Origin of the sequence: Acinetobacter sp. Q186-3, assembly GCF_013420655.1 — a bacterium.
Lineage (GTDB): Bacteria > Pseudomonadota > Gammaproteobacteria > Pseudomonadales > Moraxellaceae > Acinetobacter > Acinetobacter indicus.
Window position 1 is genome coordinate 1 of the sequence record NZ_VOXS01000015.1, and the last position, 56073, is coordinate 56073.

The 56073-nt window shown below is 48.5% G+C and carries 58 protein-coding genes (1 of these 58 only partly in view); 22 read left to right on the forward strand and 36 right to left on the reverse strand.

All coding sequences use genetic code 11. The features are described from left to right. The first annotated feature begins 364 nt into the window (after positions 1-364). Both FTT64_RS11450 and FTT64_RS11455 read left to right on the forward strand, forming a co-directional pair. Positions 365-1714: an aromatic acid/H+ symport family MFS transporter gene (locus tag FTT64_RS11450; protein ID WP_016658670.1), complete on the forward strand. Its 1350-nt coding sequence runs from the start codon at positions 365-367 to the stop codon at positions 1712-1714. A gap of 369 nt (positions 1715-2083) precedes the next feature. Then, complete coding sequence (locus FTT64_RS11455) at positions 2084-3250, forward strand: PQQ-dependent sugar dehydrogenase (RefSeq protein WP_180182402.1); 1167 nt, start codon at positions 2084-2086, stop codon at positions 3248-3250. A gap of 503 nt (positions 3251-3753) precedes the next feature. Here the strand turns inward: FTT64_RS11455 and FTT64_RS11460 are convergent. The 5 genes from FTT64_RS11460 to ribF form a co-directional block, all read right to left on the reverse strand. Continuing rightward, positions 3754-4296, reverse strand: a complete 543-nt coding sequence (locus FTT64_RS11460; protein ID WP_005181039.1) for an NADPH-dependent FMN reductase — start codon at positions 4294-4296, stop codon at positions 3754-3756. A gap of 138 nt (positions 4297-4434) precedes the next feature. Continuing rightward, complete coding sequence (locus FTT64_RS11465; RefSeq protein ID WP_005181033.1) at positions 4435-4917, reverse strand: peptidylprolyl isomerase; 483 nt, start codon at positions 4915-4917, stop codon at positions 4435-4437. Continuing rightward, on the reverse strand, positions 4910-5449 hold the full coding sequence (lspA, locus tag FTT64_RS11470) for a signal peptidase II (RefSeq protein WP_163140763.1): 540 nt from the start codon (positions 5447-5449) through the stop codon (positions 4910-4912). The genes FTT64_RS11465 and lspA overlap by 8 nt, the downstream gene beginning before the upstream one ends. Continuing rightward, entirely contained in the window at positions 5442-8288 is a 2847-nt protein-coding gene (ileS, locus tag FTT64_RS11475) for an isoleucine--tRNA ligase (RefSeq protein WP_180182403.1), read from the reverse strand. Before ileS ends, lspA begins: the two co-directional genes overlap by 8 nt. A gap of 61 nt (positions 8289-8349) precedes the next feature. After that, positions 8350-9354, reverse strand: a complete 1005-nt coding sequence (gene ribF, locus FTT64_RS11480) for a riboflavin biosynthesis protein RibF (protein WP_016658673.1) — start codon at positions 9352-9354, stop codon at positions 8350-8352. A 298-nt stretch (positions 9355-9652) separates the two neighbouring features. Here ribF and FTT64_RS11485 point away from each other — a divergent pair, with 298 nt between their 5' ends. Continuing rightward, positions 9653-10219 (forward strand): hypothetical protein, encoded by a 567-nt coding sequence (locus FTT64_RS11485; RefSeq protein ID WP_005181021.1) that lies wholly within the window; start codon positions 9653-9655, stop codon positions 10217-10219. 43 nt (positions 10220-10262) lie between these two features. Here FTT64_RS11485 and FTT64_RS11490 read toward each other — a convergent pair whose 3' ends face one another. From FTT64_RS11490 to ubiG, 14 genes are all read right to left on the reverse strand, one after another. After that, complete coding sequence (locus FTT64_RS11490; RefSeq protein ID WP_160240808.1) at positions 10263-10916, reverse strand: TetR family transcriptional regulator C-terminal domain-containing protein; 654 nt, start codon at positions 10914-10916, stop codon at positions 10263-10265. A 504-nt stretch (positions 10917-11420) separates the two neighbouring features. Beyond that, entirely contained in the window at positions 11421-12224 is an 804-nt protein-coding gene (locus FTT64_RS11495) for an ABC transporter ATP-binding protein (protein WP_171431526.1), read from the reverse strand. A gap of 13 nt (positions 12225-12237) precedes the next feature. Next, the gene (ssuC, locus tag FTT64_RS11500) at positions 12238-13053 is read right to left on the reverse strand and encodes an aliphatic sulfonate ABC transporter permease SsuC (protein WP_160240810.1); all 816 of its coding nucleotides are present in this window, start codon (positions 13051-13053) and stop codon (positions 12238-12240) included. After that, positions 13053-14228: an FMNH2-dependent alkanesulfonate monooxygenase gene (ssuD, locus tag FTT64_RS11505; protein ID WP_016658677.1), complete on the reverse strand. Its 1176-nt coding sequence runs from the start codon at positions 14226-14228 to the stop codon at positions 13053-13055. The genes ssuC and ssuD overlap by 1 nt, the downstream gene beginning before the upstream one ends. Positions 14229-14264: 36 nt before the next feature. Beyond that, positions 14265-15260 carry an aliphatic sulfonate ABC transporter substrate-binding protein gene (locus FTT64_RS11510; RefSeq protein WP_160240812.1) on the reverse strand — a complete coding sequence of 332 codons (996 nt, stop codon included), beginning with the start codon at positions 15258-15260 and terminating at the stop codon, positions 14265-14267. A gap of 10 nt (positions 15261-15270) precedes the next feature. After that, complete coding sequence (locus FTT64_RS11515; RefSeq protein ID WP_180182404.1) at positions 15271-16254, reverse strand: sulfonate ABC transporter substrate-binding protein; 984 nt, start codon at positions 16252-16254, stop codon at positions 15271-15273. A gap of 334 nt (positions 16255-16588) precedes the next feature. Next, positions 16589-17944, reverse strand: a complete 1356-nt coding sequence (gene argA / locus FTT64_RS11520; protein WP_180182405.1) for an amino-acid N-acetyltransferase — start codon at positions 17942-17944, stop codon at positions 16589-16591. A 134-nt stretch (positions 17945-18078) separates the two neighbouring features. Continuing rightward, a complete protein-coding gene (locus FTT64_RS11525) occupies positions 18079-18432 on the reverse strand; it encodes an RcnB family protein (RefSeq protein WP_005180985.1) in 354 nt (117 codons plus the stop codon). Between the two features lie 244 nt (positions 18433-18676). Next, a complete protein-coding gene (locus FTT64_RS11530; protein WP_005180983.1) occupies positions 18677-19072 on the reverse strand; it encodes an RcnB family protein in 396 nt (131 codons plus the stop codon). Positions 19073-19301: 229 nt separating this feature from the next. Beyond that, positions 19302-19457, reverse strand: coding sequence for a hypothetical protein (locus FTT64_RS11535; protein WP_005180980.1), 156 nt, complete (start codon positions 19455-19457; stop codon positions 19302-19304). 177 nt (positions 19458-19634) lie between these two features. Continuing rightward, entirely contained in the window at positions 19635-20054 is a 420-nt protein-coding gene (locus FTT64_RS11540; RefSeq protein WP_005180979.1) for a hypothetical protein, read from the reverse strand. 171 nt (positions 20055-20225) lie between these two features. Continuing rightward, positions 20226-20972 carry a YciK family oxidoreductase gene (locus tag FTT64_RS11545; RefSeq protein ID WP_005180975.1) on the reverse strand — a complete coding sequence of 249 codons (747 nt, stop codon included), beginning with the start codon at positions 20970-20972 and terminating at the stop codon, positions 20226-20228. 25 nt (positions 20973-20997) lie between these two features. Beyond that, on the reverse strand, positions 20998-21693 hold the full coding sequence (locus FTT64_RS11550) for an HAD family hydrolase (protein WP_075167943.1): 696 nt from the start codon (positions 21691-21693) through the stop codon (positions 20998-21000). Further along, complete coding sequence (gene ubiG / locus FTT64_RS11555) at positions 21690-22406, reverse strand: bifunctional 2-polyprenyl-6-hydroxyphenol methylase/3-demethylubiquinol 3-O-methyltransferase UbiG (protein WP_180182406.1); 717 nt, start codon at positions 22404-22406, stop codon at positions 21690-21692. Before ubiG ends, FTT64_RS11550 begins: the two co-directional genes overlap by 4 nt. A gap of 181 nt (positions 22407-22587) precedes the next feature. Between ubiG and FTT64_RS11560 the strand changes: the two genes are divergently transcribed. Beyond that, positions 22588-23205: a thiol:disulfide interchange protein DsbA/DsbL gene (locus tag FTT64_RS11560; RefSeq protein ID WP_016658685.1), complete on the forward strand. Its 618-nt coding sequence runs from the start codon at positions 22588-22590 to the stop codon at positions 23203-23205. 30 nt (positions 23206-23235) lie between these two features. Here FTT64_RS11560 and FTT64_RS11565 read toward each other — a convergent pair whose 3' ends face one another. After that, complete coding sequence (locus tag FTT64_RS11565; protein ID WP_005180963.1) at positions 23236-23919, reverse strand: TetR family transcriptional regulator; 684 nt, start codon at positions 23917-23919, stop codon at positions 23236-23238. Between the two features lie 208 nt (positions 23920-24127). On the opposite strand from FTT64_RS11565, the gene rph reads away from it, so the two are divergent. Next, a complete protein-coding gene (rph, locus tag FTT64_RS11570) occupies positions 24128-24844 on the forward strand; it encodes a ribonuclease PH (RefSeq protein ID WP_005180961.1) in 717 nt (238 codons plus the stop codon). A gap of 191 nt (positions 24845-25035) precedes the next feature. Beyond that, positions 25036-25167, forward strand: a complete 132-nt coding sequence (locus tag FTT64_RS14475; protein ID WP_005180959.1) for a hypothetical protein — start codon at positions 25036-25038, stop codon at positions 25165-25167. An 89-nt stretch (positions 25168-25256) separates the two neighbouring features. Here the strand turns inward: FTT64_RS14475 and nadC are convergent, their stop codons facing one another. After that, positions 25257-26102 (reverse strand): carboxylating nicotinate-nucleotide diphosphorylase, encoded by an 846-nt coding sequence (gene nadC / locus FTT64_RS11575; protein ID WP_016658688.1) that lies wholly within the window; start codon positions 26100-26102, stop codon positions 25257-25259. A 165-nt stretch (positions 26103-26267) separates the two neighbouring features. On the opposite strand from nadC, the gene ampD reads away from it, so the two are divergent. Continuing rightward, positions 26268-26882 carry a 1,6-anhydro-N-acetylmuramyl-L-alanine amidase AmpD gene (ampD, locus tag FTT64_RS11580; protein ID WP_016658689.1) on the forward strand — a complete coding sequence of 205 codons (615 nt, stop codon included), beginning with the start codon at positions 26268-26270 and terminating at the stop codon, positions 26880-26882. A 43-nt stretch (positions 26883-26925) separates the two neighbouring features. Then, positions 26926-28467: a murein biosynthesis integral membrane protein MurJ gene (gene murJ / locus FTT64_RS11585; RefSeq protein WP_005180954.1), complete on the forward strand. Its 1542-nt coding sequence runs from the start codon at positions 26926-26928 to the stop codon at positions 28465-28467. A 117-nt stretch (positions 28468-28584) separates the two neighbouring features. Here the strand turns inward: murJ and FTT64_RS11590 are convergent, their stop codons facing one another. The 10 genes from FTT64_RS11590 to FTT64_RS11635 all read right to left on the reverse strand — a co-directional run bounded on the left by FTT64_RS11590 (position 28585) and on the right by FTT64_RS11635 (position 35440). Further along, the gene (locus FTT64_RS11590) at positions 28585-29277 is read right to left on the reverse strand and encodes an FKBP-type peptidyl-prolyl cis-trans isomerase (RefSeq protein WP_104472308.1); all 693 of its coding nucleotides are present in this window, start codon (positions 29275-29277) and stop codon (positions 28585-28587) included. Positions 29278-29323: 46 nt separating this feature from the next. After that, complete coding sequence (locus FTT64_RS11595) at positions 29324-30028, reverse strand: FKBP-type peptidyl-prolyl cis-trans isomerase (RefSeq protein WP_005180950.1); 705 nt, start codon at positions 30026-30028, stop codon at positions 29324-29326. Between the two features lie 236 nt (positions 30029-30264). After that, on the reverse strand, positions 30265-31287 hold the full coding sequence (locus tag FTT64_RS11600; RefSeq protein WP_005180948.1) for an NAD(P)-dependent alcohol dehydrogenase: 1023 nt from the start codon (positions 31285-31287) through the stop codon (positions 30265-30267). Next, the gene (locus FTT64_RS11605; RefSeq protein ID WP_016658692.1) at positions 31284-31871 is read right to left on the reverse strand and encodes a DNA-3-methyladenine glycosylase I; all 588 of its coding nucleotides are present in this window, start codon (positions 31869-31871) and stop codon (positions 31284-31286) included. The genes FTT64_RS11600 and FTT64_RS11605 overlap by 4 nt, the downstream gene beginning before the upstream one ends. A 21-nt stretch (positions 31872-31892) precedes the next feature. After that, a complete protein-coding gene (locus FTT64_RS11610) occupies positions 31893-32138 on the reverse strand; it encodes a hypothetical protein (protein ID WP_005180946.1) in 246 nt (81 codons plus the stop codon). Between the two features lie 19 nt (positions 32139-32157). Beyond that, positions 32158-32697 (reverse strand): M23 family metallopeptidase, encoded by a 540-nt coding sequence (locus FTT64_RS11615; RefSeq protein WP_005180945.1) that lies wholly within the window; start codon positions 32695-32697, stop codon positions 32158-32160. A gap of 57 nt (positions 32698-32754) precedes the next feature. Next, complete coding sequence (mutY, locus tag FTT64_RS11620) at positions 32755-33789, reverse strand: A/G-specific adenine glycosylase (protein ID WP_163140782.1); 1035 nt, start codon at positions 33787-33789, stop codon at positions 32755-32757. Positions 33790-33900: 111 nt separating this feature from the next. Then, positions 33901-34266 (reverse strand): HIT family protein, encoded by a 366-nt coding sequence (locus tag FTT64_RS11625; protein ID WP_005180943.1) that lies wholly within the window; start codon positions 34264-34266, stop codon positions 33901-33903. 60 nt (positions 34267-34326) lie between these two features. Further along, on the reverse strand, positions 34327-35064 hold the full coding sequence (locus tag FTT64_RS11630; RefSeq protein WP_180182407.1) for a dienelactone hydrolase family protein: 738 nt from the start codon (positions 35062-35064) through the stop codon (positions 34327-34329). A 217-nt stretch (positions 35065-35281) separates the two neighbouring features. Then, positions 35282-35440: a DUF1328 domain-containing protein gene (locus FTT64_RS11635; protein ID WP_005006601.1), complete on the reverse strand. Its 159-nt coding sequence runs from the start codon at positions 35438-35440 to the stop codon at positions 35282-35284. Between the two features lie 191 nt (positions 35441-35631). Between FTT64_RS11635 and FTT64_RS11640 the strand changes: the two genes are divergently transcribed. Then, entirely contained in the window at positions 35632-36084 is a 453-nt protein-coding gene (locus FTT64_RS11640; RefSeq protein WP_016658695.1) for a YcgN family cysteine cluster protein, read from the forward strand. A 175-nt stretch (positions 36085-36259) separates the two neighbouring features. After that, the gene (locus FTT64_RS11645; protein ID WP_180182408.1) at positions 36260-37528 is read left to right on the forward strand and encodes a replication-associated recombination protein A; all 1269 of its coding nucleotides are present in this window, start codon (positions 36260-36262) and stop codon (positions 37526-37528) included. 275 nt (positions 37529-37803) lie between these two features. Here FTT64_RS11645 and purC read toward each other — a convergent pair whose 3' ends face one another. The 3 genes from purC to dapA are packed head-to-tail and all read right to left on the reverse strand — an operon-like array spanning position 37804 to position 40075. Next, the gene (gene purC, locus FTT64_RS11650) at positions 37804-38523 is read right to left on the reverse strand and encodes a phosphoribosylaminoimidazolesuccinocarboxamide synthase (RefSeq protein WP_005180935.1); all 720 of its coding nucleotides are present in this window, start codon (positions 38521-38523) and stop codon (positions 37804-37806) included. Positions 38524-38560: 37 nt separating this feature from the next. Beyond that, on the reverse strand, positions 38561-39163 hold the full coding sequence (locus FTT64_RS11655) for a hypothetical protein (protein ID WP_005180933.1): 603 nt from the start codon (positions 39161-39163) through the stop codon (positions 38561-38563). 15 nt (positions 39164-39178) lie between these two features. After that, positions 39179-40075, reverse strand: coding sequence for a 4-hydroxy-tetrahydrodipicolinate synthase (dapA, locus tag FTT64_RS11660; RefSeq protein WP_005180931.1), 897 nt, complete (start codon positions 40073-40075; stop codon positions 39179-39181). Between the two features lie 726 nt (positions 40076-40801). Between dapA and mhpT the strand changes: the two genes are divergently transcribed. The 4 genes from mhpT to ppk1 all read left to right on the forward strand — a co-directional run bounded on the left by mhpT (position 40802) and on the right by ppk1 (position 46082). Then, positions 40802-42010 carry a 3-(3-hydroxy-phenyl)propionate transporter MhpT gene (gene mhpT / locus FTT64_RS11665; RefSeq protein ID WP_005180930.1) on the forward strand — a complete coding sequence of 403 codons (1209 nt, stop codon included), beginning with the start codon at positions 40802-40804 and terminating at the stop codon, positions 42008-42010. A gap of 145 nt (positions 42011-42155) precedes the next feature. Continuing rightward, a complete protein-coding gene (gene pncA, locus FTT64_RS11670) occupies positions 42156-42812 on the forward strand; it encodes a bifunctional nicotinamidase/pyrazinamidase (protein WP_045796561.1) in 657 nt (218 codons plus the stop codon). 37 nt (positions 42813-42849) lie between these two features. After that, a complete protein-coding gene (locus tag FTT64_RS11675; protein WP_104489219.1) occupies positions 42850-43779 on the forward strand; it encodes a bile acid:sodium symporter family protein in 930 nt (309 codons plus the stop codon). Positions 43780-44018: 239 nt separating this feature from the next. Beyond that, entirely contained in the window at positions 44019-46082 is a 2064-nt protein-coding gene (gene ppk1, locus FTT64_RS11680; RefSeq protein WP_075175034.1) for a polyphosphate kinase 1, read from the forward strand. A gap of 63 nt (positions 46083-46145) precedes the next feature. Here ppk1 and FTT64_RS11685 read toward each other — a convergent pair whose 3' ends face one another. After that, positions 46146-47399 carry a hypothetical protein gene (locus FTT64_RS11685; RefSeq protein ID WP_168398334.1) on the reverse strand — a complete coding sequence of 418 codons (1254 nt, stop codon included), beginning with the start codon at positions 47397-47399 and terminating at the stop codon, positions 46146-46148. 77 nt (positions 47400-47476) lie between these two features. Between FTT64_RS11685 and serB the strand changes: the two genes are divergently transcribed. The 3 genes from serB (at position 47477) to FTT64_RS11700 (ending at position 50074) form a co-directional block, all read left to right on the forward strand. Next, entirely contained in the window at positions 47477-48697 is a 1221-nt protein-coding gene (serB, locus tag FTT64_RS11690; protein WP_005180917.1) for a phosphoserine phosphatase SerB, read from the forward strand. A 401-nt stretch (positions 48698-49098) separates the two neighbouring features. Further along, on the forward strand, positions 49099-49434 hold the full coding sequence (aciT, locus tag FTT64_RS11695; protein WP_180182409.1) for a ciprofloxacin tolerance protein AciT: 336 nt from the start codon (positions 49099-49101) through the stop codon (positions 49432-49434). A 154-nt stretch (positions 49435-49588) separates the two neighbouring features. Continuing rightward, complete coding sequence (locus FTT64_RS11700) at positions 49589-50074, forward strand: SCP-2 sterol transfer family protein (protein WP_075175036.1); 486 nt, start codon at positions 49589-49591, stop codon at positions 50072-50074. 70 nt (positions 50075-50144) lie between these two features. Here the strand turns inward: FTT64_RS11700 and dtd are convergent, their stop codons facing one another. Next, complete coding sequence (dtd, locus tag FTT64_RS11705; RefSeq protein WP_180182410.1) at positions 50145-50585, reverse strand: D-aminoacyl-tRNA deacylase; 441 nt, start codon at positions 50583-50585, stop codon at positions 50145-50147. Positions 50586-50807: 222 nt separating this feature from the next. On the opposite strand from dtd, the gene FTT64_RS11710 reads away from it, so the two are divergent. The 5 genes from FTT64_RS11710 to asd all read left to right on the forward strand — a co-directional run. Beyond that, entirely contained in the window at positions 50808-52322 is a 1515-nt protein-coding gene (locus FTT64_RS11710) for a catalase (protein ID WP_005180906.1), read from the forward strand. Between the two features lie 185 nt (positions 52323-52507). Beyond that, positions 52508-53038 carry an ankyrin repeat domain-containing protein gene (locus tag FTT64_RS11715; protein WP_005180904.1) on the forward strand — a complete coding sequence of 177 codons (531 nt, stop codon included), beginning with the start codon at positions 52508-52510 and terminating at the stop codon, positions 53036-53038. 118 nt (positions 53039-53156) lie between these two features. Beyond that, positions 53157-54356, forward strand: coding sequence for a nicotinate phosphoribosyltransferase (gene pncB / locus FTT64_RS11720; RefSeq protein WP_180108498.1), 1200 nt, complete (start codon positions 53157-53159; stop codon positions 54354-54356). Positions 54357-54523: 167 nt separating this feature from the next. Further along, positions 54524-55366 carry a sulfurtransferase gene (locus tag FTT64_RS11725; protein WP_005180899.1) on the forward strand — a complete coding sequence of 281 codons (843 nt, stop codon included), beginning with the start codon at positions 54524-54526 and terminating at the stop codon, positions 55364-55366. Further along, positions 55363-56073: the 5' portion of an archaetidylserine decarboxylase gene (gene asd / locus FTT64_RS11730; protein ID WP_005180897.1), read on the forward strand. Its footprint extends 141 nt past the window's final position; the window shows 711 of its 852 coding nt (coding positions 1-711); it begins with the start codon at positions 55363-55365; its stop codon lies off the right edge, out of view. The genes FTT64_RS11725 and asd overlap by 4 nt, the downstream gene beginning before the upstream one ends.

Below are 56073 nucleotides of genomic sequence, written 5' to 3' on the forward strand. Positions count from 1 at the left end.
CGAACTCAGAAGTGAAACCTCTTAGCGCTGATGGTAGTGTGGGGTTACCCATGTGAGAGTAAGTCATCGCCAGCTCATTAATTCAAAATCCCCCTAGCTTAAATAGCAGGGGGATTTTTTTATGCAGAAAATTTGTGTGCTTAATAAAGCAAAATAAAACTTATGTCTAATGAGAATAATATATAAAACTTTAATTATTAATAGGATTGTAGACTAATGTTCAATTCTTATTTTCTGTAAATTGTGTGAAAGTTGCACCATCTACTCCACTAGCAAAGTGTGGATGAAGAAGGCTCGAAATGAGGGTCTTCATTATGGGTTGCTATGGAAGTTCACTGAAACACAGACTCACAGGAGGTGAGGAATGACACATCAAACTATTAACGTAAATGATGTCATTGATCACGCAAAATTTAAACCATTTCATTTTAATGTAGTGGCATGGTGTCTACTGATCATTTTATTTGATGGTTATGATTTAGCCATTAATGGTGTGGTATTGCCTTTATTAATGGACGAGTGGGGCTTAAGTGCGGTGCAAGCCGGTATGCTGGCCAGTACTGCATTGGCAGGGATGATGTTCGGTGCCATGATTTTCGGCTCGCTGGCCGACAAAATTGGCCGTAAAAAAGTCATCATGATCTGTATTGTGTTATTCAGTGGTCTAACCTTCGCAGGTGGCTTTGCTTCTAATCCGACAGAATTCGGTATTTTGCGCTTCCTGGCCGGTTTAGGGATTGGTGGGGTGATGCCTAACCTGGTGGCTTTAACCTCTGAATACGCGCCAAAGAACATGCGTAGTACGCTGGTGACCACCATGTTTAGTGGTTATGCAGTGGGTGGTGTGATGGCAGCATTATTGGGTGCCTGGTTAACCCCAAGCTTTGGCTGGGAAATCATGTTCTTTATTGCCGGTATTCCACTGTTGCTGTTGCCAATTATCTGGAAATTCCTGCCTGAATCGCTGATGTTTATTGTGAAAGAGAACAAGCAGGAACAGGCGCGTCCAATCATGGCCCGCTTGGCCCCAGAAGTGCAGATCAGCAATGAAACCAAATTTGAACTGCATCAGGTTGATGTGCCGGAAGCAGCCAACGTGGTGAGCCTATTCAAACGTGGCCGTGCGTTAAACACCTTATTGTTCTGGTTAGCGTTCTTTACCTGCTTGCTGACCATGTACGCCTTAAGCAGCTGGTTGCCGAAACTGATGATGGCGGCAGGCTATTCAATGGACAACAGTCTGATGTTCATGATGGTGATGAACGTGGGTGCCGTGGTTGGTATTGTCGGCGGTGGTATTCTGGCTGACCGTTTCCATCTGAAACCGGTACTGATGTTCCTGGGGATTATGGGCGCGATTGTGATGAGTCTGATGGGCTTCCAGTCAAACCAGTTCTTGCTGTACATTCTGGTATTCCTGGCGGGTGCAGCGTCAATCGGTTCACAAATGTTGCTGTATAGTTATGTGGCGCAATACTATCCACTGGCAGTACGTTCAACCGGAATTGGCTGGTCATCTGCAATTGGTCGTATGGGTGCGATTGTTGGACCAATCCTGATTGGTGGCTTACTGGGCATGAACCTGCCAGCACACTTCAACTTTATTGCTGTCGGTTTACCGGTACTGATTACTGCAATTGCTGTAGCGTTAATCATGAGTGAAGATGAAGCAGAACAGATTAAAGCGGGCAAAGCGGCGATTGCCAAAGCCTAATTGGTATTAAACGAAAAAAGCCTCCATAGATTGGGGGCTTTTTTATGGCAGTAAGAAAATAAAAACTGCAGATAAAAAGAAACCCCATCATCCTGACGGGGTTTCTTCGTATTTCGTGCTTTAGGTATAACTCCTGTCGTACCTCACGATCCTGGTGCGCAAACTAATTATTGTTGTTTTCCGTTTGGGAAACGTCCTATTTCCTGATGAATTTAGAATACGAAAATTCTGGGTTTGCTCCTAGCCTCAATTGTCTTCATTCGGTGTAAGCCAAAACGGACAAAGTCCGGCAGGTTACGCAAGTGTTCTTGGTCAAAACTGGCTTTGGGCTACAATCAAAGTATTGTCTGTTCTGTTTTAGGAAATGTCATGGCAAAACTACAACAATATTTGACCTGGCCTGCGGCATTGCTCATCGCAGGATTAACCACCGGATGTAATGCCCAGACCGAGCCTGCCAATTCAGCGAAAGCCGCCCAAAGCAGTGAAACTAGCAAGACCAGCCAGTCTTATCAGCTGGAACGGGTGGCGCGCTTACAGGAACCGTGGGCGATGGCTGAGCTGCCCGATGGCCGCTTGTTAATTACTGAAAAGCGTGGACGACTCAAATTGTTTAACCCGAGCAATAAACTGCTGCTTGAGGTTAAAGGTGTCCCCAAAGTTGCCTATGGCGGGCAGGGCGGTTTGGGTGATGTCGCGCTGCATCCACAGTTTGCCCAGAATCGCTGGGTCTATTTAAGTTATGTGGAAGCCGGCACAGGCGGTTATGGCGCGGTGGTGGCGCGTGCCGAGCTGGATTTAAAAGATGCGGCTCAGCCACAGCTAAAAAATATACAGCAGATCTGGGCCCAAGTGCCGAAAGTTCCGGGGCAGGGGCATTATGCTCACCGGCTGTTGTTTGATCAGGCCGGCTATTTGTGGGTCAGTTCGGGAGAGCGACAAAAGTTCGATCCGGCACAGGACCTGAACTCCAATTTAGGGAAAATTTTACGTTTAAATGCAGATGGCAGCGCTGCGCCAGATAATCCGTTCCGCGTTCAGGGCCAGATTGCGGCACAGGTATGGAGCCTGGGGCATCGGAATCCCTTAGGTATGGCATTTGACCCGGCGGGGCAGCTGTGGGTAATTGAGATGGGACCCAAAGGCGGAGATGAGCTGAACCGGATTGAAAAAGGCGCCAATTATGGCTATCCGATTGTGTCAAATGGCGATCATTATAGTGGTCAGCCAATTCCGGATCATGCGACCCGGCCAGAATTTAAAGCGCCAGAACTGGACTGGACCCCGGTTATTTCACCTTCGAGTTTAATCTTTTACCGTGGCGATCAGTTTCCACAGTGGAAAAATAAGGCCATTGCCGGAGGATTGTCGTCGCAGGCGATTATTGTGATTGACACCCAGACTCAACCGGTACGTGAAGTACAACGGCTGGACATGAAGCAGCGTATTCGCGGGGTGATTGAAGCGCGTGAAGGTCATTTATGGGTGATTGAAGATGGTAAAGGCGCTAGCTTGCTGAAAATGACAGCCAAATAATGAATTCACAGATAATAAAAAGCCCCGACATCCTGTCGGGGCTTTTTAGATTCAGTTCTCAGATATCACTCCTGTTATATCTGTGCGTGCATCCTGCATGCGGCTTATGATTATTGTTTTATGCAACGAGACCTCCTGTCCCGGTATGGTTTTAATATACGTTAGTCGATCAGAATCAACCAGCTGCAAAACCCGACAAGTACTGTACGCTCAGGTGTACAACAGCAATTGATTTAAAATAGCGCATCATCCACACCAACCAGAAAATAAAGGATTGAAATAAAAGAAGCCCGAACATCCTGTCCGGGCTTCTCTGGATTCATTATTCCGGTATAACTCCTGTCGTACCGATCAGCATCCTGCTGTTGTTGCTTTTATTGTTATTGTTTTGATTTAAGAGACCTCCTGTCTCTGTATGTAGGTACTATAAAATGAAAGCGCGCCGCACCCTAGTCGCAGTTCACCACAGCTGCTGTAAGAAAATGCTTACAGGGCTGCTGCCATTATGAGCTGACATATTGAATCAGCTTGTCGACTACCTGTTTCAGAGTCTTGTCATCAAATTCATTCGGTTCAAAGCTTTCGCTACGGTTACGGCTAAAAATATCGCGGATTTCCACCACTGCATTGCTGTCAATCAGTCCCAGCTGGGTGCCGACCTGACGGATCTGGTCAATCGAGCGTGATCCATTGGTGGCACCATAGCCGATATAAGCCGCCGGTTTGCCTTGCCACTCTTTGCCTAAGTAATCCAGCGCATTTTTCAAGGCCGGGCTATAGCCATGGTTATATTCGGGGCTGATAAAAATAAAGGCATCGCCCTGGGCAATTTTGTCGGCCCATTCCTGTTGACGCGGCTGGTCATAAATACCGCTTAGCGGCGGATTCGGACCGGCAAACAGGGGTAAATTCCATTCTTTTAAATCGACCAGCTCGGTCTGCACGGTACTAAAGTTATAGCTTTTAATGGCCTGCTGTACCCAGTGTGCGACTTTAATGGCGGTACGTCCCTCGCGTACACTGCCGACAATAATCTGAATATTCATTTTTATCCTGTGTTGTTTTTGCTGTAGGGATCAAATTAACGTGAATTGCGTTAGCCTGAATAGAGTCAGTTTGTATCTGCCTCATGAAAATGGCATAAAAAAAAGCTCCCGAAGGAGCTTTTCAAAAATGTGGAACTTTTATTTCAGTTGAATGCCTTGCTGGCCCGCTGGGGTGACTTTAAAGATTTCCACTTCAAAGGTAATGTCTTTACCGGCCAGTGGATGGTTAAAGTCGACTTCAGTGATGTCATCATTGACCGATTTGACCACGCCATACAGGCTTTGTTTGGCCTTGTCTTCAAACTCGATCATGTGGCCTTCAACCGGACGCTGTTCAAACTTGACGGTGTCAAAGGTTTGGACATTTTCCGGGTTCCATGGACCAAAAGCTTCTTCGGGCGGCAGGCTGACGGTACGACGGTCGCCAGCACGCAAGCCAAACAGGGCTTTTTCAAAACCCGGTAACAGGCTGCCATCGCCCATCACCAGACTGACCGGTTCGGCACGGCTACGGGTATTGTCAATTTCCGGACCGCTTTCAATGGCCACAGAAAAGTGAAGTTCAACTTTAGAACCCGCTTCAATACGAGTGTCTTCGTTCGGATTGATAAATTCAGTCATGTTGCGCCTGCGCACGTTGAATACGGTGTTTTTCTAGGAAAAACGTATCAATAAGAAGCAAGATGGTGCCTAAGGTAATGGCACTATCTGCAATATTAAAGGCAGGGAAGTGGCTGTTGTTGTAGTAGACATGAATAAAGTCGACCACATAGCCCAAAGCGACCCGATCAATCAGGTTACCAATGGCCCCGCCCAGAATCAGGGCAATGGCCAGCGGTAATACCAGCATGTTCTTTGGCATACGCATTAGCCAGAACACAAAGATCATGGACACCAAACCTGCCAGTGAGGTGAAGAAATAGCGTTGCCAGCCACCCGCATCGGACAAGAAACTAAAGGCTGCGCCATAGTTATGCAGTAATGTCCAATTTAAAAAGGGCAGCACAGGCACCGGATCTGCATAATTCAGATGGGTGACTGCAATCCATTTGGTCCATTGATCCAGAATAATCGCCACAATAGACAGTCCGATCCACCACAAATTGTGCGGATAGAACTGGAATAAGCCCTTTTTCGGTTGTGGATTAGGCATATTTTCTCTCTTCGCCTTGGCCTGTCGGGAGGTTAATAATACAACGACCACATAAACCTGGATGTGCAGGATGTGTATTCACATCTGGCAGGACGTGCCAGCAGCGTACACATTTCTCGCCATCTGCGGCAGACACTTTCACGTTCAGACCGTCAAGATCAGAAGCTTCGCCTTGTGCGGCATCAAACTCATTCACAATCACCTGAGAGGTAATCAGGACAAAACGCAGTTCATCACCCAGTTTATCCAGCGCTGCTTTCAGCTCGGCATTGGCCCACAGCTCCACTTTGGCAGACAGGTTAGAACCGACAGTTTTTGCAGTACGCGCCGCTTCAATAAACTTGTTCACGGCAGATTTTACTGCAATTAAAGTCTGCCATTCGCTTTCAGCCAGCACGTTGGCTTCAGAGGCCACCGGCAGCTCATACCATTCAGCGGTGAATACATATTTTTCTGATTGCTCAGGAATCAGTGGCCACGCTTCTTGGGCAGTGAAGCTTAGGATTGGTGCCATCCAGCGAACAAAGGCTTGTACCAAGTGATACAGCGCAGTTTGCGCAGAATGACGCGCTTGCGAGTCCGCTTTGGTGGTGTACTGACGGTCTTTGATGATGTCGAGGTAGAAACCACCCAAGTCATTAATACAGAAGTTGGTCAAGGCGCTGGTGACGATATGGAAGTTCATATCTTCATAGGCTTTCTTGATAGTTTCTTGTACTTCAGACGCACGTTGCAGGATGTATTGATCCAGCGCAATCAGCTGATCCACAGGCAGGGCATCAGTCGATGGTTTGAAGCCATTTAAGTTGGCCAGCAAGAAACGCAGCGTGTTACGGATACGACGGTAACCGTCTGAGGCACGGCTAAAGATTTCTTTACCGGCGGTCATTTCATAACGGTAATCCGCAGAGGCAATCCAGAAACGTAAGCCATCTGCACCCATGTCTTTGATGATGTCTTGCGGGGTAATGATATTCCCGAGCGACTTCGACATTTTGCGGCCTTTTTCATCGACCACGAAACCATGCGTTAACAAGCCTTTGTATGGCGCACGTTCATTGATCGCAATCGAGGTCAGCAGTGAAGACTGGAACCAGCCACGGTGCTGATCCGAACCTTCAAGATACAGATCGGCCGGATCTTGCAGTTCTTCACGTTCACGCAGCACGGCATAGTGGGTTGTACCCGAGTCAAACCAGACGTCTAAGGTGTCACGTACGGCGTTGTAGTGTTCAGCATCATTACCAATGAAGTCTTTGGCTTCACGGTTATACCAGCCATCAATACCTTCCTGTTCAATCAGTTTAGCCACTTCTTCGATCAGTTCAGGGGTACGTGGATGCAGTTCGTTGGTGTCTTTATGCACGAAGAATGGAATTGGCACGCCCCACGTACGCTGACGCGAAATACACCAGTCCGGACGACCTTCAATCATTGCCTGAATCCGGTTTTTACCCCAATCTGGCACGAAGCTGATCTCGTTTTCAATTGCATTCAGGGCGCCTTGGCGTAAACCTTTGGCATCCATGCTGATAAACCATTGTGGTGTGGCACGGAAGATAATCGGGGTTTTATGACGCCAGCAGTGCGGATAGCTATGCTTGATTGGATGATGTGCCCACAATTTGTTGGCTTCGCCCAGCGCAGCAATAATTTGCGGATTGGCTTTATAAATATGTTCACCGGCAAAAATTGGCGCAGTCGGTAAATACACGCCATTGCCGCCCACCGGGTTGTCGACTTTCAGGTTGTATTGCAGGCCGACTTTATAGTCGTCTACACCGTGGCCCGGTGCAGTATGCACGGCACCTGTACCGCTGGCATCGGTGACGTGTTCACCCAGAATCACCGGCACTTGACGCTCAGTAATTAACGGATGTTGCAGCACCAGATTTTCCAGTTTGCTACCGGCAAACTCGGCCAGCACTTCAACCGAGCTGAAGCCATAACGCTGGGTCGCAGATTCTACCAGTGTTTTTGCCAGAATAAAGTTTTGCTCGGCCTGTTCTTCACCACGCGCCTTGACCAGTTGATATTCAAGTTCGGCATGTAATGCCACGGCTTGGTTGGCTGGCAGGGTCCATGGGGTGGTGGTCCAGATCACGATATCGGTTGAGTCTTTAACGTCAACACCCAAACGTGCAGACAAATCAGCTAAGTCAACCACTGTAAAACCGACGTCAATTGCATCGGATTTTTTATCTTCATATTCAACTTCAGCTTCTGCCAGCGCTGAACCACAGTCCAGACACCAGTTCACTGGCTTCAGGCCTGGCTCGATATGACCGGCTTTGGCAATGGCACCCAGAGAACGGACAATATCTGCTTCCTGCTTGAAGTTCATGGTCAGGTATGGGTTGTTCCAGTCACCGAACACGCCCATACGGATAAAGTCTTTCTTTTGTAGTTCGACCTGGGTGTAGGCATATTCACGGCAGGCTTTACGGAAGGTCGAAGCATCAACTTTGACGCCGACTTTGCCAACTTTTTCTTCAACTTTCAGTTCAATTGGAAGACCGTGACAGTCCCAGCCTGGCACATATGGCGCGTCAAAACCGTCCATGACACGACTTTTAATGATGATGTCTTTCAGGACCTTGTTGACCGCGTGACCAAGGTGGATTTGACCATTGGCATACGGAGGGCCGTCATGAAGCACATATTTTTTCTTGCCGATACGCGATGCACGAATCTGCTGATAAATGTCATCGGCATACCACTCTTCTAACCATTTCGCTTCACGTACTGCGAGGTTTGCTTTCATTGCAAAGTCAGTACCTGGGAGGTTCAGTGTGGCTTTATAGTCCACTGCATTTTCAGGAGTTTGCTTATCGCTCATGCAAGTTGTCTTCCAATTTAATCAGCCATTTGACTGACACGTTTTACAGTAAAAATGTGAGTTATTCAAAAGGGAATTTTGGGGTGCTGCGGCGAAACTCAAGCAGTTTCTCCACATCATCATCAATTCCAGCTTTTAAGGCTTCAAGCGAAGGATAGTCCTTTTCGCCATGTAAATAGTTTAAGAACGTCACCCGCATTAACAGGCCATACAGATTAGCAGAAACCTCGGGGAAATGTACTTCTAATCGCCATTCCGGATGGTCCTGTTTGATGGCTGGTCGGGTGCCGACATGACCGGCGCCAAACAGCGCGGTCGGGTCATAGCCGGCAATTCCCGGCTGGTTCGGATTCTCTGCCTGAACTTTGGCTTGTAAGGATTCAGTTTCACAGAGCACTTCCACGCCATAAATCCCGTTCAGGCAGGGTTTATGCCGGTTCAGACGGACATTAATGGTTGGAAAATCAATGGTCCGGCCAATCTGGTCGCCGTATTGTACCCGGCCAGTAATGCTATACGGGCGCCCCAGCAATTTGGCTGCCAGCGCTAAATTGCCGGCCTGCAAGGTCTGACGGATCCGGGTCGAGCTGACCCGTTCACCATCGGCCAGAATAGTGTTTAAGTTGGTGACCTGAAAGCCGTATTGCTGCAAAAACTCGCTATTGCCCTGACGGTTTTTGCCAAAATGGAAGTCATCACCCAGCACCAGACTGTGGGCATTGAGTTTATATTTGAGTATGTCGGCAAAGGCTTCGGCGCTTAAGCTGCGGAAATAATTATCAAATTTGGCGACTGCAATATAGTCTACACCCAGCTCGGTTAAGTATTCGACTTTTTCTCTTAAGGAGCTGATGCGTGGCGGCGCTTCATAGCCTTTAAAAAATTCCAGCGGCTGTGGCTCGAAAATCATCACCAGGGTTTTCAGCTGCTGGGCTGCTGCCAGCTGTTTTAGCTGGGCAATCATGGCCTGATGTCCCAAATGCACGCCGTCAAAATTACCGATGGTAACGGCAGTTTTTTCCAGTTGAAAATCAGGCGCTAAAGCATTCAGACGGAGGAGCTGCATGGGCAAAGAATGACGTTATACATTAAGAAAGGCTATATATTGCCATATTCTCACACATTCGTCTTGTTGTTCTGTTTTTATGCAAAATTTTTCTTGCTCATTTTTGACCGGTGCCACAGCACTGGCGGGTTTTTATCAGGAGCGAATGAAAATGGAAACGCGTAGCCAGTACTGAAAAGCTGCATAGATATGAAAAAAAGTGGAGTCGTTGGAAGACCTGTCATTTCAGGGATAGCTTTTATTTTTCTGCCTTTTGCTTTCTAATGTGGCTCCCAGCAACTGCGGTAGAGAAGCAATAATGTCGGATCTGGCCTTAATTATGGCATTGCCGAGTGAATCCAAAGGTCTGTTTGAACAGGCTGGCATCGAGGTGCATTATAGTGGTATTGGCAAGATTAATGCTGCCTTTAAAGCCTTTGAGGTAATTCAGAAAACTGGCTGTAAAACCCTGTTAAATTTAGGTACGGCCGGCAGCTCCTATTTTAATGCGCATGAGCTGGTGGAAGTGACCCAGTTTGTACAGCGTGATATGGATGTATCGCCGTTGGGTTTTCAGGTCGGAGTGACGCCCATGGATGACGATCATCCGGCGGAAATTCATTTGCCGCAGCATTTTTCCCATTTACCGGCTGGTATTTGTGGCACCGGTGACAGCTTTGAAACTGGTACACCGAAAGTGGCCTGTAATCTGGTGGATATGGAAGGCTATGCGCTGGCCAAAGTCTGTAAAAAACTGGATGTACGGCTGATTTCCGTCAAATATATTACTGATGGCGCCAACGATACGGCACATCTGGACTGGGAAGAAAATCTGTTGCTGGGGGCGAAAAAATTATTGTCGTTATATCAGCAGAGTGGTTTTTAGTTCGGCGACCATAGCAAACTATGGTCGTATGCCAAAATCATGCTCAATCGTCGATTGATTCTGAGGGAGGTGCGGTATTCAGTTCTGGACGCGGCACAATACCATAAAGCATCAGATGCACGGTATGCTGGATAATGCGCTGCTGCATGCTGCGGTTGCGCAGGGTTTTGCCGGTGACCATTTCCATTTGCGTCGCGAAGTCTGCATAGTTCTGGGTCAGGGCCCAAATATTCAGAATCAGCAGTTCAGGGTCAATATCTTTGGAGATTTTGCCTTGTTCCTGCCAGTTGCTGATGACTTTGGCTTTACGCTTGACCAGTTTTTTCAGCGGACCTTTCAGGATGTCCAGAATATGCGGGGCACCCTGAATCACTTCCAGCGCAAACAGGCGTGAAGCTTTTGGCTGGGTGCGAGACACTTCAATCTTTTGCAATAAGTAGTTGGTGATCGCTTCTTCAGGTTCAAGCTCGGCTTCCAGCATTTGCAGTGGCGCCAGCCATTTCTGTAATACAGTGGTCAGCACTTCTACATATAACGCTTCTTTATTTTCATAGTAATAGAAAATATTCGACTTATGCATTTCTGCAATCTGAGCGATTTCATCTAAGCTCGCCCCATTAAAACCGTATAAGGAAAATACGTCGAGTGCTGCGTTCAGCAACTGATGTCGTTTTTGAGTACTCTTTTTTTGTTCCATTAGCAATTAAAAAACAATGAAAAGGGGGAATCACGAATTGTACGTCAAATCATCAGTTTTGTGCATCCTCGTCTATTGCAAATTATGATAAATGCAGCAGAATTTTGTAGATTAACTAATAATTTACCCAGGATTGTTAAATTTAAGCCCTATAAAGCACACTTTTTGAGTCTGGTAAAAAATATAACTGAAGGCTTGATTTCAAAGATTTTTTATTCTTTTATTTTAAATCAAAATATAAGACATAGTTTATAGAAATAATCCTGCATCTATTCGGGCCTATGTCACAAAAGTTTCATAAACCGAGATGAAGTTTTACCCTTAAATGGCTTTGTTGCATAAATATGTAAGCATCTGATTTAAATAAATTTAATTTTGGATCAAAAAATAATCAAAACTTTTAAAATCATATAGTTATGAAATCTTTGTGCAACAAAGCCCCCTTAAATTGAGCCGGAATTTAAGGGTAAAGCTGCGGGGGCAGGCTCAGACCAAAATTAATCCTCATGTGGCCAAGACTGCATCTAGCACCTGCTGCTCCAGTTCGGCAAAGGCAATACTTTTTTGCCGCGGGCGCGGTAAATTGACCTGAAAGGTTTTGGCAATATGACCACGATCGAGCAGAATAATCCGGTCGGCCAGCTGTACCGCTTCACTGACATCATGGGTGACTAAAATGGCAGTAAAGCCCTGTTCGGTCCAGAGCCGTTCAATCAGCTTCTGCATTTCCAGACGGGTCAGGGCATCCAGTGCACCTAAAGGTTCATCCAGCAATAAAATCCGCGGTTGATGCGACAGGGCACGTACCAACGCGGTACGTTGTCGTTGACCGCCAGACAGTTGCGAGGGCCATAGCCCGGCTTTGTCTTTCAGGCCAACTTTTTCCAGCAATGCACTGGTATGTGCGTACTGGTCTTTGCCCAGACCGAGCTGCACATTCTGCTCGATGCTGCGCCACGGCAGCAGACGTGGGTCCTGAAACATCACTCGGATATCATCCGAGGTAATGCCTTCGCGGATATGCCGTGCCGACTTAAATTTGATTTCGCCGTAGCTTGGCTTTTCCAGATCGGCAATTAAACGCAGCAGGGTGCTTTTGCCACAGCCACTGCGTCCGACAATGGCCAGAAATTCGCCCGGCTGAATATGCAGATCCAGGTCTTGCAGCACCTTCACCGAACCATAAAACTTGTGTAACTGTTCAATCAGGATTTCCGCACCTGCCACCGCCTGCGGCTGAATATCCGGATTGCTGCGCAGTTTCGGGCTGCTGTGCTCGGCATGCAAGCCAGCAATTAAATTACTCATCTTCGCTCACTCCTTATTTCTGGTAGCCGGCATGCCAGCGCAGTAAATAGCGTTCCAAAGCCACGGCCAGTACGTCGGCCAGTTTACCCAGCAGGGCATACAGCAGGATGCCAACCAGCACGATATCGGTCTGTAAAAACTCACGCGCGTTCATAGTCATATAGCCAATCCCGGACTGGGCGGAGATGGTTTCGGCGACAATTAGCAGCACCCAGACCAGACCTAAAGAAAAGCGCAGTCCAACCAGAATTGAAGGCATTGCACCCGGCAAGATAATTTCCTTATACAGTTGCCAGCGGCTCAGGCCGTAGCTTTTGCCCATTTCAATCAGCTGTGGATCGACCGAGCGAATGCCATGATAGGTATTAATATAAATGGGAAAGAACACGCCAATCGCAACCAGAAATAATTTGGCTGTTTCATCAATCCCGAACCAGAGAATCACCAGCGGAATCAGCGCCAAAGCCGGAATATTACGAATCATCTGCAAGGTGGTATCCAGCAGGGTCGAGGCGGTTTTGGAGGAGCCATTTAACAGGCCAAGCAGCAGGCCCAAACCACCGCCAATCAACAAGCCGAGGAGGGCACGTCCGGCACTGACCTGAACGTGCTGCCACAGCTCGCCACTGACCAGTAAGCCCCAGAAGGCACTAACCACTGCCGTTGGTGCCGGTAAAATCCGGCTTTCCAGCAGGCCGGTACTTGAGGCCAGTTGCCAGAAAGCAATCAGTAATAATGGCACCAGCCAGGGCAGCACCCGCTGCCCAAATGATGTTCCACGTGAAACTTTGGCCTCTGCCAGCTGCTCCAGGGAAATGGTTTTACTCATCAGGCCGGCTCCTTCAGCTGTTTGCTCGCCTGGCTGTCTGCGGCGACATAGTTATTCGCAACAATTTCCCCAAAAGGACCGGTCAAATTCGGTTGTGCCAGTTTCTTGCGGGTTTCCAGCGGCAACAGCGGGAACACCAGTTCGGCAAAACGGATGGATTCTTCCAGATGCGGATAGCCGGAGAAAATAAAGGTGCTAATACCCAGGTCGGCATATTCCTGAATACGGGCCGCCACTGTTTCAGGGTCACCGACCAGTGCCGTACCGGCTCCACCACGTACCAGGCCTACGCCTGCCCAAAGATTTGGGGAGACTTCCAGTTTGCTGCGATCGCCATTGTGCAGTTCAGCCATACGGCGCTGACCGACGGAATCCATCGCTTTAAACTTGGCCTGTGCTGCGGCAATGGTGGCATCATCGACATACTGGATCAGCGCGTTGGCTGCTTGCCAGGCTTCTTTATTGGTTTCACGTACAATCACATGCAGACGGATGCCATAGTTTAGACTGCGGCCTTTGGCCGCGGCTTTGGCACGTACCGTTTCAATTTTTTCTTTTACTGCTGCCGGCGGTTCGCCCCAGGTTAAATAGGTGTCGACCTGATCGGTGGCCAGCTCAATGGCTGCATCGGAAGAGCCACCAAACCAGAGCGGTGGATATGGTTGCTGGACTGGTGGATAGAGCAGCTTGGCTTCATCGACCTGTAAACGTTCGCCGTGGAAGCTGAACGATTCACCTGTATGCGAGCGGGTTAAAATTTCACGCCAGATGGTGGTGTATTCCGCAGCCGTTTGATAACGCGTGGCATGATCTTCATAGACACCATCACCTTTCAGTTCCTGTTCATCACCGCCCGTGACCAGATTCAGTAACACCCGGCCGCCAGATAAACGGTCAAACGTCGCCGCCATACGCGCTGCTAAGGCTGGTGTGGTCACGCCTGGACGCAAGGCCACCAGAAATTTCAGGTTCTGGGTCGCATCAATTAAACTGGCTGCAGTAATCCACGGATCTTCGCAAGAACGGCCGGTTGGAATCAGCACACCTTCATAACCTAAATTGTCCACTGCCACTGCAATCTGTTTCATATAGGCATGATCGACCTGACGGCCACCTTTGCTGGTACCTAAATAGCGGCTGTCACCATGGGTGGGAATAAACCAGAAAATTTTCATATTATCGTCCTTTATTTAAATGGGATTACTCGGTCATCAATCTGCAGTTGGAGCCGTCCAGACAATGGGCTGGACCTCAATCGGTTTTGGAATCAGCTTGAGCTGATAGAACTGGTCAGCAATTTTCTGCTGAGCCTGAATGACCGTCGGATTTAAGCTTTGAATCGGTGATGGTTTCAGGCGGCGGTCAAAGGCGTTTTTGGCGACCGCCGGGTCCAGGCCGGTATTTTTCTGATAAATTTCTAGGGCCTGAGACTGGTGTTTAACAATCCACTGATCCGCGGCATTCAGGGCCGTCAGAAAGCCGGTGGTGGCCTGTGGATGTGCGGCAATAAATTTGGGATTGGCCACATAAAACGAATAGGTCTGGTCAAACTCACCGGTCTTGATCAGCGGGCGGGCCTGTCCATGCAGTTCAGCCGCAGACAGGAACGGGTCCCAGATGGCCCAAGCATCAATCGACTGCTTGTCAAAGGCAGCACGTGCATCGGCCGGTGGCAGCCAGATTGGCTGAATATCCGACCAGTTCAAGTTGGCCTTGGCCAGCACTTTGGCCAGAAATTCATGGGCATTGGAGCCTTTTTGCAGGGCAATACGTTTGCCTTTTAAATCCTGCAGGGTCTGTATGGCACTTTGCTGCGGCACCACTAAGGCCAGTGAATGGTCGGCATAGACTTCATAGCCAACATAGTTCAGCTCCTTGCCAGCCGCCTGGGCAAAAATGGGCGGGGTATTCCCCACTGAACCATAATCGACTGCGCCAACGGCCAGGGCTTCCAGCATTTGGGGTCCGGCCGGAAATTCTTTCCATTCAATTTTGGCTCGTGGGAACTGCTGTTCCAGCAGTTTTTCATCACGTGCCACCAGTAAATTTAAGGAAGATTTCTGGTAGCCAATAGAAATGGTTTTCACCGCCTGTTCAGTTGAGTTGTTGTCTGTTACCGCCTTGTGGGCTTCCGGTTTCTGGCAGCCGCTGAGACCCAGTCCCAGCGTGGAAATGCCCAGCAGCGCCCAGGTTGTTAATTTACGCATCTTTTATTCCTCATTCTTGTTGTGTCGACTGCGTATTCAGCAGGGCCGCCTGAATCTGAATTTGCTGTGGAATCAGCTTTTGCTGATAAAAGGCATCAGCTACATATTGCTGTTCTTTGGCCACATCACTGGAGATGGTCTGCACGCCAAAGCCCATACGGGAAATTGAAGTTTTTAAGACCTCGACATCTAGGCCGGTCGGTTTTTGCAGCAGTTGAGCCGCTTCATCCTGATGCTGGGCCACCCATTGCGTGGTGCTGTTCAGGCTTTGCACCACGGTGTCTAGAACCTGCGGATGCTGCTCGGCAAACTGACGATCCGCCAGATAGAACTGATGGTTGCTGACCAGATTTTCGCCGGTGGCAATGACCCGTGCGCCAATCTGGTGTTCGGCTGCGGCAAAGAACGGATCCCAGATCACCCAGGCATCCACCGAACCACGTTCAAAGGCCGTGCGGGCATCGGATGGGGGTAAATACACCACTTGAATATCGTGCAGGCTAAGCTGGTTGGCTGCTAACAGCTTCAGCAGCAGATAATGCACATTGGAGCCTTTGTTCAGAGCAATGCGTTTGCCTTTTAGATCCTGCACCGACTGAATGGCCGAATCTTTAGGCACAATTAAGGCCTCAGCTAGCGGCGCTTTAGGCTGGTTGGCCACATAGACCAGTTTGGAATTGGCTGCCTGCGCAAAAATGGGCGGTGCTTCGCCGGCTTCACCAAAGGCCACACTGCCGACATTTAAACCTTCCAATAATTGCGGACCGGCGGGAAATTCTACCCATTTCACCTGTACACCCTGGGCTTTTAGGGCCTGCTCCAGTTCACCGCGCTCTTTGACAATCGGTAAAATGCCGTATTTCTGGAAGCCGATATTCAGGGTAATGTTGTCGGCGTCTTTGGGGCTGCTACAGGCAGTCATGAACATGGCACCCGCCACCACGGCAGATAAAATAGCGCTTTGAGTTGAAAAAATACGGCGTAGGCTGCTCATGAAAATACCTGCTCTCGGAAATTAAAAAAATTCAAAAGTGGAGAATGAGAGCTACCTTAAAGATTTTTCTTTTTCGAAAAAAATAACAAATCAGGAATTTCTAATCAGGAAAAAAGATAAATAAAGATATGCAAATCTTATACATAAATCTGATTTATAAAATGGATAATCTATTAAAATCTTAAGTGTTAAATTGTTGTATTTAAAATATTTTTATTAAATTGAAGGCGCAGGAATAAGCTTATACTAATTCCTGCTAATACCAGATGCAGCACAATTGGGCCAGCTGCAGATAAGCATATGCCAAATTGAGCTAAAGCCGGCCTTGAACAGACTAGGTGAGTGACTTTTTACAGACCAGTGAATTACGCTGGTAGTTGTATAAGGCTTGGCGGGCATTGGGTAAGTCATCGACACTGGCCGGCTCAAAGCCCTGTTCCAGAAACCAGTGCGCAGTACGGGTGGTCAGAATAAACAGCTGCTGAATACCAAGGCTACGGGCTTTATCTTCCAGATAATGCAGAATCTGGCTGCCACGATTGGATTTACGATAGGCCGGATGTACCGCCACGCAGGCAATTTCCGCCGAGCGCAGTTCATTGTCGCTGACCGGTAGCGGATACAGCGCCGCACAGGCCAGAATGGTGCCATCACGTTCAATCACCGCAAACTGTTCAATTTCATTTTCCAGCCGTTCCCGCGAACGGTAGACCAGCACACCTTCTTCTTCCAGCGGGCGCAGCAGGCTGATGAGACCGCCGACATCCTGAATATTGGCGGTGCGCACTTCTTCATAATGGGCATCGGTAATCATGGTACCGGCACCATCGCGGGTAAACAGCTCTTCCAGTAGTGCGCCATCAGAGGCATAGGAAATCAGATGCACCCGGTTCACGCCCTGAGTGGCAGCATCCTGTGCGCCGCGTAAATGCAGGGCCATTTCCGGCTGGCTGGCCTGATACAGACCAATATAATGACTGAGCTGGGATGGGCGGATTTCACGTTGCAGCTGACCCTGTTCATTCAGTAAACCCTGCTGTTTGCCCAAGAAAATCAGCTTGTCGGCTTGCAGGCGAATTGCGGTTTTGGTGGCGACTTCTTCAGCCAGTAAATTAAACACTTCGCCTGTTGTGGAATAGCCGGTCGGGCCGAGCACGACAATATTATGATTGTTCAGATGACGCTGAATGGCATCGGTATCGACACTGCGCACTTCGCCGGTCAGCTGGAAATCGACTCCATCGCGAATACCATAGGGTTTGGCGGTAATAAAATTACCTGAGACCACATCAATGCGGGCGCCGTACATCGGCGAGTTGGCCAGTCCCATCGACAGCAGGGCTTCAATCTGCAGGCGAATTGAACCGACTGCATTCATGACACAGCTTAACGATTCGCGGGTGGTAATGCGCCGTTGCTGATGAAACGGGGTGTCGATCTGGCTGGCCTGTAAATTCTGGTTAATCTGCGGGCGGGCACCATGCACCAGTACCAGCCGGATACCCAGCGAATGCAGCAGGGCAATATCATGAATAATATGCTGGAAATTGTCATGCAGGACCGCTTCACCATCAAACATCAGCACAAAGGTTTTGTTGCGATGGGCATTGATATAAGGCGCAGAATGTCGAAACCAGTGCACATATTGCAAAGTTGTGCTGTGTGATGTTTCGGTAGAATTCAGGTGCATGCCGGTCTCAATCAAGCAAAAGTCTTATAGCGGATTCTAATCAAAAAATACCGGGGCGTAAGCTGAAAAAATAAAAAAACACCTGAACGGGGTGGTTCAGGTGTAAAGAGGGAAGGGAAAATGAGACGAAACCCTTAGCCCATAATGCGAATAATCCGGTTGGTACGTTCGTTGATCATCACGTAATCGCCATTAATTTTGTACCACTGCTGATAACGGCCGGTGTTTGGTAAACGACGCGCTTCGCGGTCACTGACTTTATAACGGGACTGGTCATAGGCACGCGGTAAGGTCTGGCCCACACGCCAGTCACGGCTCGGATTTACACGCACAACCGGACGTTTATGATCACGGTCCCAACGGCTGTCCTGATGTTTGTAGTGGGTTGCCGCACGACGGTCATGATCACGATGATCAGGCGCAGCCATGGCTGTAGTAGCCATAAACGCACTTAAAGACAGGGCAATGGTGGTTAATACTTTTTTCATGACGCTCACCTTTGAGTCAAACTGTATATCTCTGGAATACCTTCAAATTAACCAGAAAGTTGAGATAAAGGATGAGAGCAATTGAGATGAATTGTGAAAATCATGAAGAAAAAGCGGAGAGCCTGAAAGCCGGCTAGCATCTGCCCTACAGCCAAAATAGCAGCTTAAAGAATTGCCGATATAAAAAAGCCCAAACCGATGTTTGGGCAACCGAGGAGTGAGACTGAAACGGTTGGAGTGCAGCTTAGAAAGACAGGATTTTAAGAATACTGTGGGTATCGGCATTGACCAGAATATAGTCATTATTGACCTTGTACCACTGCTGCTTGCGGTCCGGTTTAGGCAGGTTATGCTCTTTATATTCGACCTTGTAGCCATTGCCACGATAATGCTGCGGCATCACATAACCGGTTTGCCATTTATGCTGCTGTAAACGCTGATAGCCACGTTCTTCACGCTGGCGGCGTTTTTCATAAACCTCTTTCGATTCACGATATTCACGATGTTTTTTGCCCTGACCGTGCTGACGTGACTGTTCATAGCCGCGTCCCGGATTGTCAAACTGAGGTGCAGCCGCAGTGATCCCGCTGGCCAGCAACGCACTGAAAGAGATCGCCATAACTGTCACTATCTTTTTCATGTGAAAAAACCTCGTTTATCGTCTTTTATTTCACTGTGTCTTACTGTACGAAAAAAATGCAGAGAAACTGTGAAGAAAGATCGTTAATTCTTTATCGAAAGCAGAGATATTTTGGATATTATGCTGGAAAAGTAACAGATGATGAAAGACTTATCTGTTGTCACGTGAACTGGTTATACAACATTGGGCGCAAAAAGCCTAGCCCGTATTGCCGGGATTCTGCCCGCAGTCAGTTCCATTGCTGGCTTAAGTCCTGCAAGGAGTCGATGGCATGGGCCAGACATTCGGCCTGCTGGCCATCTTCAAGTACAGCCAATAAGCTGGCGGGCAGTTGTAAGTGTTCAATGGAACGGATAATGTCATTTTTACGTTGCTGGTCGGCCATGTGCTGCTCCTTTCATTGATTCATTGCGGTTGAGTAGCAGTATAGGCCGGATGTTTCAATTTGAAAAACCGAATAATTTTATAAAAATGATTTAAAAATACGATTTATGGTCTGGTAGTGTATAAAATTTAGCAGCGCATAAAAAAGGACCCGCAGGTCCTGGATTCAAGCATGTGCTTAGTAGGCATATTTCAGGTCGGTATAGTCGGTCAGTGACTTCTGGATATGCGCCTGAATAAATTCGCGTACATCTTCGGCGCTCATTGGCTGGCCCTGTTTGGTAATCACATGCTCGACCGGGGCTTGGCCATCGACCAGAATCCGGTAGACAAAGTTTTTATAGACGGCATAGTCCTCGGCCTGTTTATAAATACCGGTGATATAGCTGTAGTGATGTTCAAAGTTCAGATCGGTATGCGAAAAGATAAACTGGTCAAACAGTTTCAGGTTTTGCCCGGTCTCGAGTGCCTGTAGTTCATCGAGAATACTGGCTTCAAATTTCATGCCGTATTTTTCAGAAATGGCTTGACCATTAATCAATAAAGACACCATACCATCTTCATGGGTCGTTACTGTGATATTGCTAAAGTCAGACATGGGCATCTCGGGATAATCAGAAACAGGGCTTTAGTATCGGCAAATTTTGCTGAAATTCAAGCCGACTTAAGCCCAAACCGGTATATTTACGCAAAGTGGGAGCAATTACAGCTTTATGGATGGGCATAAAAAAGGAAGCACAGGGCTTCCTTCATGGATACAGCAAGGGCATTAGTCCTGTGCATCAATGCTCTGGCCGTTCATGTGCAGGCTGTCATCGCCCATTAAATATAAATAGGCCGGCATGATTGATTCTGGTGTCGGCAAGGTTTTCGGATCTTCATCCGGATAGGCCTTGGCGCGCATGGCGGTGCGGGTCGCGCCCGGATTAATGCAGTTATAACGGATATTCGGATGCACATTTTCCTGGGCAAACAGTTTGCTGACCGCTTCAATGGCAATTTTAGACACCGAATAGGCGCCCCAACGCTCACGCACTTCACGACCGACGCCCGAGCTGGCAAACACCACCGAAGCATGTGCCGATTTTTCCAGTAAAGGCAGCAGTTCCTGGGTCATGACAAAGGGTGCACGCAGGTTGACGGCCATCACATCATCCCAGACATCAGCCGGATAATGCACCAGTTCGGTCCGTTCACCCAGAATGCCGGCATTGTGCAAAATGCCATCCAGACGGCCAAACTGCTTGTCGAGCGTATCGACCAGCAATTCATAATCACGCGATGACGCACTGGAAAGCTGGAGCGGAAGAATGGCTGGCTGCGGCGCGCCTAAACCTTCAATTTCATCATAGATGACTTCCAGTTTATTCAGGGTACGACCATGCAGGACAACGGTTGCGCCGTGCAGTGCAAAGCTGATCGCGGCTGCACGTCCAATACCGTCGCCCGCACCTGTAATCAGGATCACGCGATCTTTGAGCAGATCAGGGCGAGGTTGATATTCTGAATATTTCATGATCGACCTCCGTTTTTTGCTGTAATTATGAAGTGATTGAATGTTGTTGTTGCTGTGACAGCATCTGGTGCAAGACCTGATGTAATTCTGTGACATTATTCACTATACAGTCTGCCTGCCAGGCTGTTAAGTCATCTTTGTGTTGTAAGGGTAAATAGCCATAAGCCGCCAGAATGGTGTACATGCTGGCATTGCGTCCGGCATCAATATCACGTGGATGATCGCCGACATAAATACACTGCTGCGGTTCCAGTCCCAGCTGTGCTGCGGCCAGATACATCGGTTCCGGATCGGGTTTGGTCTTGCTGACATCTTCCGGGCAGACCAGTACCGCACAGCGTTCGGTCAGGTTCAGGGCTTTTAACAGCGCTTCACTGAGCCAGCGTGGCTTGTTGGTGACAATACCCCAGGGAATTTGCTGCTGTTCCAGCTGCTCTAGCAGTGGATACATGCCTTCAAACAGGTCGGTTTCTACCGCAATATCGGCGCCGTAAAGGTCTAAAAAGCGCTGGCGATGGCCTAAAAAGACCGGGTCTTCCACTTCCAGCTCCGGATATACCAGCTTGACCATGGCGCGTGCGCCTTCAGAGACCTGGGTGCGAATCTGCTCGGCGGCGACAATGTCACAGCCTTTATCGCGGCACATGTCTTGAATAATACGGATAAAGTCGGCCGCGGTATCAATTAAGGTGCCGTCGAGGTCAAATAAAACCGCTTTCATTGGCCACCTTCATTCAGGGTATGCACCATATAGTTGACATCAACATTGGGCGCCAGCCAGTAGTGTTTGGTCAGTGGGTTATAGTGCAAACCGGTCATATCTTTCAGTTTCAGGCCGGCATTGCGAATATCGTGTGCCAGTTCGGACGGCTTGATAAATTTATGATAATCATGCGTGCCTTTGGCCAGCATGCGCAGCACATATTCCGCGCCAATAATCGCAAATAAATAGGCTTTCGGATTACGGTTAATGGTCGAGAAGAACACATGGCCACCCGGTTTGACCAGCTTCTGGCAGGCCTGAATAATTGAGGCTGGATCGGGTACATGCTCCAGCATTTCCATACAGGTCACCACATCGTACTGGCCAGCCTGTTCTTCTGCCAGTTGCTCGACCGGAATCTGGCGATATTGAATATTTTCGACGCCTTCCTGCTGGGCATGTAAACGTGCCACATTTAGCGGCGCCTCGCCCATATCAATTCCGAGTACATCGGCACCACGGCGTGCCATGCTTTCCGAGAGAATGCCGCCGCCACAACCGACATCCAGCACTTTTTTGCCAGCCAGTCCGCCTGAATGTTCATCAATCCAGTTTAAACGGAGCGGGTTAATTTGATGCAAAGGGCGGAACTCAGAATGCTGATCCCACCATATAGCTGCGAATGCTTCAAATTTGGCAATTTCTTGCGGATCAACATTCAGTTGCGACATTGGTGTCACCTCAATCAAGTTATTATGATTTCAAAAAGTCTATGCTGTTTAGTGTAGCGTTTATTCTGGAAAAAGCGATAAAAGCCGTAAAAAAGTTCACAGAAGCAAAACGAAAACGGCATAATTGATTTATAGTGTTCGCATAAGCTAATCATAACGATTTATGAGGACAATAAGTTCAATGAAAAAGTTTCTTTTGGGTAGCCTTGCAACCGCAATGTTTGCAATTTCAGGTGGCGCATGGGCGGCCAATTTTGTTGAAGGCCAAGACTATCGCGTACTGGCCAATCCGGGCAAAGTCGATGTGCCGGGTAAAATTGAAGTCCGTGAATTCTTCTGGTATGGCTGTGGCCACTGCTTTACCTTGGAGCCGCATATGCAAGCCTGGCTGCGTAAGCTGCCAAAAGATGTGAACTTCGTGCGTACTCCGGCTGCCATGAACCAGGTCTGGGAAATGAATGCGCGCGGCTATTATGTGTCGGAAGCACTGGGCGTCCGTAAACGTACCCACTTGCCGTTATTCCATGCCATTCATGACAAAGGCCAGCAGATTTTTGACCAGAAATCCCAGGCCAAATTCTTTGTCAAATACGGTATTCCTGAAGCCAAGTTCAACAGCATGTTTAACTCTTTTGCGATTACCTCTAAAGTGGCACAGGCCAATAAACTGGCGCGCCAATACCAGCTGACCGGTGTGCCGGCAGTGGTGGTTAATGGTAAATATGTGGTGTCGGGCGATAACGGCAAAGTGATTCAGGTGGTGAATTACCTGGTCGATAAAGAACGTAAAGCCAAATAAAAGCCCAACATGATGTTAAAAACCCGCTGTTTAAAGCGGGTTTTTTAGTGCTGCGTTTTCATGCATTGTGGTGCTTGGGCGTTCCCAATGGCTGATACCACGAAACAGTAATTGCACCTGGATAATGGTCTGCTCAGTAAACTGGTGCTGCTGCTGGCTTAAGGCCTCGCCTTCAAATTGGCGACTGAGGCCAATCCAGCTCATGGCCCAGTTAAAGGACAGGTTAATTAAAATATTGGCCAGTACTTTAAAATCTTCCGGATGTTCAAAATGCTGCACGCTTTCTACCCGTTTCAGATCATTGGCAAAATCATCAATTAAAAACTCGATTTCCCGGGCAATGGCCTGACGCACCGTGGCCGAGCCGCCCCAACGCTCGGCAATTAAAAAAATCCATTGCTGCGGATGCTGATCCACCGCCTGAAAAAACAGTTCGACGCTGGTCCGGGTTTTGGCATTGGGCAGATATAAATAGGCCTGACCCAGCTGATGCAGAATGCTTTTTAAATGCAGCGCCACCTGATCGACCAGTTCTGCACCGAGTTCATCCATATCCTGAAAATGCCGGTAGAACGCCGTTGGCACCAGCCCGACATGGCGGGAAATCTCCCTTAAGCTGATGCTGCTAAAAGAGCGCTCGGCAGTACTTAAGGTCAGGGCCGCATCTAAAATGGCCTGACGACTTTGCTGCTTACGTTCTTCCCGAATCGACATGTCACATCCCTGATACTGTTTAAAAATTCATCTCTGTGGCTATTATAGAGCAGAATCGGCCCGGGCAGCAGCCATGCTGTTGCATTGGCTGTGTAGGGCCCGCTTTTCTGTGGCGAGATTGTGTAAAAGCCGACCCGGGGACAAAACCTGTGCGCTTGCATCTGCTATACTGGCCGACAATTTATTTGAGTCAAAATAAGGACAACTTATGCGTATCGACCAACGTACCCTAGATCAATTGCGTGATGTCAAAATTACCCGTAATTACACACGTTATGCGGAAGGTTCTGTCTTGGTTGAATTTGGTCATACCAAAGTGCTGTGTACTGCCAGTATTGATAACTCGGTACCGCGCTTTTTAAAAGGCAAAGGCCAGGGCTGGGTAACTGCAGAATATGGCATGTTGCCACGTTCTACCCATACGCGTAGTGACCGTGAAGCGGCACGGGGTAAACAGAGCGGCCGTACTCAGGAAATCCAGCGTTTAATTGGCCGCAGCCTGCGTGCCATGGTCGATCTGAAAAAACTTGGTGAAAATACCATTACCATTGACTGTGATGTAATTCAGGCCGATGGCGGTACCCGTACTGCCGCAATTACCGGTGCAGCGGTGGCGCTGGTCGATGCCATGAATGTACTGCTGGAAAGCAAAAAAATTAAACAGGACCCGTTAAAAGGTCTGGTCGCTGCTATTTCTGTGGGTATGTATCAGGACGAAGTATTGCTGGACCTGTGCTATGAAGAAGATTCAAACTGCCAGACTGACCTGAATGTAGTGATGACCCAGGCCGGTGAATTTATTGAAATTCAGGGCACTGCTGAAGATAAACCATTTACCCGTCTGCAATGTAATGCCATGCTGGAAATGGCCGAGCAGGGCATTCAGGAACTGATCAAAAAGCAGCAACAGGCCTTGGGCTGGTAAACACTGCAAGATCAGAACAATATATTTATAAAACGCATCTCCGGATGCGTTTTTTTGTGATTGAAGCAAACGTAACCAGCGGCTGTGCGCAGATTCATCTTCATAACAAAAACCAACATGCTGAAACCGAGCTTCATGGCTTACTAAAACTCGCAGTGATTTTTTAAAACAGCAAAAAAGAGGGATGTACCATGAAATACTTGATGATCTTACTGGCGATGGGCGCCTTTGGTTTAAGCGCGTGTGATACGGCCAATGACCGTGATGGTGATGGCACCATGCTGAATCAGGACCGTGATGGCGACGGCCGTGCAGATGATTAAAGTCTTGCGGCCATCGACTCACCCTAAATGAATAAAAAAGGTGCCTTATGAGGCACCTTTTTTCGTTATCGACAAATATCGAATTGCGATTAAGCATTAAAACGCATGGATAAATCGACCGCTTTGACATCTTTGGTCAGAGCGCCCATAGAAATATAATCGACACCAGTGCTGGCCACTTCACGCAGGTTGGCAATGGTGATATTGCCCGATGCTTCCAGTTTGCAGCGACCGGCAACATGCTTGACTGCATCAATCATCTGTTGCTGGCTAAAGTTATCCAGCATCACGATATCGGCCTGAGCGTCCAGAGCCTGATTCAGCTCATCCCAGGTTTCAACTTCAACTTCCACCGGTTTGCCCGGTGCAATTTGATGGGCTTTGGCAATGGCCTGGGCAATACCGCCAGCGGCCATAATATGGTTTTCTTTAATTAGGAAGGCATCAAACAGCCCCAGACGATGGTTTTGGCCGCCGCCTACAGTGACCGCATATTTTTGTGCAATACGCAGACCCGGCAAGGTTTTACGGGTATCCAGCAGTTTGGTGTGCAGGCCATCGAGCTGTTTCACATATTCGGCAGTTTTGGTGGCCACGGCCGATAAGGTCTGGACAAAGTTAAGGGCAGGGCGCTCTACGGTCAATAAACTGCGCGCAGAACCGGCCAGCTTTAAAAAGGCTTCATTGGCCGCCACGCGATCACCATCCTGTTTCAGCCATTCAATCTGAACGCTTGGATCGTACTGCTGGATTAAGGCATTCACCCAAGGCTGACCGGCCAGCACCATGTCTTCACGGCTGATAATGGTGGCGGTGGCCTGTTCATCTTCCGGGGTAAGTAAAGCGGTAATATCTGCCTCGCCAATATCTTCCTGCAGGGCCTGCTGAATATTGATCTGGATAGATTGCTCCAATAAAGATTGTGGTATGCTCATTGCCTGTCCTTATCTCTTTACCCATGAAAATTGCGCGATATATTAGCACTGTTCGGCTGGCCCGATGCGCTTTTTCGCGGCTTTTTTGTCTGATTTGAGATTTTCAGCTGAAAGTTTTAGGATGGGCTAAATTTTTATACTGAAAAAAAATATCAGGATCATTCTATGCAGCAGGCGGCTTCTTTTCAGGTCATCCAGGGACAGTTAAAAGGTGCGCGGCAGGTGCCTTCACCGAATTTTAACCAGCGTCCGCAGCAGACCGAAATTCAGCTGGTGGTGATTCACAATATCAGTTTGCCGCCATCACAGTTTGGCGGCGGTTATATCGAACAGTTTTTTCAAAACCGGCTGGACTGGTCGGCGCATCCTTACTTTCAGACCATTGAAGGGATGCAGGTCTCGGCGCATCTGCTGATTTTGCGTAGCGGCGAAGTGCTGCAATGTGTCAATTTCAATGACCGCGCCTGGCATGCCGGACGTTCCAGTTATCTGGCCAAGCCGGAATGTAATGATTATTCCATTGGCATTGAACTGGAAGGCAGTGATGATCTGCCCTTTGAAGCGATCCAGTATCAGGTACTGGCGGAAGTGGTGTCGGCCTTGCAGCAGGCCTATCCGAAAATCCAGCGTCATCTGGCTGGACATTCCGATATTGCCCCGGGGCGCAAGACCGATCCGGGACCTTATTTTGACTGGAGCCGGTTCCGGTCTTTACTGCGTGACTGCAACAGCAGGATAGAAGCAGCATCTTCATCAATTCATAACGAAACTTGTGCTTAGGTTTCTTTACAATAGCGGCTAAATTTTTATTTGGGTGGTTCCGATGGCGCTTTGGCGATCGACCTTTATTGTCAGTGCGATGACCATGCTGTCCCGGGTGTTGGGACTGGTGCGGGATATTGTGTTATTAAATGTGTTTGGTGCGGGAAAGGATTTCGATACCTTTGTGGTGGCCTTTCGTATCCCGAACTTTTTCAGGCGACTGTTTGCTGAAGGGGCATTTTCCCAGGCCTTTATTCCGGTTCTGACCGAATATAAAACCAGCCGCACCCATGCCGAAGTGCAGATTCTGATTAGCCGGGTGTTTGGCTGTCTGGCCTCGGTGATGAGCCTGCTGACGCTGGCTGCCATGGTGGCAGCGCCGGCGGTGATGTACGTTTACGCACCAGGTTTCCATAGCGATCCGGAAAAATTTGCGCTGGCCACGGACATGTTCCGCCTGACCATTCCCTATTTGCTGTTTATGTCGCTGACCGCTTTTGCCAGCAGCATCTTAAACAGTTATGGCTCCTTTACCACGCCGGCCTTTGCACCGGTGCTACTAAATCTGGCCATGATTGCCGGAGCCCTGTGGCTAACGCCGTATATGGCCGAGCCGATTATGGCCTTGGGCTGGGCGGTGATTATTGCCGGAGCCTTGCAGCTGGCGATCCAGATTCCGGAATTATGGCGTAAAAAGCTGCTGATTCCGCCAAAAATCGACTTCAAGCATGAAGGCGTTGAGCGCATCATGAAGCTGATGCTGCCGGCCCTGTTTGGGGTATCGGTGACCCAGATTAACCTGTTGCTGAACACCATCTGGGCGTCATTTATGCAGGATGGTTCGGTATCGTGGCTGTACAGTGCCGAACGGATGACCGAGTTGCCGCTGGGCCTGATTGGGGTGGCAATTGGTACGGTGATTTTACCATCCTTGTCGGCGCGCCATGCCGAGCAGAATCAGGAAAAATTCCGTAGCATGATGGACTGGGCGGCGAAAATTATTGTGCTGGCTGGTGTGCCTGCCAGTATTGCACTGTTTATGCTGTCGACCCCAATTATTCAGGCCCTGTTCCAGCGCGGCCAGTTCACCTGGGAAGATACCCAGATGACGGCCTTGGCCCTGCAATGTATGAGTGCCGGGGTCATTGCCTTTATGCTGATTAAAGTTTTTGCTCCGGGCTTTTATGCCCAGCAGGATACCCGCACCCCGGTTCGGGTCGGTTTAATGGCGGTGGCAGCCAATGCCATTTTAAACGTGGTGTTTATTGGGCTGTTTAAACTGATTGACTGGGAAGCCGAGCACATGGCGCTGGCACTGGCATCTTCAGGTTCCGCGCTGGTCAATGCCGGTATGCTGTATTTCTATTTGCATAAACGCGATATTTTCCGTTTTGGTGGGCACTGGAAAAAACTGCTTTTCCAGTTTGGCACGGCCAATGCGGTGATGGTGGCTGCCTTATGGTACGCCTTGAGCTGGTATAACGGTGATGTATCGCAATGGATGCGTGTGCTGGAAGTACTACTGCTGTGTGTGGTGGGTGTGGCAGCGTATGCTCTTGGTCTGCTGGCCACTGGTTTTAGACCGCGTCATTTAAAACCTTAATTACTGAGAGCTGAACGCGAAAGATGTTCAGCTCCTATAAAAGAACCCTTTGAGCCGTTGAGTCTCAAAGGGTTCTTTTATGGGCTTTTATTGAAAGATGAGGCTGCACAAGCATCTTTATTTATTGATCACTTCCAGCAGTTCGACATCAAAAATCAGGGTGCTGTTCGGTTCAATCGCATCGCCAGAACCAATCTGGCCATAGCCCAGATTCGCTGGAATAAAGAAGCGGTATTTGGCTCCTTCACGCATCAGTTGCAGCCCTTCGGTCCAGCCCTGAATGACTTGTGTGACCTGAAATTCAGCCGGTTGCTGACGCGCCATCGAGCTATCAAACACGGTGCCATCAATCAGGCGGCCTTCATAATGCACGCGTACTTTGGAGCTGGCCTTCGGTTTTTTTCCGGAACCGGATTGCAAGACCAGATATTGCAGCCCCGATGAAGTGACTTTCACCCCATCCTTACGCGAGTTTTCTGCCAGAAAGGCCTTGCCAATCATGTCATTGGCTTCAGCGCGCTGTTTCAGCTCAATCAGCTGTTTGGCTTCGGCCTGCTTTTTGAACTGGGTCAGAATACGGGCCATGTCTTCATCGCTCAGGCTGGCTTGCTGGCCCAGTGAGGCGGCTTTTAAACCCGCCACAAAGGCATCCAGATCCATACCTTTTAAGGTGTCGACATTGCTGCGCCCCATTAAATAACCAAAGCTGTAGCCCACCTGCTGTTCAGTGGAGCTTTTGGTGGTCACCGGTTGAGCCAGTGTGGCCGCGCTACACAGGGCGAGGCCGAGCAGGGTGATCGTTTTTTTCATATTATGGGTCCCTAAACAACGAAGGAGAGCCAGGCTCTCCTTGTTTTTATTTTACTTCAATCAGCTCAACATCAAAGATCAGGGTGCTGTTTGGTGGAATCATGCCCGGCACGCCCTGTTCGCCATAACCCAGTTGTGACGGGATATACAGCGTGGCTTTCGAGCCTTCTTTCATCAGTTGCAGACCTTCGGTCCAGCCTGGAATCACCTGGTTTAACGGGAACTCGATTGGTTCACCACGCTCAACCGAGCTGTCAAATACTTTGCCATCGACTAGTTTACCGGTGTAGTGTACTTTTACCACAGAGCTGGCCGTTGGCTGTTTGCCATTGCCTTGCTGGGTAATTTTATATTGCAGACCTGACGCGGTGGTTTGTACCCCTGCCTGTTTGGCATTTTCAGTCAGGAAGGCATCGCTGGCCGTTTGTGCCTGCTGGGCCTGATCAGCCTGTTTTTGTTGCAGTTCCTGCTGGAACTGTTCATAGGCCTTTTGTAATTCTTCTTCAGTATAGGCTGGCTGCTGACGCGCATGACCTTCACGGACACCAGTCACAAAGCTGTTAATGTCCAGCTCTGGTGGAGTTTGATGGGCAACTTCATAGCCTAATGCATAGCTGATTTTTTCAACCGCAGACGCATTTGCAGATGCTTTTGAGGATACAGTGGCAGGGTGTTGAGTTGCATAATAAACAGGAACAAGTGCAGCACCGCCTAAAATTACAGCAACAGCAATGGGTAAGGCTTTACTCATAGGTTTTCTCAAATCATTTTATCGTGTCAAAGCTGCTTTCATGTTAGCAGACTTTTTGAATCAAACCGCTGACATCAATCATTCGGTTTGGCTAATTAATATATGCGCATCGTTAAGCATATGCCATAACAGACTGAATATCTAACACATTTTTTATACAATCGGGGCCAGCCGCAGAGGCGGCCCAATTTATTCGTGAGTAATTGTATCTATTATAGATTTGGCTTCAAAGCAGATTAAAAATCTGCTTTCAGCACCACCCGGTAACGCGCCCGGCCAGCATGTAAATGTTCAATTGCCTCGTTAATCTGCGACATCGGGAACACTTCAACCTGCGGCGCCAGCTGTTTGCGGGCGGCAAATTTCAGTAACTGGCGCAAGGTCGATGGTGAACCGGTCGATGAACCTGTCACCGCTTTGCCACCACCAATTAACGCACCAGCCGAGACCTGTAACGGCTCTAAGGTCAGGCCCAGCATATGCAGCGTACCATTTGGTGCCAGGGCAGACAGATATACCGGCCAGTCCAGGCTGACATTCACCGTACTTAAAATCAGGTCAAACTTGCCGCGCTGGGCTTTCAGGGCAGCGCTGTCACGGCTATTCACCACATGATCGGCGCCCATGGCTTTTAACTCTGCGGTTTTCTCCAGGTTGGAACTGAAGGCCGTAATTTCACAGCCCCAAGCTTTGAGCAGTTTAATGGCAATATGCCCAAGGCCGCCAATTCCAATCACCCCGACATGATGCACCGCCTGAATCTGGTGCTTAATGATCGGATCAAATACGGTAATACCGCCACAGAGCAGCGGGCCGGCACTTTCCGCATCCAGATCATCCGGTAAGGGAATGACCCATTGCCAGCCGGCGCGGACCTTATCGGCAAAACCGCCGGCATGTCCGACAATGGTGGCGACACTATCGCCGGTACATTGCACCTGCCGGCCGGACAGGCACGGATCACAGTGCTGGCAGCTTTCTGCCGTCCAGCCAATGCCAACGCGCTGGCCCACAGATAATCCTTTGGCTTCACTTCCTAACTGGACAATGGTACCAATAATTTCATGCCCGGCCACCACCGGATAGACCGAAGAACGCCAGTCATTGTTAATCACCGATAAATCGGAATGGCACAGGCCACAATATTCCACCTGAACTTCGACCTGATGCGGCAACAGTTCGCCAGCATCAAACTGATATGGCACCAGCGCTTCGCCGGGTTGCATGGCGGCATAGGCACGAATGGTAGTGTTGCTCATGATGAGTGCTCCTCGGCTAAAGGGGGAAGAGATTTAAAGGCGCAGTGATCTTCATGGTCGTTGACCATGCCGACGGCCTGCATAAAGGCATAACAGATGGTGGGGCCAACAAATTGAAAGCCCTGCTTTTTTAAAGCTTTAGACAGTGCCACACTGGCTGCAGTATAGGTCGGGGCGCTGCGATAATCGGGCACGGTATGCTGCTCGGGCTGATGATCGACAAATTGCCACAGCCAGTCGACTAGATTGATACCTTGCTGCTGCAGCTGGAGCCAGGCCTGAGCATTGGTGCGGATGGCTGCGAGTTTGGCCGGATGCCGGATTAATCCGCGATCCTGTAATTTGTCCTGCAAGGCCTGATCAGACAACGCGGCAATATCGGCAATGGAATATTGAAAAAAATGCTGACGGTAACATTCGCGTTTTTTGAGCACGGTAATCCAGGCCAGACCGGCCTGCTGGCCTTCCAGACATAGCATTTCAAACAGCTGCGCTTCATCGTGAAGCGGGCGGCCCCATTCCTGGTCGTGGTAGGCGATATAGAGCGGATCTTCGGAGCACCAGCCGCAGCGTGTTCGATCCATAGATGATGCTCCTGTACGGGTTTAAAGCTGGAAATGAACCCATTGATCCTGACGGTTATCCCAGTAAGACAATTCCGCCTGAGGCAGATCGGCAAAGGCAATCCAGACATCCTTGCCGGATTTATCGGCATAGCCGGTGCTGATCAGAAGTGCATCTTCAGTAATTTCCATGATCCAGCCCTGATGACTCTGGCCGTTCAACATAATTTTCTGTTGATTCCCGGATTCGGCAAATTCGACCAGTCGATTGATCAATGCTTCTGACATGTACACTTCCTAAAGCAAACTAACGTAAATAGGGATAGGGATTGACTGCACCGCGACCTTTGCCATTTAAATACAGGCCATAATGCAGATGCGGCGCGGTATGGCGGGCGTTGCCGCTATTGCCGACATAGCCAATGAGATCGCCTTTCTTGACATAATCTCCGACCTTCAGGCCACGTTTATGCCGGTCCAGATGGGCATAATAATGCCAGCTGCCGCCCGGTCCCAGAATCCATACCACTTTACCACCCAAATTGTTATTGCGTAAGTCGGCAATGAGGCCTTCGGTGGCGCTGTACACCTTGCTGCCGCGTGGTGCCAGAATATCAATGCCTTCATGCAGGCGGCCGCGACTGCGTGACGCGCCCCAGGTATCTTGCAAGTGCTGACGTTTGACGCCCTGTACCGGCACTGGCAAGCGGGTTTTAAGCGGCATGTGCTGCAGTTTTTTGACCATGGCCGGCGGTAGGGGGGCCGCAGGTTTTTTCGGTGCCGAGGTACAGGCTGCTAGCAGAATCAGACTGAAGAAAACACAGCAGAGTGAAATCGAGCGAAGCACAGCATCTCCCTGATGATTATTATGTCGATGGTATTCAAATTCCAGTCTTTGACTATGTCATAGATCGGCGGCCGAGATCAATTTTTTCATGGCGGTCGGCAGTCCACGTGCAGTAGCCTGTGCCGGCGTCATCCATTCGGCGTCCAGCTCAATCGCCAGATGTTCCTGCTGGTCCGGTTCGACCGGAATTACACTGGCATCCAGCAGCCAGGTAAAGTGGGTAAAGCTGTGTGAAATCTGCAGCTGCTGTTGTCGCTGTTTCAGGCCAAGACGCTGACAGAGCGCCTGAAACTGCGCTGGATCATCAATAATCGGCAGGCACCATAATCCGCCCCAGAGGCCGCTATTCGGCCGCTGCTGCCACAGCCACTGGCCATCACTGTGTAAGAGCAATACCTGGGCCTGTCTTACGGGTACGGCTTTTTTCGGTTTTTTAAATGGTAATTCGGCTTCTAGGCCCTGCTGATGGGCCTTGCAGTGCTGTTGCATTGGGCAGTACAGACATAAGGGTTTTTTCGGGGTACAGATGGTGGCACCGAGGTCCATAATCGCCTGGGTGTAGTCATGATTGCGCTCGGTCGGACACAGCTGTTCTGCCAGCTGCCACAAGGCCCGTTCATGTACCGGTTTGGACAGATCATCTTCAATGGCAAAAAAGCGCGCCAGCACCCGTTTGACGTTGCCATCCATAATTACGCCGTATTGTCTGAGACCCAAAGACATCAGTGCGCCTGCGGTCGAGCGGCCAATGCCAGGCAGGGCCATCCATTGTTCCAGATTTTCTGGGAAATGTCCTTGCTGGGCCACTATGCCAGCTGCTTTATGCAGATTGCGTGCCCGCGCATAGTAACCGAGTCCGGCCCAGTATGGTGCCACTTCATCCCAAGAGGCACGGCCTAAGCTTTCTACATCGGGAAAACGCTGAATAAAACGCTCGAAATATTGCAGCACGGTTTTGACCTGGGTCTGCTGCAGCATGATTTCCGATACCCAGACTTTATACGGGTCATCGGCCACCTGCCAAGGCAGGTCATGGCGACCGTGTACATCAAACCAGGAAAGCAGGGCGTGGGAAAAAGAAAAGGCAGACATGAGAACCGGAACTGTTAAGCAGGCGCCTAGTATACCCAAATCTTGCCGATGCAGCAGGCAATAAAAAAGGTGATGCAATAGCATCACCTTCTGTTTTGGTCGCGGCAAGGCTTAGATGCTGCCGCTCATACCCCAGCGTTGGTCCAGCTTGAGGATTTGACCTTCATAGCGCGGAATAATGTGGATATGCAAATGCTGCGATGGGCTGCCAAACACATCGCCATCGTTAAAGCCGACATGAAAGCCCGCCGGTTGATGGCGCAGCTGTAATTCATTCCGCGCCAGTTCCAGCAGCGACATCAGGCTTTTACGTTCTTTGTCGGTAACATCAAAAAAAGAACTTACATGACGTAGAGGGATAATGACACAGTGGCCTTTAGACAATGCGTTCGGTTCAGGTAGAATCACGCCATAATCATTTTTGGCAATGACATCATATTCATCAAAGTTGCAATATGGGCAGTCTTGTTCGGTCATTCTTCTATCCTCTATTCAAATTCATTAATCTTTTTCAATATATATGGCCTCATGCCAGAATCAGGCCAAACGGCGTTGTAATAATTGGTACATGGCATCCAGGCTTTGCTGTTCTGCTACCGGGCTATAGCCGAGGTCGACACCATTGGCTTTGGCACGTTCATCGGCCAGCGGGTTACTAAAGCCATGTTTGGCATCTTCAAACACAATCACGTCATGTTCTACCTGGGCGGCGTGCATTTCTTCACGGAAGCTGGCCACATCATCCAGCGTTACCATGCTGTCCAGTTCACCATGCAGCACCAGAATTTCTGCCTGTACCTTGCCTTCCTGCGCCGGTTCTCTGGCCGCCAGAATGGCATGGAAAGTCGCAACGGCTTGCAGGTTGGCGCCTGAACGGGCCAAATCCAGCACCACTTTGCCGCCATAACAGAAGCCAATGGCTGCCAGTTTAGCCTGATTTACTTCCGGTTGGGCAGCTAAAGTGTCCAAAGCCGCAGACGCATGAGTCACAATGGTATTCGGGTCTTCAAAGGTCTGGCTCATCCATTCATTGGCCTGGGCAGCCGTGGTGGTATTTTTCTTGTCGCCATACATATCAATGGCCAAGGCGGCATAACCGTGTTCTGCCAGTTCGCGGGTACGCTGTTCAATATATTCATTTCGGCCCCACCATTCCGGTGCCACAATCACACCCGCGACTGGTGCATCGGTTTCGGGTGCAGCAAAATAACCAACCAACTGGCTACCATCTGCCGCCGTATACTGAATTTCGCGAGTTTTGATTGCTAAAGTCATGCGTCCAATCCTTGTGTTTTTTGAAATAATTCGATTAAAACATAAAAATGAGACAGCGGTTTGAAAAACATTTCAATGGGCCTAAACAAATGTGAGAAAATATTTTTAAGTTATTTTTCAAAGAATAATCTGTCTGTATCTGCTGTCGGTCTAAACACAGGCATAAAAAAAGAAGGATTTGCATCCTTCTTTTTTGTGAGGGTCAGGGTATAAGAAACTATACCTTGCCGCGGGACAGGAAGCCGACAATTGCCAGAATAACAGCAATAACCAGCAGAATGACCGCGAAATCTTTAGATAAACCAGCGACACCACCGAAACCGAGTAGACTGGCAATAAGTGCGATTACAGCGAAGATAATGGCCCAACGAAACATAATTTTTCTCCATGTGTTTTTATACTTCTTGATCAAGTATAGGGGCAAGTCGCTGATTTGATTGTTTTGCTTTTGTTTATTAAGTGTTCAACTATTTATTTAAGTCTATGATTCTATTGTATCTATGACATAGCACATGCTTTTGTAGAAGACTGTTATAATAGACCGGTTATTTTGTAGTGTTGTGCATCATGTCTGATCAGCTTCGTCCCCAATTCTGGAAAAACTATCCGTTAACAGCCTTAACCCAGGCAGAATGGGAAGCGCTGTGTGATGGCTGCGGTTTATGCTGCCTGGTCAAGCTGGAAGATGAAGACAGTCATGAAGTGGCTTATACCAAAGTGGCCTGCAAGCTGCTGGATTGTACGACCGCCCGCTGTTCGGACTATCCGAACCGGCAGCAACAGGTACCGGACTGTATCCAGTTAACGCCGGAAAAGCTGGACAGTATTCACTGGCTACCGCCAAGCTGTGCCTATCGCCGTTTAAAAGAAGGTAAAAACCTGCCGTCCTGGCATTATTTAAATACCGGTTCACGTCAGAGCGTGATTCGCGCCAAAAAATCGGCCGCTGGCCGCTGTATTTCTGAAACGGAAGTCAATGAAGAAGAAATTGAAGACTATATTGTGCGCTGGGTACGTTAAATTTTTAGGCCGTCTGTATCTTTAAGAGCAAAATTGGCGATTTAAACCTGATAAAAACAACTGCCGACACTCAGGCTGAGTTTCCCGCAGCAAGCGCTAAAAAATCGGCTATTGAAATACTTCATTTTGCCATAACATAGTACACTCAGCCGCAGCTTTGTACAGAAAACCTTCTATGTCAGACAGCCATATTCCACTTCCTGAACGTTTGCGCCCGCGCGATCTGTCGCAGATTATCGGTCAAGATCATCTTCTGGGGGAGCAGGCCCCGTTACGCCAAATGATTGATCAGGGCCATTTGCCCTCGATTATTTTCTGGGGGCCACCTGGCGTTGGAAAAACCACCATTGCCTTGTTGCTGGCGCAGGCGGTTGATCGTCCTTTTGTCAGTCTGTCTGCGCTCAATACCGGGGTTAAGGAATTACGTGAAGTGATTGCCGATGGCGGCGATTTACTAACGCCGGTGGTGTTTATTGACGAGATTCACCGCTTTAATAAATCCCAGCAGGATGCCTTATTAAATGCGGTTGAGAAGGGCAAAATTACCCTGATTGGTGCCACCACGGAAAACCCGTCTTTTGAGGTGAACAGTGCCTTGCTGTCGCGCTGCCAGGTCTATACCTTAAATGCACTGAGTGCCGAGGCCATCCAGCAGCTGCTGACCCAGGCCGTCCAGAATGATAGCTTCTTAAAAGAACGTTATATCCAGATTGAAGAGTTTGAAGCACTGGTGCAGTTTGCGGCGGGTGATGCACGTAAGGCGCTGAATTTACTCGAGCTGATTGCCGGCACCTTTGAGCCGGACACAGAAAACAGTATTAACAATGCCCTGGTCGTGAAAGTGGCGCAGCAGAATATTGCCCGTTACGACAAATCTGGCGAGCAGCATTATGATCTGGTCTCGGCCTTTATTAAGTCGATTCGCGGCAGTGACCCGGATGCGACTCTGTACTGGATGGCGCGCATGCTCAAGGGTGGAGAAGACCCGCTGTTTATTGCGCGGCGTATGCTAATTGCTGCCTCGGAAGATATTGGCAATTCCAATCCAAATGCCTTGTTGCTGGCCGGTGAATGTTTCCGCGCAGTGCAGGTGATTGGTATGCCGGAAGCGCGGATTATTCTGGGCCAATGTGCAGTCTATCTGGCCACCAGTGCCAAAAGTAACAGTACCTATCTGGCCATTAACAAGGCGCTGGACTTGGCGGAAAAAACCACCAATTTGCCGGTACCGTTACATTTGCGTAATGCGCCGACCAAGCTGATGAAAGAGCAGGGCTACGGGGTGGATTATCTGTATCCGCACAATTATCCGGAGCATTTTGTATTGCAGGATTATTTGCCGCCAGAATTAAAAGGCACCAAGCTGTATGAATCGGCGCGCAATAAACGCGAAGTTGAAGCCGAGCGTTTACAGCAGCGGCGCTGGATGCAGCAGCAACAGTAGCAATAAAAAAAGCCCAATTCAGAGGGATGAATTGGGCCAAACTGGATGTTAGATTGGGAGAGAACATCCGCGAGGATTAACGAAACTGATCGGCAGTCACTGTAAAATTTACCGTGTCTTGCCTATGTGCTTAAGCATAGGTCAAAACTAAAAATATGTAAAAACGATCATTTTTATAAGTTGAATTTGTTTTTTCGATTGAGAGTGAGAAAACTCAGCCAATAAAAAACCGGATCAGCTGATCCGGTTTTTTTTATCGTTCATCTTGGAGATGATCAGATATTGTCGAGGTTGATGCCTAAACGTGCCGCAACTTCTTCATAGGCTTCAACCACGCCGCCTAAACCTTGACGGAAACGGTCTTTGTCGAGTTTTTTCTTGGTGTCTTTGTCCCATAGACGGCAGCCGTCTGGAGAGAATTCATCACCCAGCACGATACGGTCGTGGAACACACCAAATTCAAGTTTGAAATCGACCAGAATCATGTTGCCGGCATCAAACAGGGCTTTTAGTACATCGTTAACTTTGTAAGTCAGTTCTTTCATTTGTGCCAGCTGCTCAGCAGTCGCCCAACCCAGCGCAATTGCTTGAGATTCGTTGACCATTGGATCGCCTAAGGCATCATCTTTAAAGAACAGTTCAAATGTTGGCGGGGTCAGTTCCTTGCCTTCTTCGACACCGAGGCGACGGCACAGAGAACCAGCTGCATAGTTACGGATTACGCATTCAACCGGAATCATGCTCAGCTTTTTCACCAGCACTTCATTTGGGGTCAGCAGTTTTTCAAAATGCGTTTCGATACCGGCTTCAGCCAGTTTTTCCATAATAAAGGCGTTAAAACGGTTGTTCACCTTACCTTTACGATCTAGTTGTTCGATCTTTTCGCCATTGAACGCAGAGGCATCGTCACGAAAGACTAAAATCAGGTGGTCTTCACTATCTGTGGTATAAACAGATTTCGCTTTACCAGTATAGAGCAAGGTTTGTTTTAACATGAGGGAACCTTTTTCAGAAAAAAATGCCTAGTAATGTCTAGGCTGGCCAATTTTGGTAAATCTGGGCCAACAGGTCTGCAGCTTTTTCTTTGTCTGCAAAACTGTTGTCGGCGTTGAACACAGCCAGGTTGTTACTTGTACCGACAGAGGTGAGTCTTAAGACGTAGGTCTGTTGATCGACCGAGATGGTGACTTCGTAACGGTTTTTGCTCTGACCAATAATGCTATGGTTCAGGCTGCTGAGTGTGGCAAGCGTATACTGCCAAATTGTAGCAGAATTTCCATCTATTTTGAGCAGTGGATTTTGATTTCCATCTACAACCGGTTGTGGACGACCTGGCGCGGTGTTGTCCTGTACAGCAGCGGCCTGAGTCGGCTCTACGGCTGGAGGACGAGGAAGTGCGAAACGGTTGCCACGGCTGTTTTCCAGCTTCGGTGCATGTTCAATGGCCAGTGGGTCAACCGTTGGTGCAGGATACAATGGCGTTGCTGGTCGGGCCACAGCACCTTCAGGATATTGTAAGGGCGCAAGGGTGGTGGTGTCTTTATAATCCAGAGAGCCATTGCTGATGGCTAAAGAACTACAACCTGCCAAACTTACCACTGAAAGTGCAGCGATTAAACCAAAACGTAATTGCATAATATTGTGCTCTTATTAAATGACACCCGAAGCCTGTAAAGCTTCACGTAACGGTGCGCGATATTGTTCTGCAAGTGGCGTTAATGGCAGGCGGATGCCGGTACCAATTAAGCCCATTTCATGAAGTGCCCATTTCACCGGAATTGGGTTTGATTCACAAAATAGAATATTGTGTAAATTTGCAACTGTATTGTTACGTGCTTCAGCGCTGTCATTGTCGCCGGCAATGGCTGCGGCACAAACTTCGCTCATGACTTTTGGTGCCACATTGGCCGTAACCGAGATATTGCCTTTGGCACCAGCCAGCATTAACTGATAGGCAGTGGCATCATCACCTGAATAGACAGTCATGTCTTTACCCGCCAGACCGGCCAGTAATTCACGGCCACGTGGTACATCGCCAGTGGCATCTTTAATGCCCACAATTTGTGGAATGTCGGCCAGACGAATCACTGTTTCATTGGACATGTCGACGCCAGTACGGCCCGGAACGTTATACAGGATTTGTGGCAGATCCACTGCTTCGGCAATAGTCTTATAATGCTGATATAACCCTTCCTGGGTTGGCTTGTTATAATATGGCGTGACGAGAAGTGCGGCATCGGCGCCGAGTTCTTTGGCTTCTCTGGTCAGTTCGATCGCTTCATGCGTTGAGTTTGCACCAGTACCAGCAATCACCGGGATACGTTTGTTGGCCACGCGAATGATTTCTTTAATCACACGTGTATGTTCAGCCATGCTTAATGTAGAGGCTTCACCTGTCGTGCCCACGGCCACAATACTGTTCGTGCCTTGTTCTATGTGCCACTCAACCAGCTTCTCGAGACCTTTCCAATCTACGCTGCCATCTTCTAACATTGGGGTGACGATTGCGACAATTGAGCCTTGAATGGTCTGTGCTTGCTGAGTCATTTTGAAAAAATATCCTATTTTTCCATCCACAAAAGTTCGTAGAAACAGAAAACGTGGATGGTTGCAGTATTTTGATTTGAGTCAGAATTCAATAAGTCATGATTGAATAATGCTTATGCAAATTATGACTGATTCAGTGTGTCAGAACAATATGCGTAAGTCAAAGCCAATATCAACTTTATCCGCTGCTCAAAACAGTCCGGTATAAGGCATAAGTTGGTGCTTTTACAGCAGTTCAGGTTCATCTTCGACTTTAGAATGAACTGGCGAGTAAGCATAGGTCTATAGAAGCTGTCCGGACAGCAATTTTGCCTGGAAAAAGCAGTAAAAAGCTGTGAAAACCAGGTAAAAGGGTCGGAATTAAGATAAAAAAACACTTAAACTAGACCTGAAAATTATTTGAATAGCCTTTTTTTTAATGCCATTTCCTGCTTAAACCAGCTCGGAATGATTTTTTTCAGATCTAAATAAAAATAATAATTTTGACTGTCTGTTTATTTATATCCTTTGATATTTATATGAATTTTATTGTTTTTTTAAATTGATATGCCTCAATTAAGTCTTTCTAAAACTATATGTTTGCGTGTCTTAAAATAAGAAATGTCTATTAATTTTTTGCCAGACCAGCGCTTTATTCCACTTATTGGTAGTTAATTCAAAGGACATCCTCATAGATGATGGCGGTCTTAACCTTTTATAAACACTGATTGAAACAAGGATTCTCCAATGGAAAGATCAGATAATCGACATGCGATTGTGACAGTAGCCATCTGTTTCTTGATTGCGGTCATTGAAGGCTTGGATATCCAGGCAGCAGGTATTGCCGCAGCTGGTATCCGTGAGCATTTTGGCCTCGATAGCTCGCAATTGGGGGTGTTTTTTAGTGCAGGGATTCTGGGCTTATTGCCTGGTGCACTGGTTGGTGGACGCGTGGCAGACCGTATTGGCCGTAAACAGGTGCTAATCTGGTCGACTGCCGTGTTTGCGGTCTTTACTTTATGTACCGTATGGGTCAACAGCTTTAACTCATTGCTGGCGGTACGTTTCCTGGCCGGTGCCGGTCTGGGTGCAGCCATGCCAATTCTGATTACGCTGGCCTCTGAAGCGGTATCACCACAAAACCGTGGCCGTGCCGTAGGTCTGATGTACTGTGGTATGCCAGTCGGTGCTGCGATTTTATCGTTAATTGCCAGTACCGATTTCGGTTCTAACTGGAAAAACATTTTCTACCTAGGCGGTTTATTACCTATTATCGTCATTCCTGTGATGATGTGGTTATTGCCAGAATCGAAGGAATATTTAAAAGCCAAAGATCAGGCTGCGAATACGACAGCAGAAGCTACGCCACAAGGTTCGTTTAAGGATCTGTTTAACTCGAACAACCTGCTACGTACCATGTTCATCTGGGTCAGCTATTTCTTCACCCTGATGGTGGTGTACATCATGCTGAGCTGGTTACCGTCGCTGTTCCAGGAACTGGGCTTCTCGCGTAAAGAAGGCGCAACTGCACAGTTCTACTTCATGGTCAGCGCGACGATTGGTACGGTGATTTTGGGTATGCTGACCGATCGCTGGAAAAAAGCCTATGTCATTCTGTTGATGTACGGCGGTATTCTGGCCGGTCTGCTGGCACTGAACGCTGCAGGTTCATTAACTCAAATGTATCTGGCCTCTGCGCTGGTGGGTGCATTCGTCATTGGCTGTCAGGGTGTACTGTATGCCTTCGGTGGTATTGTGTATCCAACTGAAGTGCGTGGTACCGGTATTGGTGTGGCGTCTGCCGTGGGCCGTGTCGGTGCGATGCTCGGGCCTGCGATTGCCGGTTCACTGTTAACGGCTGGCTTTGGTGCAGCAGGGGTGATCTCTGCCGCGATTCCATGTATCGTGATCTCTGCCATCTTTATGTTACTGCTGGTGCGTCGTATTCAAAACTAAACACGCATTGTAACGACCCCTTCAGACAGCCCGCATATGCGGGCTGTTTTGTTTTCACCGTACAGTCCAATGATTCCGCTGCAACAAAACCATCCATTTGGTATATGCTAGGACGCTGACAATAAGCGAAACATGGATAGGTGTTATGCAAGCGCAGACGGCATTGATCGTAGTAGATGTACAAAATGGATTTACGCCGGGCGGTAATTTGGCCGTCGCTGATGCCGATCAGATTATTCCGATCATTAACCAGCTGGGACAGGTCTTCGACAATATTGTCCTGACCCAGGACTGGCATCCGCAGAATCATATTTCTTTTGCCGACAATCATCCGGGCAAACAGCCGTATGAAGTGGTGATGCTGGAATATGGCGAGCAGGTGCTGTGGCCGGCACATTGCGTCCAGGGTACCGCCGATGCCGAACTGCATCCGGCGCTGGACTTGCCCCAGGCGCAGCTGATTATCCGCAAAGGGTTTCATGCGCAAATTGACAGCTATTCGGCCTTTATGGAAGCAGATCAGAAAACCACCACCGGCCTGGCCGGCTATTTAAAAGCGCGTGGCATCGACACGGTGTTTATTACCGGCATTGCCACCGATTTTTGCGTGGCTTGGACTGCCATAGATGCCTGCAAGCTGGGCTTTAATACCTTTGTCATTGCCGATGCCAGCAAAGGCATAGACCTGAAAGGTTCATTGCAACATGCCTGGCAGGAGATGCTGGCGCATGGGGTGAAACGGGTCTATAGCAAAGATGTGCTGAGCCTGTTACAGCCTGCTGCACAGCCAAGCCTGGCCTGATTGGCCCGAATCATTCATTCAGAACGTGCCGAGGTCTATGGTGTTAGGTTTTAGCCAGTTTGTACAGAAAACTTTTGCCCTGTGGGTGCTGCTGTTTGCCGTGATTGCCATGTATCAGCCAGAGGCTTTTGTCTGGTTAAAAGCCTATATCACCTGGATGCTTGGCATCATCATGTTTGGTATGGGCATGACCATGTCACTGCAGGATTTTAAAGGCGTGCTGCAAAGCCCCAAAGCAGTCGCGATTGGCGTGGCCGCGCAGTTTATGGTGATGCCGCTGTTGGCCTATCTGTTATGTGCCTTATTCCGGTTACCGGCGGAAATTGCCATTGGGGTGATTCTGGTTGGCTGCTGTCCGGGTGGTACAGCTTCCAATGTAATTACCTATATGGCCAAAGGCAATACCGCCTTATCGGTGGCCTGTACTTCGGTGTCGACCTTGCTGGCGCCGCTACTGACCCCGGCAATTTTCTTTGTGCTGGCCAGTCAGTGGATTGAAATTGATGCCTGGTCCATGCTGAGCTCGATTTTACAGGTGGTGCTGTTCCCGATTGTGCTGGGCCTGCTGCTACGCGCGCTGTTTAAAACCCAGGTAGAGCGTTCCATTACCCTGATGCCACTGGTTTCGGTGGTGGCGATTGTTGCCATTGTCGCGGCAATTATCGCCGGCAGCCGGGCACAGATTCTGGAAAGCGGCTTGCTGATTTTAGCGGTGGTGATGCTGCACAATGGCCTGGGCTATTTACTTGGTTTCTGGGCAGCGCGTTTATTTAAATTGCCCTATGCCGACAGTAAAGCGGTGTCGATTGAAGTCGGAATGCAGAATTCTGGCTTGGGCGTGGCCTTGGCGGCGGTGCATTTTGCCGCGTCTCCGGTGACCGCCGTGCCGAGCGCCATCTTCAGTTTATGGCACAATATTTCTGGACCGGCACTGGCCAGCTATTGGGCCAGCCGGCAGCGCCAATAAAGGACAGCTGTCATCCGGCTGTCATCAAGGCAAGGATGCCTTAGTATATTGAATATGCTGTCTTTTTACTTAGATAAAAAAACAAAAAAAATGATAAAAAACAGATTTTTATTTTGAACAAATTTGGGCTAATTTTCATCATTTGGTCATTTTTGTAACACAACTGTCATATTCAATTTCTAAGATGCCCTCACAGAGGCGGCACAAACAGACTGTTGTAAGACAGCATAGAGTGAGATATGAGCGATTTTCAGCATTCATCCATGACCTATTTCAATCGGGAACTGGCATTATTCGAGTTCCATCAACGGGTATTGGCCCAAGCGCTGGATGAGCGTCTGCCGCTGCTGGAACGCTTAAACTTTCTGATTATTTTTTCCCGAAATCTGGATGAGTTTTTTGAAATCCGCGTGGCGGGTTTAATGAAACAGCTGGATTTAAATGCCCTGACCCGCACTCCGGATGCAATTCCGACCGAACTGGTGCTGGCACAGTTATCTGAAGAAATTCATGCGGCGGTCGAGCTGCAATATCGCACCTTAAATCAGGACATTCTGCCGCAGTTGCAGCAGGCCGGGATTCGTTTTATTCAATATCCGCAAATTCAGGACAAGCATAAACCCTGGATTGCCCAGTATTTTGCCAAACAGGTCCAGCCGGTACTGACCCCAATCAGTCTGGACCCATCACATCCGTTTCCGCGACTGGTCAATAAAAGCCTGAACTTTATTGTCAGTCTGGAAGGTAAGGATGCCTTTGGCCGTGAAATTGAAATGGCGATTGTGCCAGCCCCACGTTCCTTGCCGCGCTTAATTGCCTTGCCGCCTGAAGTGGCCGGGGAAGGGGAGGAACAGATTTTCCTGACGGCAATTATCCAGCAGCATATCAATGACCTGTTCCCGGGCATGAAAGCCACCGGCTGCTATGCTTTTCGTGTGACCCGAAATGCCGACCTGATTCTGTCGGAAGATGTCGATGATCTGGCGGTGGCCTTAAAAGATGAGCTGTCATCACGCCGTTTCGGCCGTGCGGTGCGTCTGGAAATTGAAGATGACTGCCCGCAGAGTATTATTGACTACTTGCTAGATGAGTTTGATCTGGATCAGCAGCAGCTGTATCAGACCAGTGGCCCGATTAACCTGTCGCGTCTCACCACCAGTTTTGACCGTCCGGAACTGAAATATCCGATTTTTAGCCCGGTGATTCCGCCGGTATTTCGCAAGCAGAAACCAATTTTTGAGGTGCTGAAAAAGCAGGATGTATTGCTGCATCATCCGTTTGATTCTTTTCAGCCGGTGATCAGCCTGCTCAAAGAAGCGGCCAAAGATCCGCATGTGCTGGCAATTAAACAGACCCTGTATCGCAGTGGTCCGGACTCGGAAATTGTGCAGGTACTGGCTGAAGCGGCGCGTAATGGCAAGGAAGTCACTGCGGTCATTGAACTGCGTGCCCGCTTCGACGAAGAATCCAATATCATGGTTGCCAACGTGCTGCAGGAAGCCGGTGCGGTAGTGGTGTATGGCATTGTCGGCTATAAAACCCATGCCAAAATGATTCTGGTGGTACGCCGTGAGCAGGACCAGCTGGTGCGTTATGTGCACTTGGGCACCGGTAACTACCATGCCGGCAATGCGCGCATGTACACCGACTACGGCCTGATGACCACCCAGCCGGATATCTGTGAAGATGTGCACCGCATGTTCCAGGAACTGACCGGCATGGGCAAAATGGCCAAACTGAAAAACCTGCTGCATGCGCCGTTCACCCTGCACACTGAACTGCTGAAACTGATTGAACAGGAAATTGAATTTGCCCAGGCCGGCAAAGCCGCGCAGATCATGATTAAAGTCAATGCCCTGACCGAGCCACAACTGATTGCGGCGCTATACCGTGCCTCGCAGGCCGGGGTGCAGGTTGATCTGATTATCCGTTCGATTTGCTGCCTGATTCCCCAAGTGCCGGGCATGTCAGACAATATCCGGGTGCGTTCGATTGTCGGTCGTTTCCTGGAACATACCCGCGTCTATTATTTTGAACATGGCGGCGAGAAAAAACTGTTCTGTGCCAGCGCTGACTGGATGGGACGTAACCTGTTCTCACGGGTTGAAACCTGTTTCCCGATTCTGGACAGCAAGATCAAGAAATGTATTGTCGAAGATGGTTTACGCAGCTATTTAAATGACAACCAGAATGCCTGGGAATTGCAGTCCGATGGCCACTGGCAGAAAGTGCAGCCGGAACCGGAACAGCCCCTGCACAGTGCACAGGCCTATTTACTGCAAAAAAAGCTCCTCAAACTCTAAGCCTCTATCAAAAAATCCTGACACGGGTCAGGATTTTGATCAGACGACAGCGGCTGCTGCGTCTTAAGACGCTTTAGAGTGCTTGCCACGTAAAATTTCAGTTCTTAACTGCTGGGCCAGTTCGGCCGCTTCACTGTCCAGGCCATTGACCATATAGGCATGCCGGGTCAGCACATTGGTCGGGTTTGGCATACTGACCAGTTCATAATGATCGGACAGGGTTTTCAGTAATTCATGCGGTAAATGCACCGCATTTTCCTTAGCTGACAGCTGGCTGACCAAGCGTTCTGCCGCCTGCACCGAAGACAGCTGCATGGCATCGACCGGGCTGGACAGTGCACTGCGGGTTTGCAGCACAAAGCGTTTTTCTTCACGGTAGCGTTTATACAGCACTTCAGACAGCAGCTGGAACACGGTGCCAATCATCGCCAGACACGGTGCCGCATTCGGTTTATCGGCCGACATGCTTAAGGTGGCGCCATCTTCATGGAATGGTTGTACCGTGGTGATATCCTGCTGGCTAAGTTTATAGTGCTGCACACACAGCTCGATGCTCTTGTTCAGGAAAATCTGGCATAGATTAAAATACGGCACCGAAACGGTTTTGTTGACCGTATCCATCAACTGTTTCGGATCATAGAACTGGATGTTTAACGAAATTGTATGCTGATCAACCGGGGCCGGTTTGTTTTCTTTCAGTTTTGGTGCGGCTTTGGCCTGTTGCTGCGCCTGTGCAATCGCCAATGCGGTATTGTGTTTTTCCTGCTCCAGTGCCTGGGTCAGATTCTGGATTTCGTGTTTCAGACGCGATTCATTGTTGATACGCGCCAGATATTCTGAACGGCTTGGACGGGCAATCGCACGATAGGCCAGCCACAGCAGGGCATGAATAAACAGCGAACTGAGAATCGCCATCCACTGGGTACGCAGAATTTCGCCAATACTTGGTTTGACCAGGGTCACTTCAATGGTGCCGACTTTCTTTTCGTTTTGCAGCGCATCGCGCACAAAGACTTCACCCTGACGGGTTTTGGCCAGGCCACCGGTGGCCAGCACCTGATTGTTGGTATTCAGAATGCGAATTGAGGCAATACTCGGGTTGGTGGCATAACGATCGGCCAGAAGCGCCAGTGAAACGGTATTGGCCGGTTCCAGCTCGGACAGGCTGTCTGTGACCAGCTGGCTGGTGATCAGCTGGCCTTGACTGGCCCGATTTTCATTGAGCTGGTGAGTCGTTGCCAGTACCAGTAAAAAGGTATGCAAGGCAAAACTTATGGTCAGTAGGCTAGCAAATAGCCCTTGTCTAGGCGCATTCAACGTAAACTTCCAAAGTAATTCTACTTAATTTCGATTATGATTCTAACAATAGTTGTAGCTCAGACCCGAGTCAATTCATGCGAGAAATCATTCTTATATCATTTTTAGGACCTGACCAACCGAATCAGTTTACTCGATTAATGCAGGTTCTGTCCGCTCATTCCTTACAAATCTTAGATGTCGGTCAGGCGGTCATTCATAACCAGTTGACTTTAGGTATTGTCGTCTCATCAGATGACCAGACGGCTACCGCATTAGCCATGAAAGAGATCCTGATTTTAGCACATGATATTGGCTTAACTGTGCGCTTTAAACCGATCTCTGCAACAGAGTATGAACAATGGGTCAATGAAGGTGGCCGTACTCGTTACATCGTGACGGCTTTGGCGCCAGAACTCAATGCCTCTCATCTGCAGGCAGTAACACAAATTGTATCCAGCCAGGGTTTCAATATTGAGACCGTGACCCGTCTGTCTGGCCGTCCGGCAGCAGATGGTTCCAGCCAGGGGCCAAAACGTGCCTGTGTGCAGTTTGGTTTAAGCGGTCAGATGCTCGATGCCGCAGCCATGCGTGCCGCCTGTTTAAGCCTGTCCAACGCGCTAAGCGTCGATGTCGCGGTACAGGAAGACAATGCTTATCGCCGTAACCGTCGTTTGGTCTGCTTTGACATGGACTCAACCTTAATTGAGCAGGAAGTGATTGACGAACTGGCGATTGAAGCCGGTGTCGGTGCACAAGTGGCTGAAATTACCGAGCGTGCCATGCAGGGCGAGCTGGATTTCCAGCAAAGTTTCCGTGCCCGTGTGGCCTTGCTAAAAGGTCTGGATGCGTCGGTTCTGCCAAAAATCGCCGAGCGTTTAACCGTGACTGAAGGCGCCGAGCGTCTGATTTCGACCTTAAAAGCCCTGGGCTATCGCACTGCGATTCTATCGGGCGGATTCCAGTACTTTGCCGAATATCTGCAGGACAAGCTGGGGATTGATGAAGTACATGCCAATATTCTGGATGTCGAGCATGGCGTAGTGACCGGGGAAGTGAAAGGCCATATTGTGGATGGTGCGCGTAAAGCCCTGTTGCTGCGTGAACTGGCCGAGAAAATGGGTATTTCTCTGGAGCAGGCCATTGCGGTAGGTGATGGTGCCAATGACCTGCCAATGCTATCCATTGCCGGTCTGGGGGTTGCTTTCCGTGCCAAACCGCTGGTACGTGAAAATGCCAATCAGGCGATTTCCAGCGTTGGCTTGGATGGTGTTTTGTATCTATTAGGTGTCCATGATAAAGACCTGAACCGGGCTTAAGCACATCACAGGTTGAATCAAGCGCAGCATAAGGGCTGCGCTTTTTTTATGCAAAATCAGTGAACAAGGGCAAATGTTCATTTTTTGACTGAATCGAAATCTGCTTTAAAAACATCGAAAAAAATATTTTTCAGGGCAGTTTTGCAGGTTGTTTTTTTGTAATGACACGCGAAAGAAGGAGTAGCCTTATCTTCAGAAATCTTTAAAATTAAAAAAGTGTAATGACAATATAATATTGCGACAATGTGTGTCGCGTGGTCAAAATTTAAGTCTTTTTTTATCCAGAAAACTACTCATAATGCTTCCATAGATTTGAAATTGGCCTTGCCATTCATTTACAAGTATTGAAGATGGCATGGGGACTCGACAAGATCCACATCCATTTTTGGACGGAGGTTTTTATGTTAACAGCGAATTTAGCAACTATAGTCGGCTTGAGCTTGGTAGCGGCTGCTTTGATTGCTGTTTTCTTTTCGCCTTATCGTCGTTGGTTAAGCTTCATGTTGGCCGGTATGGCATTTTGGGGCATTTTAGAAACGGTCCGTTTTAGCGTACAAACTGTTTTTGAACTGTCTGTGACCTACAGCTATCTGTCTGCATTAACCCTGGCGATGATTGTTGTGACATTGCTTCTGCTACGCGAAGACCGTCGTGCAGAGCGTGCATTGGCCAAAAGACGTTATATCGAACATACCCCAGTGTATGAAGATGACCAGCAGCAGTATTCCAGCCGTTAAGTCTATACAGATAAGGCGTCCAAAAAATGTACAGTCATGTACATTTTTTTTTACTTTCGATAATGATTGTTATACAAAGCCTTGCTGAAAAATCAGCTGTTTATGGTAGGATGAATAGCAATCTAACCCAACAATTACAATAGGCTCGGACGTCATGAAACTTTCCTCAATTCCTGTCGTGAAACTTCCTCTGGTTGATGTCAGCACGGATCCACTCGATTTACTCGTGACAGGTTTGGCTTTGCGTATGAAGCAGCTAGCCCGTACCAGCCCTAAATTTATTGAGTTGGTTCATGAGCGTCAGTTCCGTATCCAGATTGGTACCGATACCGGTTTTGCCCGTCAGATTATTGTGAATAATGGCGACATTGATACTGTGTCTGGTGATGCTGAAAAAGCCGATTTTATTTTGCAGTTTGCGGACAGCGAGCAGGGCGTGAAAACGCTGATGAAAGGCGATCCGACTGCCTTTATGACCGGCATGCAAAATGGCACCATTAAAATGGAAGGTGATTTTGGTCTGCTGGTCTGGTTTAACCAGGTCGCGAAACTGGTACCACCAAAGTTGCCAAAACCGGTCAAAGAAAAAATTAAAATAGCGCGTCAGTTTATTAAGCAGAAAACCGGCAAATCAATCTGATTGCTGCGTCAAAACGCCAAAGAAAAAGGTCTTCCAGTGGAAGACCTTTTTTTATGCACCCGGTAGAGACTTATTCAATTTCCAGCTGAAAGGTCACCGGCCCGTCATTGATCAGATGCACTTTCATGTCGGCGGCAAAAATCCCGGTTTCTACCTGTGCAAACTGGCTTTTGGCATAGACCACCAGCTGATCATACAGTTCTTTGGCTTGCGCAGGCGGCATCGCCGGGCCAAAGTCAGGACGTAAACCTTTCTGGGTCTGGGCCATCAGGGTAAACTGTGAAACCAGCAATAAACCACCGCCCGCCTGGGCAACGTTCCAGCCCATTTTTCCCTGTTCATCATCAAAGAAACGGTATTTCAGGATTTTATCAATCAGCTTCTGGCCTTTTTCTAGGGTATCTTCCTTACCAATCCCTAAAAAGACCAAGATACCGTGCTGAATTTCTCCGGTTGTTTCACCCTCAACAACGACTTTGGCTTCTAGCACTCGCTGTAATAATGCGCGCATATTTGACTCAAAAACTGAAAATTATGTGCATTGTACAAGAACCGCAGCAAGTCTGCAGATTAGCTCTGCTTAAAATGTATTCTAATCTATTGACTATATTTGATAATATTTTAAATAATCTAAAAACACGATTGAATTTATAAAAATTATCAGTTTTATCTATTTTTTACTCTCGAGTATCTTAGCCCATGCAGGAAAGGTAATAAATTGAGAGATTTAGAAATGTTTAAGCGTTCATTACTGGTTGCAATGCTTGCAACTGTCACAGCCGCACAAGCTGCCCCATTAACTAAAGATAACGGCGCGCCAGTGGGGGATAACCAGAACTCGATCACTGCTGGTCCAAATGGTTCCGTTTTACTTCAAGATGTACAATTAGTTCAAAAATTACAACGTTTTGGTCGTGAGCGTATTCCTGAGCGTGTGGTACATGCGCGTGGTACGGGTGCCTATGGTGAATTCGTTGCAACCAAAGACCTATCTGATCTGACCCTTGCTTCATTGTTCAAAGCCGGTACTAAAACTCCAGTTTTCCTACGTTTCTCTACCGTAATTCATGGTAAAGGCTCACCAGAGACCCTACGTGACCCACATGGTTTCGCAGTGAAGTTCTACACACAAGAAGGTAACTGGGACTTGGTCGGTAACCAGACACCGGTCTTCTTTATCCGTGATGCGATCAAATTCCCAGACTTCATTCATGCCATGAAGCCAAGCCCGGTGACTAACGTACAAGATGCCAACCGTGTGTTTGATTTCTTGTCGAGCCAGCCATGGGCAACCAACATGCTGACCTATGTATACGGCAAGCAAGGTGTTCCAACCAGCTACCGCGAACAGGACGGTTTTGGGGTTCACGCTTACAAACTGTATAACGACAAAGGCGAATACAAGTACGTGAAATTCAACTTCCGTTCTAAACAAGGCGTGAAGGGCTTGAACGTGAAAGAAGCGGCTGAGCAGCAAGGTAAAGATTTCAACCATTTGACCAATGATCTTTATAACAACATCTATGCAGGTAACTTCCCGAAATGGGATCTGTATATTCAGGTGCTTGATCCTAAAGACCTGGGCAAGTTTGATTTCGATCCGCTAGATCCAACTAAAATCTGGCCAACTGAGCTGGTTCCAGAAACTAAAGTCGGTACCTTGACCCTGAACCGTATGCCGAAGAACTTCTTCAATGAAACTGAACAGTCAGCATTTGCGCCAGGTAACCTGGTTCCAGGTATCGAGCCATCAGAAGACCGTCTGTTACAAGGCCGTATCTTCTCTTATTCAGATACACAAATGTACCGTCTGGGTGCAAATCATCAGCAGATTCCAGTCAACCGTCCAGTGGTAAATGTGAACAACAATAACCAGGATGGCTACATGAATGTATCTGAGCGTGACTCAGATGTGAACTATGAGCCAAGCCGTAAAGAGCCAAAAGCTGCCACTGAAAAAGCACGTGCGGTACAAACACCATTATCTGGTCATGTACAGCAAATTGGCGTGAAAGAGCAGAACTTCAAGCAGGCAGGTGAGCTGTACCGTTCATACACAGCTAAAGAGAAAGATGACCTGATCATGAACCTGGCTGCTGACTTAGGTGCAGTGAAAGATTCAGAAACCAAGCACATCATGTTGTCTTATTTCTACAAGGCAGATGCAGACTACGGTACCCGTATGACCAAAGCGGTGAACGGTAACCTGGCGACGGTTAAAGCTAAAGCTGCAAAATTAAAAGACTAATCTCGATTGGTCTTGAGGAACTGGTGACTAGGGTATAGCGCATCACCTCCGAAAAGTCCTGTAAAACTCCAAACCTTTCCTGCACCCTAGGGGGAGTTTTACAGGCACTCTGTTTCTATCTCATCTCAGGTGAATTGAATCCTGAGTGACTGAAATTTTCTTTTCGATTTCTGTTGGAGTTCATCATGAAAGTTATGCCAGAAGCATTTTTAGCCAGTATTCTTGCCTTCAGTTGCGCATTCGCAACTGCTGCTGAAGTGAAGAATGTCTCCCCTGCGAAAACTGTGGCAAGCGTTCAGATGACTTCACAACAGGAATTGGTCGACCTGTTCTTCGCTGCGGCCAAAATTGGTAATAGCGAAGTTATCAACGAATTTTTAAAGCATGGCTTTCCGGTCGATGTGCGCAATAAAGACGGTTATACCCCGCTGATGATGGCGACCTATTATGGTCACCAGAGTATTGTTACGACCTTGTTGAAACATGGTGCAGACCGTTGTGCCCGAGACAACCGCGGCAATACCGCTTTAATGGGGGCCTTGTTCAAAATGGAATTTGCCATTGCCAAGCAGCTGCGTCAGGTGGATTGTGATGCCCAAGCCAAAAAGGCCGGACAAAAAACCACGGCTGAATTTGCTAAAGTGATTGGCCAGGAAAAACAGCTACAGAAAATCATCCAGGAAACAGAAAAACCTAAAACAAAAGCAGATAAATAGGCTGTTATTTACAGCAGTACTTTGGTCTATATTTCTCTTGGCTGTATGTAATTGCTGCAATATTGCAGGGCTTTTTATGCTTTAATGCAAAGATAAGCACAGCGATATTTCCTAAGTTATGGCGCCAATCATCCAATCCCTGCTTGATACTGACTTGTACAAATTCACCATGTTACAAGTGGTATTACACAAGTTTCCGCAAACGCACAGTCTTTATCATTTCCGTTGCCGTAATCTTGAAGATACGGTTTATCCACTCACGGATATCCTGGATGATCTGAACCATCAGCTTGATCTGCTGTGCCAGCTGAAATTTAAAGAAGATGAACTACAGTATTTACGCAGCTTGCGTTTTATCAAAAGTGATTTTGTGGATTATCTGGAGCTGTTCCAGCTCAAACGCCGTTTTATTCGTGCCGGCATCGACAGTGAAGGGCGTCTGGATATTGTGGTAGAAGGCCCGATGGTTCAGGCCATGATGTTCGAGATTTTTGTGCTAGCCATTGTCAATGAGCTGTATTTCAGCCATATTCGCAGTGACGAGGTGCTGGCCGAAGGTGAACGCCGTCTACAGGCCAAAGTAGCCTTGGTACAGCAATATGCCGCTGAGCAGAATCCGGAAGATCCGCCGTTTCTGGTTTCGGATTTTGGTACGCGCCGCCGTTACAGCTTTGCCTGGCAAAAGCATGTGGTGCAGCAGATTAATGCTGCCGCGCCGGGTGTATTCCGCGGCACCAGCAATGTGCTGCTGGCCAAACAGCTTGGCATTACTCCAATTGGCACCATGGCGCATGAATTTTTACAGGCCTTTCAGGCGCTGGATGTGCGTTTACGTGACTTCCAGAAAGCGGCACTGGAAACCTGGGTACAGGAATATCGGGGTGACTTAGGGATTGCCCTGACCGATGTGGTCGGGATGGATGCCTTCCTGCGTGATTTTGACCTGTATTTTGCCAAACTGTTTGATGGCCTGCGCCATGACAGTGGCGATCCGTATAGCTGGGGCGACAAAGCCTATGCCCATTATAAAAAGCTGAAAATTGACAGTAAAACCAAGATGCTGACCTTTAGTGATGGCCTGACCCTGGAAAAAGCCTGGGCGCTACACAACTACTTTAAAGACCGCTTTCAGGTCAGTTTCGGGATTGGCACCAACCTGACCAATGATATGGGACAAACCCCGCTGAATATTGTGTTAAAGCTGGTGGAATGTAACCGTCAGTCGGTGGCCAAAATTTCCGACAGTCCGGGTAAAACCATGACTGACAACGACACCTTCCTCGCTTATTTGCGTCAGGTGTTTGATATTCAGGAATAAGCAAAAATACAGGCCAGGTTCAGCCGATGCTGGACCTTGCCATCTCCCTGCTGGCGCGTTGACCTCTATCCATGTTTCTGCGCAAGGAATGCAGAAATTCAGGATAATCCTAAAAATGACTTGTGCTAACATCAGGGACAAGGATAGTGATAAAACATACAACCACGATGAATGATGCCACGATCAATTTCGGTCTGTTGATTGAAGCCGAAGACCTGGTGCCCTATTTAGGCAGTGAAAAATTACGTATTGTCGATTTAAGCCGCAACTCGGTCTATGAACAGCTGCATATTCCACATGCGCTACATGTAAAGCCAAAACTATTGCTGCGTCAGGAAGAGTATGCTTCGGGTTTATTGCCGGAGCAGGACGGCCTCGAAGAACTGATCCGCTATTTAAATATTTCCCCTGAGCATCATGTGGTGGCCTATGACGATGAAGGCGGAGCCTGGGCCGGGCGTTTGCTGTGGAATTTACATTGTTTAGGTTTTGAAAACACTAGCCTGCTCAATGGCGGGATTCATGCCTGGCTGGCGGCCGGTCTGCCGACCTCGTCGGAGCTGCCGAGCTTTGCGCCGGTTGAGCATTTGGTGCCGGTACAGCTGAATGATCAGTATCAAATTCAATATGATGCGTTATTAGAGCAGGTACAAAGTGCTGAACTGCAACTCTGGGATTGCCGCACTGCAGAAGAATATAGCGGACAGCGACTGGCGGCGCGACGCGGCGGTCACATGCCGGGCGCCCGACATTTCGAGTGGAGTACTGCCCTTGACCGCGAAAATCATTTAAAATTGCATCCGCTAGAACGCACGCAGCAACGTCTGGAACAACTTGGCTTTGATTTAAGCCAACCGGTGGTGGTGTACTGCCAGTCTCATCATCGTTCCGGTCTGGCCTATATTCTGGGCCGTTTACTGGGTTGGCCAATCCGGGCGTATGCAGGTGCGTGGAGTGAATGGGGCAATCGCCTCGACAGTCCTATCATTACCGGAGAGTTGCCGTCTTGAGCCTCACATCTCGTTTAAAAAAACAATTATTTATTCAGGCCCAGCGCGTGGTACCCCAGCACCAGTTGTCTCGTGTGGTGGGTAAAATTGCTGCCAGTGAACACCCGATGGTGAAAAACGCAGTAATTCAGGCATTTAAAATGCAGTACGGAATTGATATGTCGATTGCCGAGCAAGGCAATGCCCTGAAATTCAAATCCTTTAATGAATTCTTTACCCGTGCCTTAAAAGATGGGGTGCGTGTGGTCGATGCCGATCCGAACAGCATTGTTTCTCCGGCTGATGGCGCGATTTCCCAGCTGGGTAAAATTGAAGATGGTGCAATTTTTCAGGCCAAAGGCCAGAACTTTACGGTTGAAAACCTGATTGCCGATCCACAGCTGGCCGAGCCGTTTAAAAATGGCCAGTTTGCCACTGTGTATTTATCACCGCGGGATTATCACCGGGTGCATATGCCATTTGCCGGTACCTTAACTGAAACTCTGTATGTACCGGGCGAGCTGTTTTCAGTGAACCAGACCACGGCAGAACATATTCCGGGACTGTTTGCCCGTAATGAACGCATGGTCTGCCTGTTTGATACCGAGATGGGCCGGATGGCGGTGGTGCTGGTGGGTGCCATGATTGTGGCCGGTATTGAAACGGTTGCCACCGGCAAGGTCAAACCATCGGGCCGTTTGGAGCTGAACCAGCATGACCTGTTCCTG

Excerpts from the sequence above, each read along its gene's own strand:
- FTT64_RS11715 (WP_005180904.1), top strand. The coding sequence starts at position 52,508 with ATGAAAGTTATGCCAGAAGCATTTTTAGCCAGTATTCTTGCCTTCAGT.
- FTT64_RS11590 (WP_104472308.1), bottom strand. The coding sequence starts at position 29,277 with ATGAAAAAAACGATCACCCTGCTCGGCCTCGCCCTGTGTAGCGCGGCC.
- FTT64_RS11460 (WP_005181039.1), bottom strand. The coding sequence starts at position 4,296 with ATGAATATTCAGATTATTGTCGGCAGTGTACGCGAGGGACGTACCGCC.
- FTT64_RS11725 (WP_005180899.1), top strand. The coding sequence starts at position 54,524 with ATGAATGATGCCACGATCAATTTCGGTCTGTTGATTGAAGCCGAAGAC.
- nadC (WP_016658688.1), bottom strand. The coding sequence starts at position 26,102 with ATGAGCATACCACAATCTTTATTGGAGCAATCTATCCAGATCAATATT.
- FTT64_RS11450 (WP_016658670.1), top strand. The coding sequence starts at position 365 with ATGACACATCAAACTATTAACGTAAATGATGTCATTGATCACGCAAAA.
- FTT64_RS11635 (WP_005006601.1), bottom strand. The coding sequence starts at position 35,440 with ATGTTTCGTTGGGCCATTATCTTCGCTGTAATCGCACTTATTGCCAGT.
- FTT64_RS11495 (WP_171431526.1), bottom strand. The coding sequence starts at position 12,224 with ATGAGTAATTTAATTGCTGGCTTGCATGCCGAGCACAGCAGCCCGAAA.
- FTT64_RS11610 (WP_005180946.1), bottom strand. The coding sequence starts at position 32,138 with ATGTCAGAAGCATTGATCAATCGACTGGTCGAATTTGCCGAATCCGGG.
- FTT64_RS11545 (WP_005180975.1), bottom strand. The coding sequence starts at position 20,972 with ATGAAATATTCAGAATATCAACCTCGCCCTGATCTGCTCAAAGATCGC.
- FTT64_RS11605 (WP_016658692.1), bottom strand. The coding sequence starts at position 31,871 with ATGGATCGAACACGCTGCGGCTGGTGCTCCGAAGATCCGCTCTATATC.
- FTT64_RS11485 (WP_005181021.1), top strand. The coding sequence starts at position 9,653 with ATGTCGGATCTGGCCTTAATTATGGCATTGCCGAGTGAATCCAAAGGT.
- FTT64_RS11675 (WP_104489219.1), top strand. The coding sequence starts at position 42,850 with ATGGTGTTAGGTTTTAGCCAGTTTGTACAGAAAACTTTTGCCCTGTGG.
- aciT (WP_180182409.1), top strand. The coding sequence starts at position 49,099 with ATGTTAACAGCGAATTTAGCAACTATAGTCGGCTTGAGCTTGGTAGCG.
- FTT64_RS11565 (WP_005180963.1), bottom strand. The coding sequence starts at position 23,919 with ATGTCGATTCGGGAAGAACGTAAGCAGCAAAGTCGTCAGGCCATTTTA.
- FTT64_RS11600 (WP_005180948.1), bottom strand. The coding sequence starts at position 31,287 with ATGAGCAACACTACCATTCGTGCCTATGCCGCCATGCAACCCGGCGAA.
- FTT64_RS11525 (WP_005180985.1), bottom strand. The coding sequence starts at position 18,432 with ATGAAAAAAGTATTAACCACCATTGCCCTGTCTTTAAGTGCGTTTATG.
- FTT64_RS11530 (WP_005180983.1), bottom strand. The coding sequence starts at position 19,072 with ATGAAAAAGATAGTGACAGTTATGGCGATCTCTTTCAGTGCGTTGCTG.
- FTT64_RS11540 (WP_005180979.1), bottom strand. The coding sequence starts at position 20,054 with ATGTCTGACTTTAGCAATATCACAGTAACGACCCATGAAGATGGTATG.
- dapA (WP_005180931.1), bottom strand. The coding sequence starts at position 40,075 with ATGACTCAGCAAGCACAGACCATTCAAGGCTCAATTGTCGCAATCGTC.
- rph (WP_005180961.1), top strand. The coding sequence starts at position 24,128 with ATGCGTATCGACCAACGTACCCTAGATCAATTGCGTGATGTCAAAATT.
- FTT64_RS11550 (WP_075167943.1), bottom strand. The coding sequence starts at position 21,693 with ATGAAAGCGGTTTTATTTGACCTCGACGGCACCTTAATTGATACCGCG.
- ssuC (WP_160240810.1), bottom strand. The coding sequence starts at position 13,053 with ATGAGTAAAACCATTTCCCTGGAGCAGCTGGCAGAGGCCAAAGTTTCA.
- FTT64_RS11640 (WP_016658695.1), top strand. The coding sequence starts at position 35,632 with ATGTCTGATCAGCTTCGTCCCCAATTCTGGAAAAACTATCCGTTAACA.
- pncA (WP_045796561.1), top strand. The coding sequence starts at position 42,156 with ATGCAAGCGCAGACGGCATTGATCGTAGTAGATGTACAAAATGGATTT.
- FTT64_RS11515 (WP_180182404.1), bottom strand. The coding sequence starts at position 16,254 with ATGAGCAGCCTACGCCGTATTTTTTCAACTCAAAGCGCTATTTTATCT.
- dtd (WP_180182410.1), bottom strand. The coding sequence starts at position 50,585 with ATGCGCGCATTATTACAGCGAGTGCTAGAAGCCAAAGTCGTTGTTGAG.
- FTT64_RS11455 (WP_180182402.1), top strand. The coding sequence starts at position 2,084 with ATGGCAAAACTACAACAATATTTGACCTGGCCTGCGGCATTGCTCATC.
- FTT64_RS11510 (WP_160240812.1), bottom strand. The coding sequence starts at position 15,260 with ATGCGTAAATTAACAACCTGGGCGCTGCTGGGCATTTCCACGCTGGGA.
- FTT64_RS11710 (WP_005180906.1), top strand. The coding sequence starts at position 50,808 with ATGTTTAAGCGTTCATTACTGGTTGCAATGCTTGCAACTGTCACAGCC.
- ileS (WP_180182403.1), bottom strand. The coding sequence starts at position 8,288 with ATGAGCGATAAGCAAACTCCTGAAAATGCAGTGGACTATAAAGCCACA.
- ssuD (WP_016658677.1), bottom strand. The coding sequence starts at position 14,228 with ATGAAAATTTTCTGGTTTATTCCCACCCATGGTGACAGCCGCTATTTA.
- mhpT (WP_005180930.1), top strand. The coding sequence starts at position 40,802 with ATGGAAAGATCAGATAATCGACATGCGATTGTGACAGTAGCCATCTGT.
- pncB (WP_180108498.1), top strand. The coding sequence starts at position 53,157 with ATGGCGCCAATCATCCAATCCCTGCTTGATACTGACTTGTACAAATTC.
- FTT64_RS11465 (WP_005181033.1), bottom strand. The coding sequence starts at position 4,917 with ATGACTGAATTTATCAATCCGAACGAAGACACTCGTATTGAAGCGGGT.
- murJ (WP_005180954.1), top strand. The coding sequence starts at position 26,926 with ATGGCGCTTTGGCGATCGACCTTTATTGTCAGTGCGATGACCATGCTG.
- FTT64_RS11535 (WP_005180980.1), bottom strand. The coding sequence starts at position 19,457 with ATGGCCGACCAGCAACGTAAAAATGACATTATCCGTTCCATTGAACAC.
- FTT64_RS11645 (WP_180182408.1), top strand. The coding sequence starts at position 36,260 with ATGTCAGACAGCCATATTCCACTTCCTGAACGTTTGCGCCCGCGCGAT.
- FTT64_RS11630 (WP_180182407.1), bottom strand. The coding sequence starts at position 35,064 with ATGACTTTAGCAATCAAAACTCGCGAAATTCAGTATACGGCGGCAGAT.
- ampD (WP_016658689.1), top strand. The coding sequence starts at position 26,268 with ATGCAGCAGGCGGCTTCTTTTCAGGTCATCCAGGGACAGTTAAAAGGT.
- FTT64_RS11700 (WP_075175036.1), top strand. The coding sequence starts at position 49,589 with ATGAAACTTTCCTCAATTCCTGTCGTGAAACTTCCTCTGGTTGATGTC.
- FTT64_RS11625 (WP_005180943.1), bottom strand. The coding sequence starts at position 34,266 with ATGACCGAACAAGACTGCCCATATTGCAACTTTGATGAATATGATGTC.
- FTT64_RS11655 (WP_005180933.1), bottom strand. The coding sequence starts at position 39,163 with ATGCAATTACGTTTTGGTTTAATCGCTGCACTTTCAGTGGTAAGTTTG.
- mutY (WP_163140782.1), bottom strand. The coding sequence starts at position 33,789 with ATGTCTGCCTTTTCTTTTTCCCACGCCCTGCTTTCCTGGTTTGATGTA.
- FTT64_RS11560 (WP_016658685.1), top strand. The coding sequence starts at position 22,588 with ATGAAAAAGTTTCTTTTGGGTAGCCTTGCAACCGCAATGTTTGCAATT.
- ppk1 (WP_075175034.1), top strand. The coding sequence starts at position 44,019 with ATGAGCGATTTTCAGCATTCATCCATGACCTATTTCAATCGGGAACTG.
- FTT64_RS11490 (WP_160240808.1), bottom strand. The coding sequence starts at position 10,916 with ATGGAACAAAAAAAGAGTACTCAAAAACGACATCAGTTGCTGAACGCA.
- purC (WP_005180935.1), bottom strand. The coding sequence starts at position 38,523 with ATGTTAAAACAAACCTTGCTCTATACTGGTAAAGCGAAATCTGTTTAT.
- ubiG (WP_180182406.1), bottom strand. The coding sequence starts at position 22,406 with ATGTCGCAACTGAATGTTGATCCGCAAGAAATTGCCAAATTTGAAGCA.
- ribF (WP_016658673.1), bottom strand. The coding sequence starts at position 9,354 with ATGCAGCTCCTCCGTCTGAATGCTTTAGCGCCTGATTTTCAACTGGAA.
- argA (WP_180182405.1), bottom strand. The coding sequence starts at position 17,944 with ATGCACCTGAATTCTACCGAAACATCACACAGCACAACTTTGCAATAT.
- FTT64_RS11595 (WP_005180950.1), bottom strand. The coding sequence starts at position 30,028 with ATGAGTAAAGCCTTACCCATTGCTGTTGCTGTAATTTTAGGCGGTGCT.
- serB (WP_005180917.1), top strand. The coding sequence starts at position 47,477 with ATGCGAGAAATCATTCTTATATCATTTTTAGGACCTGACCAACCGAAT.
- lspA (WP_163140763.1), bottom strand. The coding sequence starts at position 5,449 with ATGCCTAATCCACAACCGAAAAAGGGCTTATTCCAGTTCTATCCGCAC.
- FTT64_RS14475 (WP_005180959.1), top strand. The coding sequence starts at position 25,036 with ATGAAATACTTGATGATCTTACTGGCGATGGGCGCCTTTGGTTTAAGC.